General features: G+C 63.4%; 52 protein-coding genes and 1 riboswitch (2 of these 53 running past the window's edge). Of the genes, 22 read left to right on the top strand and 30 right to left on the bottom strand.

The window, feature by feature from the left end; all coding sequences use genetic code 11:
• The 3 genes in view from J2Y41_RS11865 to J2Y41_RS11855 are tightly spaced (each overlapping or abutting the next) and all read left to right on the top strand, a layout consistent with a single transcriptional unit that may run on beyond the window.
• Positions 1-509, top strand: the 3' portion of a protein-coding gene (locus tag J2Y41_RS11865; RefSeq protein WP_224089324.1) for an ECF transporter S component. It extends 112 nt beyond the left edge of the window; the window shows 509 of its 621 coding nt (coding positions 113-621); its start codon lies off the left edge, out of view; the stop codon is at positions 507-509.
• Positions 509-2,107: an ABC transporter ATP-binding protein gene (locus J2Y41_RS11860; RefSeq protein WP_309928588.1), complete on the top strand. Its 1,599-nt coding sequence runs from the start codon at positions 509-511 to the stop codon at positions 2,105-2,107. Before J2Y41_RS11865 ends, J2Y41_RS11860 begins: the two co-directional genes overlap by 1 nt.
• Positions 2,104-2,898, top strand: coding sequence for an energy-coupling factor transporter transmembrane protein EcfT (locus J2Y41_RS11855; protein ID WP_224165536.1), 795 nt, complete (start codon positions 2,104-2,106; stop codon positions 2,896-2,898). Before J2Y41_RS11860 ends, J2Y41_RS11855 begins: the two co-directional genes overlap by 4 nt.
• On the opposite strand, the gene J2Y41_RS11850 is transcribed toward J2Y41_RS11855, so the two are convergent.
• Both J2Y41_RS11850 and J2Y41_RS11845 read right to left on the bottom strand, forming a co-directional pair.
• A complete protein-coding gene (locus tag J2Y41_RS11850) occupies positions 2,895-3,488 on the bottom strand; it encodes a GNAT family N-acetyltransferase (protein ID WP_309928587.1) in 594 nt (197 codons plus the stop codon). The genes J2Y41_RS11855 and J2Y41_RS11850 overlap by 4 nt on opposite strands.
• Before the next feature lie 68 nt (positions 3,489-3,556).
• Entirely contained in the window at positions 3,557-5,689 is a 2,133-nt protein-coding gene (locus J2Y41_RS11845; protein WP_309928586.1) for a penicillin acylase family protein, read from the bottom strand.
• 203 nt (positions 5,690-5,892) lie between these two features.
• Here J2Y41_RS11845 and J2Y41_RS11840 point away from each other — a divergent pair, with 203 nt between their 5' ends.
• Both J2Y41_RS11840 and J2Y41_RS11835 read left to right on the top strand, forming a co-directional pair.
• Positions 5,893-7,416 (top strand): UDP-N-acetylglucosamine 1-carboxyvinyltransferase, encoded by a 1,524-nt coding sequence (locus tag J2Y41_RS11840; RefSeq protein WP_224165534.1) that lies wholly within the window; start codon positions 5,893-5,895, stop codon positions 7,414-7,416.
• Between the two features lie 108 nt (positions 7,417-7,524).
• Positions 7,525-8,739, top strand: a complete 1,215-nt coding sequence (locus J2Y41_RS11835; RefSeq protein WP_309928585.1) for a glutamate--cysteine ligase — start codon at positions 7,525-7,527, stop codon at positions 8,737-8,739.
• On the opposite strand, the gene J2Y41_RS11830 is transcribed toward J2Y41_RS11835, so the two are convergent.
• The 4 genes from J2Y41_RS11830 to J2Y41_RS11815 are packed head-to-tail and all read right to left on the bottom strand — an operon-like array spanning position 8,736 to position 11,225.
• Positions 8,736-9,332, bottom strand: a complete 597-nt coding sequence (locus tag J2Y41_RS11830; RefSeq protein WP_309928584.1) for a hypothetical protein — start codon at positions 9,330-9,332, stop codon at positions 8,736-8,738. The genes J2Y41_RS11835 and J2Y41_RS11830 overlap by 4 nt on opposite strands.
• Before the next feature lie 10 nt (positions 9,333-9,342).
• Positions 9,343-10,551: an O-succinylhomoserine sulfhydrylase gene (locus J2Y41_RS11825; protein WP_309928583.1), complete on the bottom strand. Its 1,209-nt coding sequence runs from the start codon at positions 10,549-10,551 to the stop codon at positions 9,343-9,345.
• Positions 10,552-10,962 (bottom strand): rhodanese-like domain-containing protein, encoded by a 411-nt coding sequence (locus tag J2Y41_RS11820; protein WP_216926789.1) that lies wholly within the window; start codon positions 10,960-10,962, stop codon positions 10,552-10,554. It lies immediately after the preceding gene.
• Positions 10,959-11,225: a DUF1737 domain-containing protein gene (locus tag J2Y41_RS11815; protein WP_216926788.1), complete on the bottom strand. Its 267-nt coding sequence runs from the start codon at positions 11,223-11,225 to the stop codon at positions 10,959-10,961. Before J2Y41_RS11815 ends, J2Y41_RS11820 begins: the two co-directional genes overlap by 4 nt.
• 14 nt (positions 11,226-11,239) lie before the next feature.
• Positions 11,240-11,351: riboswitch (SAM riboswitch) on the bottom strand.
• A 166-nt stretch (positions 11,352-11,517) separates the two neighbouring features.
• On the opposite strand from J2Y41_RS11815, the gene J2Y41_RS11810 reads away from it, so the two are divergent.
• The 3 genes from J2Y41_RS11810 to J2Y41_RS11800 are packed head-to-tail and all read left to right on the top strand — an operon-like array spanning position 11,518 to position 15,511.
• Positions 11,518-12,846, top strand: coding sequence for an NtaA/DmoA family FMN-dependent monooxygenase (locus J2Y41_RS11810; protein ID WP_309928582.1), 1,329 nt, complete (start codon positions 11,518-11,520; stop codon positions 12,844-12,846).
• A 2-nt stretch (positions 12,847-12,848) separates the two neighbouring features.
• Entirely contained in the window at positions 12,849-14,462 is a 1,614-nt protein-coding gene (locus tag J2Y41_RS11805; RefSeq protein ID WP_309928581.1) for an aromatic amino acid ammonia-lyase, read from the top strand.
• The gene (locus J2Y41_RS11800; RefSeq protein WP_309928580.1) at positions 14,459-15,511 is read left to right on the top strand and encodes a cysteine synthase family protein; all 1,053 of its coding nucleotides are present in this window, start codon (positions 14,459-14,461) and stop codon (positions 15,509-15,511) included. The genes J2Y41_RS11805 and J2Y41_RS11800 overlap by 4 nt, the downstream gene beginning before the upstream one ends.
• A 197-nt stretch (positions 15,512-15,708) precedes the next feature.
• Here the strand turns inward: J2Y41_RS11800 and J2Y41_RS11795 are convergent, their stop codons facing one another.
• The 3 genes from J2Y41_RS11795 to J2Y41_RS11785 are packed head-to-tail and all read right to left on the bottom strand — an operon-like array spanning position 15,709 to position 18,342.
• Positions 15,709-16,281, bottom strand: coding sequence for a cupin domain-containing protein (locus tag J2Y41_RS11795; protein WP_224089301.1), 573 nt, complete (start codon positions 16,279-16,281; stop codon positions 15,709-15,711).
• Positions 16,274-16,678, bottom strand: a complete 405-nt coding sequence (locus J2Y41_RS11790) for a PAS domain-containing protein (RefSeq protein WP_224089299.1) — start codon at positions 16,676-16,678, stop codon at positions 16,274-16,276. Before J2Y41_RS11790 ends, J2Y41_RS11795 begins: the two co-directional genes overlap by 8 nt.
• The gene (locus tag J2Y41_RS11785) at positions 16,675-18,342 is read right to left on the bottom strand and encodes a GMC oxidoreductase (RefSeq protein ID WP_224089297.1); all 1,668 of its coding nucleotides are present in this window, start codon (positions 18,340-18,342) and stop codon (positions 16,675-16,677) included. The genes J2Y41_RS11790 and J2Y41_RS11785 overlap by 4 nt, the downstream gene beginning before the upstream one ends.
• Positions 18,343-18,773: 431 nt before the next feature.
• On the opposite strand from J2Y41_RS11785, the gene J2Y41_RS11780 reads away from it, so the two are divergent.
• Positions 18,774-19,262, top strand: a complete 489-nt coding sequence (locus J2Y41_RS11780; RefSeq protein WP_224165525.1) for a carboxymuconolactone decarboxylase family protein — start codon at positions 18,774-18,776, stop codon at positions 19,260-19,262.
• A gap of 100 nt (positions 19,263-19,362) precedes the next feature.
• On the opposite strand, the gene J2Y41_RS11775 is transcribed toward J2Y41_RS11780, so the two are convergent.
• Positions 19,363-20,811, bottom strand: coding sequence for an amino acid permease (locus J2Y41_RS11775; RefSeq protein ID WP_224089293.1), 1,449 nt, complete (start codon positions 20,809-20,811; stop codon positions 19,363-19,365).
• A 251-nt stretch (positions 20,812-21,062) separates the two neighbouring features.
• Positions 21,063-22,004, bottom strand: a complete 942-nt coding sequence (locus J2Y41_RS11770; protein WP_309928579.1) for an aminodeoxychorismate lyase — start codon at positions 22,002-22,004, stop codon at positions 21,063-21,065.
• A 96-nt stretch (positions 22,005-22,100) separates the two neighbouring features.
• Here J2Y41_RS11770 and cls point away from each other — a divergent pair, with 96 nt between their 5' ends.
• Positions 22,101-23,573, top strand: a complete 1,473-nt coding sequence (cls, locus tag J2Y41_RS11765; protein WP_224089291.1) for a cardiolipin synthase — start codon at positions 22,101-22,103, stop codon at positions 23,571-23,573.
• Positions 23,574-23,576: 3 nt separating this feature from the next.
• On the opposite strand, the gene pabB is transcribed toward cls, so the two are convergent.
• From pabB to J2Y41_RS11750, 3 genes are all read right to left on the bottom strand, one after another.
• Positions 23,577-25,610, bottom strand: a complete 2,034-nt coding sequence (gene pabB, locus J2Y41_RS11760) for an aminodeoxychorismate synthase component I (RefSeq protein ID WP_309928578.1) — start codon at positions 25,608-25,610, stop codon at positions 23,577-23,579.
• Complete coding sequence (locus tag J2Y41_RS11755) at positions 25,607-26,188, bottom strand: low molecular weight protein-tyrosine-phosphatase (RefSeq protein WP_309928577.1); 582 nt, start codon at positions 26,186-26,188, stop codon at positions 25,607-25,609. The genes pabB and J2Y41_RS11755 overlap by 4 nt, the downstream gene beginning before the upstream one ends.
• A 99-nt stretch (positions 26,189-26,287) precedes the next feature.
• A complete protein-coding gene (locus J2Y41_RS11750) occupies positions 26,288-26,926 on the bottom strand; it encodes a TetR family transcriptional regulator (protein WP_309928576.1) in 639 nt (212 codons plus the stop codon).
• A gap of 99 nt (positions 26,927-27,025) precedes the next feature.
• Between J2Y41_RS11750 and J2Y41_RS11745 the strand changes: the two genes are divergently transcribed.
• Positions 27,026-27,343 (top strand): hypothetical protein, encoded by a 318-nt coding sequence (locus J2Y41_RS11745; RefSeq protein ID WP_309928575.1) that lies wholly within the window; start codon positions 27,026-27,028, stop codon positions 27,341-27,343.
• 19 nt (positions 27,344-27,362) lie between these two features.
• Here the strand turns inward: J2Y41_RS11745 and J2Y41_RS11740 are convergent, their stop codons facing one another.
• From J2Y41_RS11740 to J2Y41_RS11730, 3 genes are read right to left on the bottom strand one after another with little or no spacing between them, the layout of a single operon-like run.
• Positions 27,363-28,334, bottom strand: a complete 972-nt coding sequence (locus J2Y41_RS11740; protein ID WP_309928574.1) for a ribokinase — start codon at positions 28,332-28,334, stop codon at positions 27,363-27,365.
• Positions 28,331-29,794 carry an MFS transporter gene (locus tag J2Y41_RS11735; RefSeq protein WP_309928573.1) on the bottom strand — a complete coding sequence of 488 codons (1,464 nt, stop codon included), beginning with the start codon at positions 29,792-29,794 and terminating at the stop codon, positions 28,331-28,333. The genes J2Y41_RS11740 and J2Y41_RS11735 overlap by 4 nt, the downstream gene beginning before the upstream one ends.
• On the bottom strand, positions 29,794-30,855 hold the full coding sequence (locus J2Y41_RS11730) for a nucleoside hydrolase (protein ID WP_309928572.1): 1,062 nt from the start codon (positions 30,853-30,855) through the stop codon (positions 29,794-29,796). The genes J2Y41_RS11735 and J2Y41_RS11730 overlap by 1 nt, the downstream gene beginning before the upstream one ends.
• Before the next feature lie 159 nt (positions 30,856-31,014).
• Between J2Y41_RS11730 and J2Y41_RS11725 the strand changes: the two genes are divergently transcribed.
• Positions 31,015-32,049, top strand: coding sequence for a LacI family DNA-binding transcriptional regulator (locus J2Y41_RS11725; protein ID WP_309928571.1), 1,035 nt, complete (start codon positions 31,015-31,017; stop codon positions 32,047-32,049).
• 17 nt (positions 32,050-32,066) lie between these two features.
• On the opposite strand, the gene J2Y41_RS11720 is transcribed toward J2Y41_RS11725, so the two are convergent.
• Positions 32,067-32,693 (bottom strand): LysE family transporter, encoded by a 627-nt coding sequence (locus J2Y41_RS11720; RefSeq protein WP_309928570.1) that lies wholly within the window; start codon positions 32,691-32,693, stop codon positions 32,067-32,069.
• Between the two features lie 173 nt (positions 32,694-32,866).
• On the opposite strand from J2Y41_RS11720, the gene J2Y41_RS11715 reads away from it, so the two are divergent.
• On the top strand, positions 32,867-33,922 hold the full coding sequence (locus tag J2Y41_RS11715; protein ID WP_309928672.1) for a DNA polymerase IV: 1,056 nt from the start codon (positions 32,867-32,869) through the stop codon (positions 33,920-33,922).
• A 23-nt stretch (positions 33,923-33,945) separates the two neighbouring features.
• Here the strand turns inward: J2Y41_RS11715 and J2Y41_RS11710 are convergent, their stop codons facing one another.
• The 5 genes from J2Y41_RS11710 to J2Y41_RS11690 all read right to left on the bottom strand — a co-directional run bounded on the left by J2Y41_RS11710 (position 33,946) and on the right by J2Y41_RS11690 (position 38,017).
• Entirely contained in the window at positions 33,946-34,929 is a 984-nt protein-coding gene (locus J2Y41_RS11710; RefSeq protein WP_309928569.1) for an aldo/keto reductase, read from the bottom strand.
• 18 nt (positions 34,930-34,947) lie between these two features.
• Positions 34,948-36,168: a DUF6596 domain-containing protein gene (locus tag J2Y41_RS11705; RefSeq protein WP_309928568.1), complete on the bottom strand. Its 1,221-nt coding sequence runs from the start codon at positions 36,166-36,168 to the stop codon at positions 34,948-34,950.
• Position 36,169: 1 nt separating this feature from the next.
• Positions 36,170-36,529: a YciI family protein gene (locus J2Y41_RS11700; protein ID WP_309928567.1), complete on the bottom strand. Its 360-nt coding sequence runs from the start codon at positions 36,527-36,529 to the stop codon at positions 36,170-36,172.
• 118 nt (positions 36,530-36,647) lie between these two features.
• A complete protein-coding gene (locus tag J2Y41_RS11695) occupies positions 36,648-37,463 on the bottom strand; it encodes a class I SAM-dependent methyltransferase (protein WP_309928566.1) in 816 nt (271 codons plus the stop codon).
• A 29-nt stretch (positions 37,464-37,492) separates the two neighbouring features.
• Positions 37,493-38,017, bottom strand: a complete 525-nt coding sequence (locus J2Y41_RS11690) for a MarR family transcriptional regulator (RefSeq protein WP_309928565.1) — start codon at positions 38,015-38,017, stop codon at positions 37,493-37,495.
• 165 nt (positions 38,018-38,182) lie between these two features.
• On the opposite strand from J2Y41_RS11690, the gene J2Y41_RS11685 reads away from it, so the two are divergent.
• A complete protein-coding gene (locus tag J2Y41_RS11685; protein WP_309928564.1) occupies positions 38,183-40,354 on the top strand; it encodes an MMPL family transporter in 2,172 nt (723 codons plus the stop codon).
• 4 nt (positions 40,355-40,358) lie between these two features.
• Here the strand turns inward: J2Y41_RS11685 and J2Y41_RS11680 are convergent, their stop codons facing one another.
• The 4 genes from J2Y41_RS11680 to J2Y41_RS11665 all read right to left on the bottom strand — a co-directional run bounded on the left by J2Y41_RS11680 (position 40,359) and on the right by J2Y41_RS11665 (position 44,503).
• Positions 40,359-42,662: a PEP/pyruvate-binding domain-containing protein gene (locus J2Y41_RS11680; protein WP_309928563.1), complete on the bottom strand. Its 2,304-nt coding sequence runs from the start codon at positions 42,660-42,662 to the stop codon at positions 40,359-40,361.
• Between the two features lie 36 nt (positions 42,663-42,698).
• A complete protein-coding gene (locus J2Y41_RS11675; RefSeq protein ID WP_309928561.1) occupies positions 42,699-43,181 on the bottom strand; it encodes an N-acetyltransferase family protein in 483 nt (160 codons plus the stop codon).
• 131 nt (positions 43,182-43,312) lie between these two features.
• Positions 43,313-43,660, bottom strand: a complete 348-nt coding sequence (locus tag J2Y41_RS11670; RefSeq protein WP_224089258.1) for a metalloregulator ArsR/SmtB family transcription factor — start codon at positions 43,658-43,660, stop codon at positions 43,313-43,315.
• Between the two features lie 102 nt (positions 43,661-43,762).
• On the bottom strand, positions 43,763-44,503 hold the full coding sequence (locus J2Y41_RS11665) for an MIP/aquaporin family protein (protein WP_309928560.1): 741 nt from the start codon (positions 44,501-44,503) through the stop codon (positions 43,763-43,765).
• A 45-nt stretch (positions 44,504-44,548) separates the two neighbouring features.
• Between J2Y41_RS11665 and J2Y41_RS11660 the strand changes: the two genes are divergently transcribed.
• The 4 genes from J2Y41_RS11660 to J2Y41_RS11645 all read left to right on the top strand — a co-directional run bounded on the left by J2Y41_RS11660 (position 44,549) and on the right by J2Y41_RS11645 (position 48,235).
• Positions 44,549-45,223 (top strand): metalloregulator ArsR/SmtB family transcription factor, encoded by a 675-nt coding sequence (locus J2Y41_RS11660; RefSeq protein WP_309928559.1) that lies wholly within the window; start codon positions 44,549-44,551, stop codon positions 45,221-45,223.
• A 171-nt stretch (positions 45,224-45,394) separates the two neighbouring features.
• The gene (locus tag J2Y41_RS11655) at positions 45,395-45,817 is read left to right on the top strand and encodes an arsenate reductase ArsC (protein ID WP_309928558.1); all 423 of its coding nucleotides are present in this window, start codon (positions 45,395-45,397) and stop codon (positions 45,815-45,817) included.
• Between the two features lie 40 nt (positions 45,818-45,857).
• Positions 45,858-46,835, top strand: a complete 978-nt coding sequence (gene trxB / locus J2Y41_RS11650; protein WP_309928671.1) for a thioredoxin-disulfide reductase — start codon at positions 45,858-45,860, stop codon at positions 46,833-46,835.
• Positions 46,836-46,861: 26 nt separating this feature from the next.
• A complete protein-coding gene (locus J2Y41_RS11645) occupies positions 46,862-48,235 on the top strand; it encodes an FAD-dependent oxidoreductase (RefSeq protein ID WP_309928670.1) in 1,374 nt (457 codons plus the stop codon).
• Positions 48,236-48,238: 3 nt separating this feature from the next.
• On the opposite strand, the gene J2Y41_RS11640 is transcribed toward J2Y41_RS11645, so the two are convergent.
• Complete coding sequence (locus tag J2Y41_RS11640) at positions 48,239-49,096, bottom strand: prephenate dehydratase (RefSeq protein WP_224089247.1); 858 nt, start codon at positions 49,094-49,096, stop codon at positions 48,239-48,241.
• Positions 49,097-49,240: 144 nt separating this feature from the next.
• The gene (locus J2Y41_RS11635; RefSeq protein WP_309928669.1) at positions 49,241-50,653 is read right to left on the bottom strand and encodes an aldehyde dehydrogenase family protein; all 1,413 of its coding nucleotides are present in this window, start codon (positions 50,651-50,653) and stop codon (positions 49,241-49,243) included.
• Positions 50,654-50,815: 162 nt separating this feature from the next.
• Here J2Y41_RS11635 and J2Y41_RS11630 point away from each other — a divergent pair, with 162 nt between their 5' ends.
• Positions 50,816-51,466, top strand: a complete 651-nt coding sequence (locus tag J2Y41_RS11630; protein ID WP_309928557.1) for a LysE family translocator — start codon at positions 50,816-50,818, stop codon at positions 51,464-51,466.
• Between the two features lie 15 nt (positions 51,467-51,481).
• On the opposite strand, the gene J2Y41_RS11625 is transcribed toward J2Y41_RS11630, so the two are convergent.
• The gene (locus J2Y41_RS11625; RefSeq protein ID WP_309928555.1) at positions 51,482-52,072 is read right to left on the bottom strand and encodes a TetR/AcrR family transcriptional regulator; all 591 of its coding nucleotides are present in this window, start codon (positions 52,070-52,072) and stop codon (positions 51,482-51,484) included.
• A gap of 123 nt (positions 52,073-52,195) precedes the next feature.
• On the opposite strand from J2Y41_RS11625, the gene J2Y41_RS11620 reads away from it, so the two are divergent.
• The 3 genes from J2Y41_RS11620 to J2Y41_RS11610 all read left to right on the top strand — a co-directional run.
• Complete coding sequence (locus J2Y41_RS11620; protein WP_309928554.1) at positions 52,196-54,187, top strand: primary-amine oxidase; 1,992 nt, start codon at positions 52,196-52,198, stop codon at positions 54,185-54,187.
• A gap of 16 nt (positions 54,188-54,203) precedes the next feature.
• Positions 54,204-54,647, top strand: a complete 444-nt coding sequence (locus tag J2Y41_RS11615; RefSeq protein WP_309928553.1) for a hypothetical protein — start codon at positions 54,204-54,206, stop codon at positions 54,645-54,647.
• A gap of 108 nt (positions 54,648-54,755) precedes the next feature.
• Positions 54,756-55,947, top strand: partial view of an amino acid permease gene (locus J2Y41_RS11610; RefSeq protein ID WP_309928552.1) — the 5' portion only. The gene runs 113 nt beyond the window's last position; 1,192 of the gene's 1,305 nt are visible here — the first part of the coding sequence; its start codon is at positions 54,756-54,758; its stop codon lies off the right edge, out of view.

The following is a 55,947-nucleotide window of genomic DNA, read 5'->3' as shown; positions in this document are numbered from 1 at the left end:
GCGCCGCAATCGTATCCATTCCCATGAACGCCACGTATCCGCCGCTCACCGGTTTGATCGCCGGTGGCTGGATGATCCCGGCCGTCCTGGGCATGCTCATCATCCGCAAGCCGGGCGCAGCCCTGTTCTGCGAAGCCGTCGCCGCCACCGGCGAACTCATCATGGGTTCCCAGTACGGCACCACCGTCCTCATCTCCGGCGTCCTCCAGGGACTGGGCGCGGAACTCGTCTTCGCTGCGTTCCGGTACAAGAAGTTCGACCTCTCCGCTGCACTCCTCGCAGGTGCCGGCTCGGGCCTCTTCTGCGGTCTCAACGATTCCTTCCTGCCTTGGGGCTGGAACATCGCCTACGAAGCAATCGACAAGCTGGCTTACATCGCCTTCACCACGCTCTCCGGTGCGATCATCGCGGGCGCGCTGTCCTGGGTTGCCACCCGCGGGCTGGCCAAGACCGGTGTACTGAGCTCCTTCGCGTCGCGGAAGGCTGCTTCGGAGCCCGTCTTCAACTAATGCCTGCCACGCAAAGCAGCGGCCAGGTGCGGCCTGCCGCCATTACCGCCCAAGGGTGGGGATGGCGGCATGCCGGGCGTTCCACACCCGCCATCCAGGACCTCGATCTCCGGATCGGGCCCGGCGAGCGTGTGCTCTTGCTGGGTCCATCGGGCGCAGGAAAATCGACACTGCTCCACGCCCTCGCCGGTGTGCTGGGTGATGAGGAGGATGATTCCGACGAGACCGGCTCGCTGCTGATCGACGGCGTTGCTCCCCGCGAACAGCGCGGACGCGCAGGTCTGATGCAGCAGGATCCGGAAACCCAGGTAGTGCTCTCCCAGGTGGGTGACGATGTCGCGTTTGGCGCCGAAAACCTGGCCGTTCCCCGGGAAGAAATTTGGGCGCGCGTCCATGAAGCGCTCGACGACGTCGGGTTGCGCACAGCTGCAGGCGGCGGCTTGGCACTGGATCACCCGACGGCGGCCCTGTCCGGCGGGCAGAAGCAGCGACTTGCGTTGGCTGGCATCCTCGCGATGCGGCCCGGGCTGATCCTCCTGGACGAACCTACGGCGAACCTGGATCCGGTGGGCGTGCTTGAGGTTCGGGACGCCGTGCAGCGCTGCCTGGACAAGACCGGTGCCACTTTGGTTGTCGTGGAACACCGTGTGTCCGTGTGGAAGGACCTGGTGGACAGGATCGTGGTCCTCCAGCCACCCTCGGCCGGGGGCGGTGTGCTCCTGGACGGCCCCCCGGATCGGGTGCTCACAGAGGCCCGCACCATGCTGATGGCAGCGGGAGTGTGGGTGCCCGGATACGTTCCGACGACCCGCGCCCGCAGGAGCACAAGTCAGGAGTTGGGCGGCCATGAATCCACGCACCAGCTCCTCCTCGTCGCACAGGACCTGGCTGTTTCCCGTGGGAAGTCCCGCCGCCGCCGTTTCAAGACCATCCCGCCCGTCCCCGTGCAATCGGATATCAGTGCACAAGTACGGGCTGGCCAGGCACTGACCATCACGGGTCCGAACGGTGCAGGCAAATCTACTTTTGCGCTCACATTGGCCGGCCTTCTGGCGCCGGTTGACGGCAAGGTGAGTGCCGCCGTCGAGCTTTCCGAGGGAGCTGGAATCGACCCGTTCAAGTGGAAGGCGGATCAGCTGATTTCCCGCATTGGCACCGTGTTCCAGGAACCGGAGCACCAGTTTGTGACGGGCAAGGTTCTGGACGAGCTGATGTTCGGACCAAAGCATCTGGGCCACGGCGAAGAACGCGTGGATGAATTGCTGGAGCGTTTGCGGCTCACGCATTTGGTGGACGCGAATCCTTACACGTTGTCCGGCGGCGAGAAGCGCAGGTTGTCCGTGGCCACGGTCCTTGCGGCCCACCCTAAGGTGCTGGTGCTGGACGAGCCCACGTTCGGCCAGGACGCCAACACCTGGGCCGAACTGGCATCCTTCCTCTCTGAACTGCTCGATGCTGGAACAGCCGTTGTGTCCGTGACGCACGACGAAGAATTCAGCGCGGTCCTGGGCGGCACCGAGCTCCGGCTGGATCCAGCTACGCCGCAAGTTCCGGACCCGCACAGCGAAGCAGCCCGCCAGGAAGCCGGTGCTGCATGAGGGACGCCCTGAACCTGCGCGGCAACCACGCCCTCCTTACGCGCGCCAACCCCTTGGTTAAGTTCGTGTCCGTGTTCCTCATTTCGCTGGTGCTGGCATTGTCGATCGACTGGGTGTCCGCTTCAACGGCCCTCGTCGCCGAGCTGGCCCTGTTCCCGTTGGCTGGCCTCACGCTGGGGCTTCTATGGCAGCGGGCCTGGCCGCTCATCATCGCTGCAGCGATAGGTGGCTGGAGCACCGCAATCGTGGCGGCTGACAGCGGGGCCGTACTGCTCGACGTCGGACTCTGGTCCATCAGCGAAGGTTCCCTCCAGCTGGGGCTGGGTTTCATGCTGCGCGGCTTGGCGATTGCGCTGCCAGCGATCCTGCTGATGACCTGCACCGACCCCACCGACCTGGCCGACGCGCTGGCACAAAAGGCAAGACTGCCACACCGCTTTGTCCTTGGCTCGCTGGCCGCGATGCGCCTGGTGGGATTGATGGCTGAGGAATGGCAGACCATCGGCATGGCCAGGCGGGCCCGCGGAGTGGGTTCGCAGGGCAGTCCGCTGCAACGGCTCAAGGCAACGCTTGGACAGAGCTTCGGGCTGCTGGTCCAGGCAGTGCGTCGGGCTTCCCGGCTGGCCATCACCATGGAGGCGCGTGGTTTCGGTGGCGGGCAGAGAACGTGGGCCCGGGAATCCACTTACTCCCTCCTGGATGTCTGGGTCCTCCTGGGCGGCCTCGTCATCGCTGCCGCTGCTGTACTGGCGGCCGTCGGCGCTGGAACGTGGAGTTTCGTCTGGCGTTAGCTCTTCCGTTGGATCTTCTCGAACCTTGCCCGGGTGAGGAACCCCAACTGGGCTTCCTTTTCAGCCAGCTGGATGACGGGGCCAAGCTCGAAACACGTGGTCTCGAGGCGGCGAACTGCCTTTGCGTTGCGGGCGTCCGGCTCAACAATGATCCGGTCCTTGCCGGGCAGGGAAAACATGTATCGGATGAGGGACGTGACGAGACGTGGTGTGAAGTTGGGAATCGGACGCCTTGCAGGCGCCAGCAGCAAATGCATTCCGATGTCCTCCTCCCGCGCCGGGTAAGCCTCGCCTACCGGATCGTGTAACGGTTCATAAGTCTGGAAGAGCGCCAACGGCTCGCCATCGACCACCACCAAAAAGGCATGGTGAGTGTCCAAGGAGTCAAGGAACCCGTAGATCTCCAGGACGTCATCGCGCGAACGCTCCAGCATGCCCCAGAACCTGGCACGAGGCTGGCTGACCCAACCATGAATGAGGTCAAGGTCTTCGGCGGGAACCAACGGGACGATCCGCAGTACGCCCCATCCGTGGAGTTCTTCGGTGTAGATCGTGGTCCGGACAGCGAAGTCCCGGGTGCTTGTGGTCATGATTTCCTTTGGGCTGGGCTGGGCTGGGCTGGGCTGCTGGGCTTGGTTCGTGCGTATTAGGGGGCGTCTTAGGGCTGGTCATGACTGAGCTCGCTCCAGTCCGTGACCACAGGGATCATCTTTCCTGAGGCCCAGAGCGGCATCTGGTCCGCAAAATGTGCGTGCTCCGGCCGTCCAGCAGCGCCGAATGGCACAATCCAACGGCTGTTGCTGCGATCGGACAGGTCCCAGACATAGCGGGCCACGGGTCCGCGGAAACTGCGGTCGTCCACACCAGGGAGGCTTTCGGTGCAGAGTACGCATCCGGTATCTCCGCTTAGCTCTGCGGTTGGTGCCGAAGCGGCGAGGTCGCCTGGGAGAACGTGGACCGCCAGGAGCTTATGCCGATCGCCCCATACGGCACCGTCCAGCAAGGAGTCTTCCAAGGCTGCATCCTCGAGTGCGGCCGCGGCCTCCACAGCCATATCGATACCAAGCTGCGAGGCTCTAACCAGCAGGGTTTCCAGGGCGAAACCTATGCGTGAAGCGACCGACAGCCAGGGCCCGAACAGAGGGGAGTACCCGGTAGGTTCAGCCAGAGCCGCCAGCGCGGGATGACGGGCTATGCGCTGAACCAAGGCGCCCCGCCATGACGCGAAAACGGCTGCAGTGTGGCTGCCGGCCGCCATTGTCCCGTCCCATTCGAGCAGCAGCGTTCGCAGTGCCTTGGCCTCCCTGGACATATCTGCCGGGTCGAGGTTGCCCAGCACCTCCCGAAACATGGGCCATGGACCGAGCAAGGAATCCATATGGATGGATTGCATGTGGTCCACGGTCAGTTCACCATGCACCTCCTCCAGAAGCTCCCGGATCCGCAGAGCCCTATGGGCGGGGGCGAACTCCATCGCTACGGCATCGCCGCCGCCTGCAGCACGATCGTTCGCGCTGACTGCAAACCGTTGGACCTCCGTGCGGGGCAGGACAATGTAATCGCCGTCCCAGGCATGCCGTGCCGACAACGCCGGAGCAGGCAACCGGCGGTTGGCCGGATTTCGTTGGGGAACCAATCCAGCCACGAAATGCCGTACCGCTCCAGCAGCATCAGCAGTCACGACGCTGTTGACCGGTTCCACCCATGAATCGAAAGCTGCTTCGACGTCGCCCACACTCCCGCCTCTCAGCAGCGGCAGGAGGGCTTCGAAACCGAGCCGCCCCTCAACCTGCGCCGGGAAACGCAAACTCAACGCGGCGCCGTCGGGCGTTTCCGAGATCACCGGACCGCGGGCGGTCTCGATGATCTCCACTGTCTCTGTGCCTACAGAGTCGCCATGACGGATGTGGATGGTTTCGCTACTTACGACGGCGGGTTCCCAGCCTCGCGGGCCGTGCGCCTCGATGCGCTCGCCGCCCACCTCCGGGACGGGGACACGGCGCAACTGCTCTTCGAAGAGATCCTGGTAGTCGGCCATGGCGTTTGTGACGGCCCAGGCGGTCTTTCCGGTGTGGCCAAAATGCGGCAGCCCGGGGACGCCGGGAAACGCGAAGCCGACTGCGTCGAACTCCGGGCACGCAAGCCGAACCTGCTGGTACACCCCGGGCAGTTCCATGAGGCGGTGTGGGTCGCCGGCGATCAGGGGGAGTCCGCTCGCGGTCATTGAGCCGTGGACCGCCCACGCGTTGCTGCCGGACCAGACCGGGGCTTCGATGCTGAACAAGCTGATGGCATCGTGGCCCAGCGTCCTGCCCACGTGGGCGCGGAAAAGTTTGTTGGGGAACGTGGAGAACAGAATGTGATGCACCAGGAACACCCCTAGCGGCGTCCAAGGGTTCCACGGTTCGGGTGCGCTGCCGGAACCGTCAAATTCGGGCCCGCCGCGCAGATTGTTGGCCAGCGCGTGGTTGACGCCTGCAACATACTGGCCAACCCATCGTTGGGTTGCGGGATCCAGCCCGTTGAAACAACGGCGGGCAGTCTCGTTCAGCCGGGACTGCCGGGCAAAACGATCCCATACCACCACATCGGGGCCCAGAACTTCAGCCATGCGGCCCTCCGAGCGCCAGCGCTCCAGCTCAATCTGCCATGATCGATCCGTTGCTGCGTTCATGCCCTGCAGGAAGGCGAGTTCGTCCGCGGACCCGGCCCACAGATGGGGGATTCCCCAGTGATCGTGGTAAACCCCGGAGCCGTTCGGCGGGGCGGGGTTTTGCGTCGGGGGCGTCATTCTCTCAGACCGCTTTCCAGCTTAGGTTAGGCTTACTTAAGTTCAAGATAGGTTGCTTTGGACCGGTTCTCAAATCGTGGGGCTTTTCATGAAGAAGCTGATTTTGAGGCTTAGTTATCGCACTATGCGGGTACCGTGTGATGTTTGCCGCTGAATCGGCGATTTGTTCAGCAGTTCTAACTCACTTGTGATATTTCTTGAGTATGACGCAACCTACCGCCGAAAATGTAGGCCTCCTGCTCCGCGACGCGCGAAGCGAAAAGGGCTGGACGCAGGGGCAGTTGGCTTCCGAGCTGGGAACCAGCCAGAGCGCTATCGCCCGAATGGAGCAGGGCAAACAGAATCTCAGCCTCAGAATGATCGAGCGGCTGGAGGCCATCTTCGGCCGTTCCATCGTCAAAGTAGGCAAGCCGCAGATGACTCACCTCCGGGTGGAGGGCGGCCACACGCTGTCCGGCGAAGTGGATGTCAACAGCAGCAAGAATGCCGGGGTGGCGCTGCTTTGTGCAAGCCTGATCAACCGCGGCACCACCACGCTGCGTCGCTTGGCCCGCATTGAGGAAGTCAACCGGATCGTTGAGGTGCTGACGTCCATCGGCGTCGAATGCACCTGGCTCAACGGCAGCGACCTCCGTATCCGCAGGCCCGAAGTGCTTGACCTTGAGTCGATGGATGTGGAAGCAGCCCGACGCACCCGCAGCGTCATCATGCTGCTCGGCCCCCTCCTGGACGAGACCGCCGAGTACCTGCTTCCCTATGCCGGTGGATGCGACCTCGGCACGCGCACCGTTGAACCCCACATGCAGGCATTGCGCCAGTTCGGGCTGACGGTGGGGGCAAAGTCCGGCTTCTACTCCGTGGTGGCACCCCCTGCCGATGGGCATGACCGTTCCTTCGTCCTCTCCGAACGTGGCGACACCGTCACCGAGAACGCGATCATGGCTGCCGCGCACCGCGAGGGCACCACCGTGATCCGCAACGCGAGCCCTAATTACATGGTCCAGGATCTTTGCTTCTACCTGCAGGGCTTGGGCGTGACCATCGAGGGCGTCGGTACCACGACTTTGAAGATCACGGGGAGGTCAGCCATAGACGTGGAGATCGAATACTTCCCGTCCGAGGATCCCATCGAAGCCATGAGCCTCATCACCGCAGGCATCGTCACGAACTCCGAGGTCACCATCCGCCGGGTTCCCATCGAATTCATGGAAATCGAGCTCGCCACCCTGGAACAAATGGGCCAGAAGCTGGAAATCTCGGGTGAATACACGGCCCGCAACGGCAGGACTCGTTTGGTGGATGTCACCACCAAGCCTTCTGAGCTCCACGCGCCACAGGACAAGATCCACCCCATGCCGTTCCCGGGGCTCAACATCGACAACCTGCCCTTCTTCGCAGTGATTGCAGGCAATGCCGAGGGCCAGACGATGATCCACGACTGGGTCTACGAGAACCGCGCCATCTATCTGACGGAGCTCAACAAGCTGGGCGCCCAGGTACAGCTCCTGGACCCGCACCGGATCTACGTCAACGGACCCACCAAGTGGCGCGCCGCGGAGATCGGCTGCCCGCCGGCCCTGCGTCCGGCAGCGTGCCTGCTCCTGGCCATGTTGGCTGCCCGTGGAACGTCCGAGCTTCGCAACATTTACGTGATTGAACGCGGCTACGAGGACCTGGCCGAGCGACTGAACACCATTGGCGCCAAGGTGGAGTACTTCCAGGACTAGGCACTCCTGCAACGCGGGGTCACTTAGAGCCCACGTAAGGCCCTGACATGGGCCGTAAGTGACCCCGCGTTGCTGTAACCCGGATGCCGCATGATGCACACTGGTGCCATGCGGACTTTCGGGGTGGAGGAAGAGCTACTCATCGTCGATCCTGTGACGGGCGAGCCCCTGGCCCTCGCGGATGCCCTGCTCGCAGGGCCGGAAGTGGCGCTTGAAACCGGGATGGGGCTCAGCCACGAACTGAAGCTGGAGCAGATCGAAACCCAGACCCGGCCGTGCCATACCTACACCGAGCTCCTCCAGCAGATCCGGCGTGGACGTGCCATGGCCGATGACGCCGCCAGGAAGCACAACGCCCGGGTGGCTGCGATTGCCACCTCGCCACTGGCCAAGAACACCCATACCACCCCGGATCCCCGCTTCGCCGTGATGCTTGAGCGCTTCGGGTTGACGGCCCACGAGCAACTGACCTGCGGTTTCCATGTGCACACCGCAGTGGAGTCACCTGAAGAGGGCGTGGTGGTCCTGGACCACATCCGCGACAAACTTGCTGTCTTGACAGCCATCAGCGCCAATTCCCCCTACTGGCGTGGGTTGCCCACGGGTTTCGAGAGCTATCGGATCCAGGCCTGGAACCGGTGGCCAACGTCCGGGCCTTCTGCCGTTTTTGGCTCGTTGACAGCCTACCGGCGCATGGTCCAACGCCTCCTGGACACCGGGGTTCTCCTTGATGAGGGCATGATCTACTTCGACGCCCGCATCTCCCGCAACCATCCCACTGTGGAAGTCAGGGTGGCTGACGTCTGCCTCCGTTCGGAGGACGCAGCCTTGGTTGCGGTGCTTGTGAGGGCATTGGTTGAGACTGCTTCCCTTGAAATGCTCGACGGCGTTGAGCCCGCCTCGGTTCCGACTGCCCTGCTCCGGATGGCGAGTTGGCAAGCGAGCAATTCCGGACTTCGGGGAGACCTCCTGGACTTTGGCGACTTCCGTCCCCAGCCGGCAGCGGACGTGGTCTGGGCTTTGGTGGATTACCTGAGCCCTGTCCTGGATGACCAAGGTGAACTGGAGCTGGTGAAGGCCGGAATCGCGGACGTTCTTGAGCGCGGGAACGGGGCCCGGGAGCAACGCGAAGCAGCAGAGCGTTTCAACAACCGGCAACGTGACGCCCGGAATCCGCCAGGGAGTCCGCCGAGCAGGGAGGCCTTGGGGGCGGTGGTTGGGCATGCGGTGAAGGCGACGATTCGTGGTGCTGCCGCGGATGCACGCAAGGACCCGGCCCCCAACCTGACGGCGCCCATCCTGACGAGGGTCCGCAGGCCTTAGGCTACTGCGGAGTCAGTCCCGTCCCATGTCATCAGGTAAGCCCCCGCCAAACCCTCGACGAGGTAGAACACGAACGGCGGGATGTCCTTCTTCGCCACAAGGATGGCGCCGTAGATGGGCGCGCTGGCTGCGGCCGTGATTCCGATCCACCGTTTGGTGGGCAAGGAAAGAAGGCTTCCACCGAGCGCAGCCAGGGCAAGAACGTGGAGCCCGGAATAGGCAAGGAACGGCGCATTCGATCCACGGCCGTAGGCAAAGCGTTCCAGATCAGCGGCCCGGCGGGACAAACTGGAGACAAAGAGCGGAGCACCTGCCACTAAAGCTGCGGCGGCTGCAACAGCCCAACGCTTCGCCTGTCCGTGCGGAAGACGACGGGCAAAGGCTGCGTATCCCACCGGCACCGCGACTGTTCCAGCAGCAGCGAGGTGCTGGCCGATCACCCAGCCACGCTGGCCGGCCTCAAGCATACGGAGACGTTCAGCGGCATCGGGGGTGATGTAGACACGCGATACAGGCGAGATCCCTGCAAACCACACCGCCGTACCGGCAACGATGACTGCTCCGGCACGGCGATGGGGGTGGTTCCCGCTCATGGCAGCAAGGTTAGACCTGTTTGAGGGCCTTCTCCAGATCCAGAATGAGATCGTCCACGTCTTCCAGGCCAACGGACAAACGGACCACGCCGTCGCTCAGCCCAATGGCCGCACGCCCTTCGGGCCCCATGGCCCGGTGGGTGGTGGTGGCCGGGTGCGTGATGAGGGACTTGGAGTCGCCCAGGTTGTTGGAGATGTCGATGACGCGCAGACCGTCCAGCAACGCAAACGCGGCATCCTTGGCCGAACGCCCGGAGGAGGGCAGCAGCTCGAAGGTCAGCACGGTACCGCCGGCCTTCATTTGCTTGGCCGCCAGCTCGTACTGAGGGTGCGATTTCAGCAAGGGGTACTTGACCCAGCTGATGGCAGGCTGCTGCTCGAGCCATTCCGCGATTTTCAAAGCAGAAGCCGAGCTGTGGTTCACCCGCAGGCCGATCGTCTCCAGGCCCTTGGTCAGCACCCAGGCGTTGAAGGCGGAGAGTGAAGGTCCGGTGTGCCGCATCAACTGCTTGACCGGGCCATCGATGAATTCCTTGGTGCCCAGGATTGCGCCGCCGAGGACACGCCCCTGGCCATCGATGTGCTTGGTTCCGGAGTACACAATGACGTCCGCGCCCAGGTCACCGCAACGCTGGAGCAAGGGAGTGGCAAAGACGTTGTCGACGACGACGGTCGCTCCCGCAGCATGTGCCAGCTCGCTGACGGCGGCGATGTCCACGATTTCCTGCATGGGGTTCGAGGGCGACTCGAAGAATACGGCGGTGGTCGGTTCGGAGAGGGCAGCCCGCCACTGGTCGAGGTCGGGACCGTCGACAAACACGGTCTCTACGCCCCAGCGCGGCAGGATCTCGTTGAGGATCACGAAGCACGAGCCGAACAGGGAACGGGCGGCAACCACGCGATCACCGGCAGCCAGGAGGGCACCCAAGGCGGTGAACACCGCGGACATGCCGGACGCCGTCGCGAAGCATGCCTCGGTTCCTTCGAGCAACCGCAACCGTTCCTGGAACGTGGCTACAGACGGGTTGCCGTAGCGGGAGTAAACGAAGCGTTCGTCCTCGCCGGTGAAGGCGCGTTCGGCGGCGGCAGCGGATTCGTAGACGAAGCCGGAGTTCAGGAAAACGGGTTCGGACGTCTCCTGGAAGTTGGTACGGTCAAGGCCGCCGCGTACTGCCTGGGTGTCAGGGCTCCAGCTGGCGGCATCGGGATTGAAAGTCACTTAGTCGTTCCCCAGGTTGGTTGGCAGGCCGCGGTTCTTCCAGCCGTTGATAGTCCGTTCGCCGTAACGGTCAGGGTCACCTTCGAAGCCCTCAAGCACGTTGTAGGCGGTGAACCCGGCCTGCGTCGCGGCGATGGCGGCCGAGATGGAGCGCTGGCCTGAGCGGCAGATGAAAACGAGTTCCACGCCCTCACCCTCGGGTGCCTGCTGCTGCAGGTCCTCGATGAAGCGGGAGTTGGGAATGCCACCGGCGAGGTTCCACTGAATGAACAGGGGATCATTCTCTGTGGCTTTGGTGTCCGGGATGCCGATGTGGGCCCACTCGGCCTCGGTGCGGACGTCTACCAGGATTGCGCCTTCTTCAAGCTTGGCCCACGCGTCCTGCGGGGTCAGGTCACCTGCGTAACTCATGCGTGTCCCTCGAATGCTTCTTCGTCGTCGTCGTTCTCCAACTGGTCAACAGCATTCGCGACGGCGGCGTCTGCGTTGGCGATGGCAGCGGGCAGGACGACCGCCTGCGCCACGATGACATCCGTGCCATTGAACGTGGCTGCCGGGCTGCCGTGGAGCACGTAGCCGTCGGCGAGGGCCGTGGTGATCCGCTCGCAGAATTCACGGGTATCCGGACCTGTAATCAGGCGGTAGGAGAGTTTTTCTTCAGTGGGTTCAGGCATTGGCTGGTGCTCCTCAGTCACGCTTGCAGTTCGAAGTGTCGATACGCCGAGTAGTCACCTGAGGCACCCCGCCGGAGAGAGGGTTGCCGACCAGCAAGTCAGGGCTTGGCGCTGGTGCTCATTACTCAAGAAAAACGTAACATCCCGCGGCGGCGGCCCGCACTTGCAAGCGGTTACGCGGTCGTCATGTTGCGTAACCGGCCGGTGCTGGAGTAGCAGCCCAAATGTGACGCCCCGGGAGCATAATTGACGCAGTACGACCCCCTGTAACTTCGCAAGAAATCAGGTCGCGGTGAACGGACAAGGCAGCTCTACACTCAAGCCCATGCTGCATTTTGGATGGTTCGTGGGGCACGGTTTTGGTGTCCAGGGATGGGGAACTCCCGGCTACAGCCTGGGCTACGACTGGAAGAAGCCCGCCCTGTATCAAGACGCCGTCCGCGCGTTTGAGCAATCCGGCCTTGACCTCTTCATCATCGAGGACTCCCTTACTGTTCCCGATACCTATGGCGGCACTGCCGAGGTCTCGCTGGCACACGCCTCCTTTGCGCCCAAACATGATCCTTTGGCTCTGGTGCCGTACCTTCTGTCCGCCACCGAGCACCTTGGAATCGTCCCGACGGTCAGTGCATCGTTCTATCCGCCTTTCACTGCGGCCCGCCTCCTGGCCACGCTGCAGCACTTCTCCGAGGGGCAGTTGGGATGGAACGTCGTAACTTCCGGCAGCGACCTCGCAGCACAGAATTACGGTTTGGACCAGCAGATTGAACACGACCTTCGATATGAGAAGGCGGAGGAATTCGTCGACGTCGTCCGGAGGCTTTGGCGGAGCTGGGAACCGGACGCCGTCCTTGAGGACGTTGAGGCCGGCGTGTTCGCCGACCACACCAAAGTGCACCCCATTAACCACCAGGGTGACTTCTTCAAGGTCCGCGGTCCCCTCAACACCGCACCTCTGCCGGAGGAGCCCGTACTGGTGCAGGCCGGCGCTTCTCCCCGCGGCAAAGCGTTCGCGGGTGGGCATGCAGACGTGGCGATCGCCTTGGCCCGTGGCGTTGACGGCATGAAGGCCTACCGGGATTCCATCCGTGCCGAGGCTGCCAAGGCGGGCAGGAACCCCGACGACGTCAAGGTACTTTTCGTGCTAAAGCCCACCGTGGTTGGTTCATCGGCCGAGGCCGGGGAGTTGCGTGCGCAGCGCCGGGAGCTTACCCAGCGTGATATCGACAGCCAGCTCAATTCGATCTCCTACCTGTCCGTGATCGACTTCAAGCAATTCGACCTTGATGCGCCGTTGCCCGAATTGAGCACTAACAGCAACCAAGGCACGTTGGAGCACTTCGCCAAGGCGGCACCTCCGGGGTCTACCCTGCGCCAGATCCTTCAGGCACGCAGCGGTGGCGCCGGTGATTCGATCATCGGCACGGTTGGTGAAATCGCGGATTATCTCGAGGAGACCGGCGAGGCTGTGGGTGGCGACGGCTTCCTCTTCTCCGGCTTCGTGGACCCCGTCACCGTACACGGCGTCTTGGACAAGCTCACTCCCGAACTCCGCCGCCGTGGCCTGTTGAGGAAGAGTTACGGCGACGGTGGCTTCCGCCAGAATCTTCTGGACTTCTGACGATGTCCTCCGAGCCCCGGACCCTCTTGATCGGCACATCGCCGGTGGACCCTGAGCGCGTAGCGCAGGCTGCCTTGGATCGGGCGTTTCACGTGAAACTCAACCATGATGCGTTGTCTTTGATCGGCCGATCACGCGAAGTGCTGGAGCGCGCTGCGAACTCAGGGCAGAGAATCTACGGCCTGAACACCCTCCTCGGATCCGGACGGGATACGGCCGTGGAGGAGAAGTCGGTTCTTGCCTATCAAATCCAAGTCGTCAGATACCACAACAGCGGCGTGGGCGGGCATCTGGACCGGCCCTCCGCCCGCGCTGTGATCCTCGCCCGGCTCATCGGCTTCAGCCGCGGCGGCTCCGGCGTGCGGCCGGAGACAGCCGGGTTCTACGCGGAACTGCTCAACCGTGGGGTTCTTCCCGCCATCCCGCGCGAAGGCTCAGTCGGCTCCTCGGACCTCACCCAGCTGGCCGCCGTCGCCGCCGTCGCCATCGGTGAAGGTGAAGCGATCGACGCGAACGGCACCCTGGTACCCGGGGCGAAAGCGCTCGCCGACGCCGGTCTTCAGCCGCTGCGGCTCGCGCCCGGTGAGGCCCTGGCCCTGGTCAGCGCAAACGCCTACTCGGTGGGGGCCGGCACCCTCGCCTTGGTGCGCCTGCAACAGCTGGCGGAACTCGCCGACGTCGCGCTTTCCCTCTCGCTTGAAGCCATTGCAAGGTACGACGGCGGCGGGAACCTCAGCCCGTTTTCGCCGGCTATCCAAGCGGGCAAGGCGGTGGACGGACAGAAGGACTCGGCGGCCGCCGTCCGTTACCTTTTGCGCGGCGGATGGTTGGAGGACGTTCGTCCCGAAGTCTCGGTGCAGGACGCTTTGTCATTCCGATCTGCGCCCCAGACGCATGGCGCTTTTCGCTCCCTGGTTTCACAACTCGGCGCTGCGTTGAGCGTGGAGCTCAACGGGCGTGGCGACAACCCCCTGGTTGATATTGAAAGCGGGCAAATGGTGTCCGGAGGGAACTTCCAACCGATGCAGCTGGCTCTTTCCTTCGAGGGCCTGCGGCTTGCGTTGGCGCACGTGGGGATCTCCAGCGAGCGGCGCATCGCCAAACTGTATCCGCCACAACGGGTGATCCGGGCCAGGCATCTGGAGGCTGCCGCCATGCACCTGGAGGATTCGTCGTCGAATGCGGTTTCCGGGTCCGGACCGGCCGCAGGGCTTGTGCAGGAGGAGTTGCCCGGGCTGCTCTGGTACTCCGCAGCAGGACTGCTGTCCGAACTGAAGTTCCTGGCAGCGCCGGCGACGCTCGGGGCACCCACACTCTCCGCCGACGTCGAGGACCACTCCACTTTGGCGCCGCTGGCGTTGCAGCAACTTGAAAGGTCCTTGGAGGTCTTGGAGAAATTGCTTGCTATTGAGGCTCTGACGGCGTCGTATCTGTTGTTCGAAGCGGGAGCCGCGCAACCGCTTGGGAAGGGGACCGGCGCTGTCGCGGGCCGGCTGGCTGATGTGCTGGCGGATCGGCCGTCCGCTCCGGACCTGGTGGAGCGCGCCCGACGTGAATTGCGTGAGGTGGTGGCGCTGGAATTGCCGCCGATGGCTCAAAGGGAGGGGACCACGTGAGTACCGCAATCAGGAAACAGGGCGCACATGCGGCGGCAGGGCTGCCGGATGGCCTGGATGCCTCCGTCCTGGATAAAGTGGGCAACACTCCGCTGGTGAAATTGGAAGCCCTGGGCCGTGGATTGGGCAGCACCATCCACATCAAGCTTGAGTCCGAGAACCCGGGCGGATCCATCAAGGACCGTACAGCGCTGAGCATGGTCCGGGCGGCCGAGCGCTCAGGAGAGTTACAGCCGGGCGCAACCATCGTGGAGAGCACGTCCGGTAATACCGGGATCGGGCTGGCGCTCATCGGGCGGCTGACGGGGCACCCCGTGGTGGTGGTTACGGGCGACACCATCTCCCAGGAGAAGCTGGCCGCGCTCCACAGCTATGGTGCGCGCGTAGTGCTGACAGACTGGGGCGCGCCCTCCGAATCGCCGGAGAACGCCCGCGCTGTGGCAGCGCGGATCACGGCCGAAACGCCCGGTGCGTGGCGGCCCATGCAATTCGACAACCCTGCCAATCCTGCGGCGCACTACCAAACTACCGGGCCCGAGATTTGGGAGCAGACCCACGGCCTGGTGACGCATTTCGTGGCCGGCATCGGAACCGGCGGGACCATTAGCGGCAACGGCCGGTTCCTGAAAGAGAAGGTCGCAGCATCGCGGGCGGGCGGGCATCTTGAAGTGATAGGCGCAGACCCCTACGGCTCCGCCTACAGTGGTGGCCATCCCGGGGAGATCCTGGTGGACGGCGTGGGTAACTCCTGGCCACAGGCTGAATGGCCCAAGGCCTTTGACCGCTCCATTGTTGACCGTTTCCTGCGCGTCCCCAACGACGAGGTCTACTCCACGGTGCATCGGCTCCTTGACGAGGAAGGGCTGGCGCTGGGTCCATCGTCCGGACTCGCCGTGGCCGCTGCCCTGCGCGTGGCCCGGGCCGCGCCCCACGGTTCGGTGGTGGTTGCCATAGCGCCCGACGCCGGAACGAACTACCTCAGCAAGGCCTTCAACCCGGTGTGGCTGGCAGAGAACGGCATCCACCTGGCCCGCGACGCCACCGAATAGCTTGCTCTCTCACTTCCAGCGGTCTTTGGGCGGATCTTCTCTCACTTCCAGCGGCTTTTGGGCGGATGTTCTCTCACTTCCAGCGGTCTTTGGGCGGTTCTTCTCTCACTTCCAGCGGCTTTTGGGCGGATGTTCTCTCACTTCACGCCCCGCTGGAGGGTGCACCCGCCTCTTACGGGCGCACCCTTCAGCGGCGGTTAGCCGGCCGCGAGCCTCCTGATCAACTCCGACTGACCAGGGAACTGCGCCACGAGTGCCTCCACATCTTCGCTCGTGGGCTTCGCGGAATCGCTCGGTTCATAGCCGGGGGACAGGCTGCAGCTCACCAGGACAAACCCGTCCCCAGCCAACTCAGCCCCGAACCACGTGGAATGCGGCGCCGCGCCATGCAGAATCTCACCAGCCTCCGGATCCGGACCGAAGACCGTTGATGAGTACCCCTCTGTCTGCGAAAAAACGTGCAGCCGGATGGGTGTGCCCAGATGGAAGAACCACAGCTCGTCCTGCTTCAAAGTGTGCAGCTGGAGGACTTCGCCCGCCTGCAACAAATACCAGTTGGAGCTGTACAGCGGATGGTCACTGCCAAAGCGAGGTGGCAATGCCCGCCCGGCGATTAGCTCGTCGCTCACCATTGCCGGCGCGAACCAGCCGCCAACGCCCGACGGCGTCATGTCCAACCGCTTGATCCACTCCTTCGCGTCGGGGCTGGCCGCGTCCGGGCTGGCGAAGTGGATGCCTGGGCTCCCGCCTGCCAGATCCACGTCAGTCATTTGGGGGATCCGCGAGTGAGAAACAGACAGTGATCCCGATGATGGCCCCGGTGTCCAGCGACCGGAGGAGCCCCTTCTGGGTCACGATGTCCACGTTCACCGTCCCGCCATCCTTCAACGGAACCTCGATGACTTCGTGGAAATTGAGCAGGGGTTTTCCGCTGGCCATCACCTCCTTGTCATGGGCAACATGGGCTGCCCGCGAGTCCTGATGCCCAATCAACTGGTTCTTGGTCATCCCCACGAGGTCGGCGAAGTTTTGGTTCACCCACAGGAAAACGGAATTCGCGTCCTTGACCACCCAATAGACGCCATCCTGCCTGTCCAGGACGTCGGCAACTGTCATCGGCGGCAAGGTGGGCAGGACTGCCGGGTCCAGGGCCGGAACCGCGGTCACAGCGCAACTCCCGTGCCGCCGTCGGCCTCCAACCGTTCGGCGAGGTCCTGCGTCAACGCAACCATGGTCATGGTTGGGTTCCAGGACCCGCCGGTCGGCCACAGCGAACCGCCCGCGACATAGACATTTTCGACGCCGTTGAGGCGGTAGTCGGTGCCGACGGTGGAGTCCTCGTCCTCGCCGATGGGAAGGCTGGAGCTCTCGTGCACGAGTCCCGGGACGCGGCGCTCGGGAATGCCGGGCCGGTCCGATCCCCAGGTTCCGGTGTCCGGATCGCCGTGCCAATACTCAACATGATCCGCGCCGTCAGGTGACAGGACGCGTTCCAACATCTGGAAAGTGCCCTCGTCCATGGTGTCCCATGTGGCATCGTCCGTGGAGTTGGCCAGCACCTGAAGAGTCACGTTGTTGGTGGGGTCCGCTCCACCGGAATAGCGCAGGTGGTTTTCCGGGTTATCGATGTCCAGCTCGCCCAGTACCGCGCACACGAACACCAGGTAGTCCTCTGAGGACTGCAATTGGGCCAGCGAGGCGGTGGCAACGACGTCAGGTGCGTAACGCTCGGACTTCTGGGCGTTCTTGTCCGGGCTCCGATCCGAGAGCACTGAGAGCTGCACGTGGTACTGCATGCCCGCGGGACTCATGCCTGCCATGTAGATGGCGGCCAGTTCCAACTCGCCCAGGGCCTCGCAGAACTCGAAGTCCTTGCGGGGGACCCTGGCAACGACGGACGTAATGAAGTGGGCGCTGAACTGCTCACCAACTCCAGGCACTTCGGGGAAGGAATTGAGGACCAGGGTGGCAGGTGGCAACGTGCCCATGGCAAGCACCAGGTTTGCGTCTCCGATGTTCACCACACCGCGGCTGGTATCGAGCGCTGTGGCCCGGCCGTCCTGCTGGATGATGCTGTTGACAGTGCAGTCCGTAACGATGCGGAGTGGAGATCCCTTGCCTGCGGCCGCCAGCCGTTGCTGCCTGTCCGATAGTTCAAGCAGCACCGATGGCGTTGAGAATTTGGCGAAGTCAATGCCTGAGGTCGCGCCCGAAGCTGCTGCCAATGGTGCCGGCATGGAGCGGGTGGCGGAGTCAATCTTGTGCAAGCCGGCCGCCAGCCGGTCCTGAAGTGCCTTCTGCATGATCCCGTAGACGGGCCGGGTGTTGTTGATGAGATCCACGACGTCGGCAGACGCCCCGGCGTCGATTTGGTCGACGCTGACCACATTCAGCAGATCCTCTGCGGTGGTGAAGTGCGCTTTTGCGGCATCCATGACTGCGCGTGGCCACCCGCGCATCTCGTCCTCTTCAGGTCGCGGACACCAAGCGCTCCACATAATGGAGCGGCCACCATAGAACGGAACCATTCCGTGCTGCCAGGAGATCTTGCCGGCGGGTTGGTTGGCCGTGGCGGCAGCCAGCGTCCATGGGAATGTTTCAGAAAGGCCGCCCAGGGTCTCGCGATAGGGCAACGGAAGGTTCTGAAAATGCTGGGGCAGGAAGAACGGACCCCGCTCAATAACCAGGATCCTGGCCTGGGGGTTAACGGTCAGGGTCCTCTCCGCGAACGCGTACCCGCAGAACCCGCTGCCGATGACAATATGATCGAATTGTTCCGTTTCGCGGACGTCTTTCCATTCTTCCTGGTTGAGGAAAAATACGTGGTCCATGACCTTCTGCGGGGAAGGATCCTGGGGGCCGGGCGTAGGAAACCCGTGGTTGAAATTTTGGGACGAAGAAACTGCACTCACAATGATGCCCTCCATCAACATTCTGTTCCCACGGCGTAGTGAAAACAGTGTGTCCTGCCGGACAGAGAGGGAGTTCTCCCGCCCCAGCAGGGATCACTGCGCCTCAGTGAACCACTGTTGGAATGAGGGCGCAATAGAAAGTGGAAGCGTATTTATTTGCGTCCTTGGGTGGGTGCTCCATTTGCATCGATTAGTAGTCAAGTCTCATTTCCAGCTTGTGATGAAGTGGTCATAAAATGTCGATAATGCGGCTTCCACCGCCCATCTCTATTTGATTTCGAGCCGGTGCTGCTCCGAGGGTGGATGCCTCTCACTCCGGCACTCCATACCAGTTGCGCTAGGCTCCAAGCATGCCTGAACAGGAAACAAAAGCACGTCTCGCCGGCTATCTGGATAAGCAACAGCCCGAGCTGTACGCAACGCTGAGCCACTATGCCCAACAGGTGGTTGGAGAAGCCGACCGCACGGGTGTCCCACGCCGGACCATCGAACTTCTGAACTACCTTGCGTCGCAGATCAACGGCTGCGCATTCTGTCTGGACCTGCACCATCGCCGGGCCTTGGGGTACGGCGAAACAGAACAGCGTTTGTCCTTGGTGGCTGTCTACAAGGAAGTGGCGCTGTTTGAACCGGCTGAGCGGGTGGCCATGGAAATCACTGAGCAGATCACCCGGATGAGCACGTCACGGCCGAGCCCTGAACTCTTCGAGCGGGCCCGGGAACACTACAACGACGAGCAAATCAGTGTTCTCTGCATGGCCGCGATTGGGATCAACGCCTTCAACCGCCTGTCCATCCTGAGCGAGCACCCCGTCAGGACGGCCAAGCCGAAGTCCTGAACTTGGGAGGCCGTTTGGCGTCCTGACCTGCTTTCAAACAACATCAGCCCCTGCGCAGCCGGAATGGGTTGCACAGGGGCTGATCTGCCGCCAAAGAAGGTCAGGAACCCACGGCAATCTTGGCGCGTCGTCCGTATTTGAAGTAGAAGAACGCGTAGCAAGCCCCTACGAACGGGATGCCGAACAGCAGGGCCGCTACCTGGTTGGGGTCAAAGGCAATGCCGATCAGGGACACAACGCACAGCGCGAACGCAAGGATCGGAACCAGAGGGAAGAACGGTGCCTTGTAAGGGAGCGTGCTGAGGTCGCCGCCGTTTCTGATAAACGTGCGCCGGTACACGAAGTGCGAGGCCACGATGGACATCCACACGCCCACAGTTGCAAAGCCGGCGATCGAGACGAGAACCAGGTACACGGTGGCCGGCGCCACAATGCTGCTGATCAGCGAGGCAAGGCCACCGAGCATGCTGACGCACAGGGCAATCATCGGGATGCCACGCTTGGTCAGCTTCCTGAACGCCTTGGGGGCGTGTCCTTCGTCGGCCAGCGAGAAGAGCATGCGGGCACAGGAGTACAGTCCGCAGTTTCCAGCAGACAACAGGGCGGTGATGATCACGAAATTCATGATGTCCGCAGCGAACGGAATGCCGAGCATCGAGAAAACGGTGACGAACGGGCTTTCGTCCACGCTGACCTTCTCGTAGGGGATGGTCGCTGCGATGACGGTGATCGCCCCGACAAAGAAGATCATGAGACGGATGACGGTGGTCCGCATGGCCTTGGGGATGTTGGCGCCGGGATTGGATGTTTCGCCGGCGGCCACACCGATCAATTCGGAGCCTGAGAAGGCGTAGAAGACTGCCAGGCAGGTGACGAAGACGCCCGTGAAGCCGTTGGGGAACAGCCCCTCGGGTGTGCTGAAGTTGCTCGTGAGCGACGGGTAGTCGCCTGCGGCGAGCGGGTGGAAGCCCATCAAAGCGGCGCCGCCCAAGACAATCAGGCCGACGACGGCGGCAACCTTGATGAGCGCGAACCAGAACTCTGATTCACCGAAGACGCGCGATGAGATGGCATTGAGGGTGAACAGGACGCTGGCGAATATGAAGCACCAGATCCAGACGTCGACGCCAGGGAACCAGCGCTGCATGAGCAGGCCGGCGGCAGTGAATTCGGAACCCAACGCCACCGCCCAGCAAAGCCAGTAGAGCCAGGCCGTGGCGAAACCGGTGGCAGGTCCGATGGTCCTGGCAGCGTAGATGTGGAAGGCACCTGAAACGGGGAACGCAACGGCGAGTTCCCCGAGGCATGCCATCACCAGGTAGACCACCACGGCTCCGATAAGGAACGCGAGAACGGCGCCCAAAGGGCCCGCGGTGGCAATGGTGTAACCCGAGCTGACGAAAAGGCCTGAGCCGATGACGCCACCCATGGCAATCATCACCAGGTGCCGGGCCTCCATGGATCGGCGAAGCCCTGCCTGTGAGGCGCCAGTCTCCGACTGCGCCTCGGGTGCCGATGCCTCGGCTGTTGTGGGGGAGCTGTGTCCCATATTCCCTCCGGGAAGTTAGCCAGCAAAGTCTCAAATGGTGTTGGGAGGACGTGATCCAACTAACACGAGAACAAGATTCATCACATGACGGACGCCCATTTCAAGGAGGATAAGGAACGCGATTGAACCCCCGTGAAGGTCACTGCTGAGACCAAGAGTTCCTTATCAATAAGTCATGCGAGCAATTACTCTACTTGTCATCTGCTAGGTTCCAAGCGGAGCAGAGTAGGCCTCAGTCTGGCCGGCCGGAATTACTCGATCCCGGCAAACAGCTCATTCAGTTCGGCAGTGAGCTGCTTCCGGACAGCGGGAGTACCGATCTCGTGGCCGTTGATGTGATTCACGGGCGCGATCAAGCGGATGCTCGAAATGAGCCAAACGGCGTCCGCCTCGAACAGGTCCTGCGGCACCAGCGGCCCATACCCGAGCTCCCAGCCGGCAGCCTTCGCGGCGGCGAACAGCGCGCCCTGCGATGTACCGGGGAGAATGCCGCTATCCAGTTGCGGCGTGATGAGGCGACGAACAGTCCTGACGGAACCCTCGCCGTCGTCCACTGTCTCGAGGTGGGCGAGCAACACAGTGGACGTCGGCCCCTCAAGGACGCGGCCATCCGTGGAGGTGAAGATAGCGTCATCGGCACCCTGCTTGTGGGCGTAACGCAGCGCAGCCATGTTCACGGCGTAGGAGAGCGTCTTGGCGCCCAGCAGCAGCCACGGCGCGCGCTCGCCGGCTTCGGTGTCGAAGCCGCGGTCCAGGAGGACGACGTCGATGCCCGTCTCGCGCTGCCGGCGGCTGCCTGCGGGTGAGGGCGAGGCCTGTACCCAGCATGTGGGGCTCGCCGCACCTTCAACGCCACGGGTCACGATCAGTTTGATGACGACTTCGTCCTCTTCGGGTGTCGGCGCGGGGTGCACCGTGCGGAACTCCGTGATCGCGGTGTCAATCGCCCTTCGCCAGACGTCCTGCTCCGGAATAAACAAGTCCAAGGCAGCTGCGGAAGTGCCCAGCCGGTTCAGGTGTGCCTGCACTTTGCGCGCCCTGCCCTGCACGGCCAGAAGGGACTCGAACACGCCGTCGCCACGGGTAGCGCCCAGGTCCGTGGCCATGAGCTGGGGCTGGCTGGAATCGGCAATGCGGCCGTTTTCGAAGGCCGGGTCCAGGAAAACGAGAACCGTGGGGGCAGGAGAAGTCATGTTCCCAGCTTAGTGCGGCACCCCGGTGCGGCCCTCCTGCACGGCGGGCGGATAGGCTGTGGTCACCGTTAGTTCTTGGACCGTGGGGGTTGTGGAGTGCTTTTTCCTTTTCCGATTGGCCCGGAATGGACCTGGCTTTTAGGTGCTTGGGCCATTGCGGAAGTCATCATGCGCATCGTGCTGCTGGGCATCATTCCCGGAAACCGTCGCCCCACAACGGCCATGGCCTGGCTTCTGGCTGTTTTCCTCGTCCCCACCGTTGGGTTCGTGCTCTTCCTGCTTTTTGGCAATTTCCGTTTGTCCAAGCGCCGGCGTGAGCAGCAGGAACAAGTGAACCATCGTGTTCGCGCTGTAACCTCCGACCTGGCCGACCCCGTCAGCACCTATCCTGGCCCGGAGTGGGTGAAGTCGGCGGGTGAGTTGAACCATCGCCTTGGCTCGCTGCCCATGGTTGATGGCAACAAGGTGGAGCTCATTCCTGGCTACCAGGAGTCCATTAAAGCCATGGCCGAAGCAGTGCGGGGTGCTACGGACTACGTCAACGCAGAGTTCTACATCATGAGCAGCGACTTCGTAACGGATGAATTGCTCACTGAACTGGAGAAGGCCGCCGAGCGGGGTGTCACCGTCAGGCTGCTCTTTGACCACATCGGAACGCTGCGCATCAAGGGCTACCGCCGCTTGGTCCGCCGGCTCAAGGCAGGCAAGATCCAGTGGAAGCGGATGTTGCCACTGCTGCCCATCCACGGCCAGTGGCGCCGCCCTGATCTCAGGAACCACCGCAAGATCCTGGTCATTGACGGGACGCTGGCCTTCACCGGCTCCCAGAACCTGATCGAGCCCTCCTATAACAATCCCAAGCATCGCCGTGCGGGCCGTCAATGGGTTGAACTCATGGCCCGGCTTGAAGGGCCGATTGTGGCCACCCTCAACGTAGTTTTCGCGACCGACTGGCTCAGCGAAACCGACGAATCACTCGAGAGCCAGCTTCGCCTTCCCGCCCAGCCCTCCCCGGGACAGGTCACGGCCCAGGTGGTCCCCAGTGGTCCAGGGTTCGCCACCGAGAACAACCTGCGCCTGTTCAATACGCTGATCTACTCGGCGCAGCACAGGATCTCCATCTGCAGCCCATACTTCGTGCCTGATGACTCCCTGCTCTATGCGATCACTACAGCTGCCCAGCGCGGCGTGGATGTGGAGCTCTTTGTCTCGGAAAAGGGTGACCAATTCCTGGTCCACCACGCCCAACGCTCCTACTACGAAGCACTGTTGGAAGCGGGTGTCCGCATCTACCTGTACCGGGCGCCGTACGTACTCCACGCCAAGCACTTCACGATCGACGACGAAGTTGCGGTTCTCGGTTCCAGCAATATGGACATGCGCTCCTTCTCCCTGAACATGGAAGTTTCGGTGATGCTGCTGGGCGCCGAAACCGTGAACCTCATGCGGGCCGTGGAGTCCACGTATCGCGAGGTATCCCGTGAGCTTACGTTGGACGACTGGATGGACAGGCCCCCCTTGGCCAAGTATGTGGATAACGTCGCGAGATTGACCGCGACGCTCCAATAGTCCTCAGCCGGGGAAGTCGGCCCCGAGCGTCGACAACACGCCAAACGCCTTGGTCCGGATCTCTTCGTACTCGTCGTCGGCCACCGAATCGGCGGTGATTGCCCCGCCAACGCCCAGGCTCAGCGCGCGCCCGCCGTCGTCGTCAGGGTTAACAACCAGGGTTCGGATCACGACGGCGAGGTCCGTGGCAGCATTAAGCGAGAAGTAGCCGATTGCTCCCGAATAAATACCGCGGGGACCCGCCTCAAGCTGGTCAAGAATGTCCATGGTGCTGATCTTCGGCGCCCCGGTCATGGAACCGGCAGGGAAGGCCGCAGCCACCGCCTCTGCCCGCGGAGCGCCAGGGCGGAGATGCGCGTCCACGGTGCTCACCATTTGATGCACCGTGGCGTAGCTTTCGATCGCGCACAAGCGGCTGACCGTCACCGAGCCCGGAATGGCGAAATGGCTCAGGTCATTTCGCAGCAGGTCCACGATCATGATGTTTTCGGCGCGGTCCTTCAGCGACGTCTCCAGGTCGCGGCGCAGCTCGGCGTCCTCCGTGGGGTCGGCGGAACGCCCACGCGTGCCTTTGATCGGCTCGGCCCGCATGCCGCCGTCGGAGAGAATCCGCAGGAAGCGTTCGGGCGAAGTGCTCGCGACAACCAGCTCGCCGAACCGAAGGTAACTGGCGAAGGGTGCCGGATTGCGGCGACGCAATGCCCGGTAGCTCTCCCACGGATCAAGCCCGCCGGCAGGGGCTTCAAGCATGGTGGTCAGGCAGACCTCGTATGAGTTGCCTTCGCTTATTTCATGCTGGGCGTCGGCGATTTTGCGCTTGTAGTCCGTCGCGCTGTCACGGCAAGTGAATTCCGGAGCCACCTCGGAAGCTGGCCCGACGGCGGAAACAGGGGCGGCTGAAGCAGCCCCGACGGCGGTTCGGGCCTCGCGGAACCAGTCATCGGCGTCGGGCGCGTCCAAGGCGAGCAGCCACACAGTGTGCTCGCGATGATCCAGCACCACGGCCCGTCCAGCGAAGAGCAGGGCGGCGTCGGGAGTCCCGGCCTGGACGTCGTTCCCCCCGGTTTCCCGCTTGAGCTCGTAGCCCAGGTAACCCAACCAGCCGAGCGTGAACTGGCCATCGTAGCCGCGGGGTGCGCGCACGGCCCGGCGTCCCCATACGGAATCGAGCCAGCGGAAGAAGGGTCCGGCGGTTTCCACGGTGGCTGTTCCGGCCGTTACCTGGGTGGTTCCCTGACGGTGCTGGACGGACTGTCCGAACGTGCCGCCGTCGTCCGCCAGAATGCTGAAGCGGCTTCGGGCAGCGGCCTGGGACGTCCCTGAAACCGCGGATGCGTTGGAGGAATCCAACCAGACAGCGTTGGCCGAGGAACCGTAGAGGTTCTGAAAGAGCGCCTCGGCGTCAGGAGCGGCGCTGATCTTTTCGGACCGGAGCTGCAGGCCGCGGCGCGCGCTGAGTTCCGGCGAGAGGATCGCTGCCAGCGACGGCAAGTACCGCATGGCCTGCAGGACGTCGTCCGGGGCGTTGCCATCCGCGAGGTTCTGGACACGGATGTCTGCTGCGCCGATGACAGGGTCAGCTTCGAGCCAAAGATCTTCCTGGGCGGCCCAAGTGTCCCAATACGGTTCGTAGGTGTTTCCGTCACGAGCCAAAGCCCGTCGACGGCGGTCGTCACCGGGGGATTCGACCCAGACGATCGCGTCCAGCATGGGGCGCGCGGCGTTCGCTGCTGCCCCGACACCCTCGACGATCACGATTTCGGCTGGCAGTGTTACATGCAGCGCGCCGTCGTAATGCCGTTCCCAATCCCAGCTGACCCACTCTGCTGCCTCGCCTTGGCTCAAGGGCGTCAGGACCGTTGCGATGTATCGTTCGATGCCTGTGGCAAGGCCGTTCCACCCGGGATAGATGTCTTCCAGATGGAAAAGGGAAACCTTGTGGTGCTCCCGAAGGCGGGCCGCCAGCTCGACGGCCAGCGTGGTCTTGCCCGCGCCGGACCGCCCGTCGACGGCGATGATCACGGGTGCAGGGGTCATGACATAGAGGTTACCTGCTGGTGCTCGGTGGCTCCGTCCCGGACGTCGCTGGCGCTACTCCCGGGGTCTTCCGCAAGGGCAGCGCCCACATGGCCCACAATGCCTGGAATGGCGGCTTTGATGAGGGTCCAGGTGTTGTCGAAGTCGGTGTGGCCGCCGTACCAGGGATCCTCGATGCCCAGATCCAGGGAACTGCGCCCAGCCATCATGGGATCGAAGCTGCGCAGCATCCGGACTTTGGCCAGCGATTCGCGATCCGGCGCGCCCTCCTGGAGCCAGCCGAAATGGTCGACGTCCAGCGCCAGGATGAGATCCCGCTCAGCGAACCACTCCTGCCGCCACTGGCGTGCGACGTGATCCTCGGAAGCGATGTGGTGGGCGGTCAGTTTGCGGGCCGCCCGGGGATCGATCGGGTGCCCCACCTCGTACCCGGTGGTGCCTGCTGAGTCCACTACGACCAGCTTGCCGAGCCCTTCCGCTTCGAAGGCTTCGGTAAGCATGAGCGCTGCCATGGGCGAGCGGCAGATGTTTCCAGTGCAGACCGTGATGATGCGGTATGGGCTCGTCGTTGAGTACATGCAGCAAGCATGGTTGATGGCACCCCTTCTTGGCTAGGGGCCACTTCACAACGAAGTCACTTTTCCTGTCAAAGCTGTCACAGGGTGTATGAGGGGCGGCTACTGGGCCACTGAGGCTGGCGCAATTTCTGTGGCCGACGACCCGGCAGATGCCGCTTCCGCAGCGAGCGCAGAGGCAGTCAGGTAGACGGTACGCATGACGGCGGCGCGTCGCCTTTCGAGGCGGCCGGGGTCGTTCCCGGCCATGAGCCCATCGAGTGCAGGCAGCACGGGCGCGGCATCGCAAAGACTCACGATGGTGATGAGGAGATCGCCGGCGTCTTCCCTTGAGATTCCAGGAAGGGCTGCAATGGTGCTGTTGACCTTGGACGCACAGTTGGCCATCCGTTTGGGCAGGCCCACAACTTCAGCGCCGCGTTCCAGGCCTTCCCAGAAGAGGAGGCGCGGCGCGGTCGCATCTTTTTGGTGGTGGTCAAAGAGCCGGCCAGCGTAGTCAGCCATGGCCTCCGGACCCTTTCCATGGATGGGTACTTCGTCCATGAGGGAGCTGAGCGCGGCGACGATAACCGCGTCAAAAAGGCCGTTCTTGTTGCCGAAGTACTGGTAGATGCGTTCCTTGTTGACACCCGCCTCAGCCGCGATGCGGTCAATCCGGGCCCCGGCAAGTCCGCGCGCGCAAAACTCGGACGTCGCCGCTTCGAGCAGGAGTGACTTGGTGCGTTCTATGTCCCATGCCATAACTACAGATTACCATTTCCCAACCAACTAGTTGTATTTGCTCCCGAGTGCGGTTATGGTGGGACCAAGCTAAATGCAACTATCTGGTTGGAGAATGCCATGACCACTCAAACAACGCCGGAAATCGCCGTTCAGTCATCGTCACCCGCAGTCCCGGCTCGCGCGAAAGTGCCCTCCGTCCACGTGAGGGCACTGATCACCTGGCTCGCGATCTTCCCCTTGGTATCCATCGGCATGCTGTTGCTCGGCCCGATCATGGAGCCGTGGCACCCTATCCTTCGGGCGCTCCTGCTGACGGCGCTTGTGGTCCCGGCCGCGGTCTACGTTGTGGTCCCCAAGCTCATGGCCGGCCACGGCGCCCTCACCCGCAAGGCAGTGGAGCGCTCGGCCCAACGCGCAGCCCGCAAGCCCAGCTAACCCACCTGGGACGCTGGGACTAAACGCTCCGCAAGCGCTCCACATCCGCGATGCTGGGATAGGCGGCCTGGGTGCCCTTCTTCGTGGCCGCCAACGCGGCAGCCACTGAGGCGAACCCGGCGGCGTCGGCGAGGGAGTCTCCGGCAGCCAGGCGTGCAGCGACCGCCCCCGTAAAAGCATCACCGGCACCCGTGGTGTCGACGGCCGAAACGCGGGTAGGGGCAATGCGCGTGATCTGGTCCTGGGTACCCCGGGCCAAAGAATCCAGCACAACAGACCCGTGGGCGCCCAGCGTTACCAGCACGCGCTGCAAACCCCGGTCAGCAAACTGGCTACGTACCGGCTCCCAGGCTTCGGCCTCCGCGTCTGCGGCAGGAACGTCGGCTTCGCCACCAAGGAACAGTGAGGCCTCGTGCGCATTGACCAGCAGTACGTCGCTCAACTCGGCCAGGACCTCCGGCGCCTCCGCGTAAGGCGAGAGGTTCAACAAGACGGTAGCGCCGGCGTCGTGCCCTGCTTGTGCAGCGGCGATCACAGTATCGATCGCGACTTCAAGGCAGAGGCAGACAACCGCAGCATTGTTGATGGTGTCCGCTGCCGCGCGCACGTCCGCCGGGGTTAGAGTCCCGTTTGCCCCGGCCGAGATGATGATGCTGTTCTCGCCGCCGGCATCCACCGAGATGACCGCGACGCCCGTCGCGGCATCCGAGCGTCGGACGCGGGTAACGTCCACGCCGGCGTTGGCGGTCGACTCCAGGAGCATGGTGCCGTTGGCGTCATCGCCCACTGCGCCCACCAGGCTGACCTGGGCACCGAGCTTGCTGGCCGCCACCGCCTGGTTGGCACTCTTGCCACCGGGATTTACGGCGAAACCATTGCCGTGGACCGTCTCGCCGGGCTTCGGGAGGCGGTCGCAGTAGATCGTCAAATCGGCGTTCAGGGAGCCGACGACGACGATCCCCGCCGTGGGTGCTTCGGCTTCTGTGCTCATGCGGTGACCTCTTTCTCGGACGTCTCGGTGTCCGCACCTTCGGTGACTTCGGCATCAACCGGTTTGGGGATCAGCAGTGAGGCTCCGAAGGCGGCCAGGGTGATGGCGAGACCCACCACCACAACGGTGAGGTACGACGCCTTTGCGTCGCCAAGTGCCGACGTTGCAACGAGGACCGCGGGCAGGACCAGGAAGCTCAGGCCGGCGCCGAGGTTGAAGGCGCCCGCGTTCATTCCGGGAAGGAAGCCCGGATTGCCTAGGGGCGAGAGGACCACACCGAGTCCGTTCAGCATGATGTTGACGGTACCGGCGTACATGATGCCCAGCAAGGCCGTGCCCACGATCATCATCGGCAGGTTGTTCAGGCCGAAGAGCGCGATGATCGCCAAGGCTACGAGGCTGCCCACCAGGCCGATGCGAAGGACCTTCGTGTAGCCGAGGACCGGGGCGAGCCTGCCGCTGATCGGGCCGAAGAGCCAACCCAGCAGTGCGTACGGCGTGAGGATCATGAGTGACATCTCGGTGGGGCCGACGCCGAAGCCGGGTTCGGCCGCCTGAACGAAGGCAGGGACGATCCCATTAATGACGGCGAAGATACCGGTCATGGTCAGTGTGGTGGTCAAAAGCGGAGCCCACGTGGAACGCTGCCGCAGGTGCACGGTTTCGACCATGGGCTGCTTGGCGCGCTTTTCAACAGTCCAGAAGGCGAAGAACGCGACGGCGGCAACCAGGATGAGGGCGACTGCGAGGGTCAAGGTGCCGGCGTCGAAGGCCGTTGCCAGCTTGGAGCCTTCGTTCAGTGCCGTCAGCAGTGCGCCCACGGCGATCACGATGAAGAAGACGCCCAGCCAGTCCATGGTGGTTCCGGCGGCGGGCTTGCTTTCGCCGGCCAGGACAGCGATCAGAACCGTCGCCACGAGTGCCAGTGCCACCATCAGCCAGAAGATGCTGCGGAATCCGAAGTTCTCGGCGAAGTAGCCGCCCACGAACGAGTCGACGCCGGCCACCCCACCGTTTACCGCGGTGATGAGGCCCATGAGGGTGCCGTATTTGCGGGGGTTGCTCACTGCGGAGCGGAGCATGATGAGGCAGAGCGGGACGGTGGGACCGCTGACGCCCTGGATGATGCGGCCTACGAAGAGCCACGTGACATCGGGTGCGAGTGCGGCGATGACTGAACCAACTGCCATCAGGAGCATCATGCCCACAAGGATCTTCTTGCGGCCCACGATGTCGCTGAGGCGGGGGAGGAAGAGGGAGAACAGTGCGGCGGCCGTGAAGAACCAGGTCTGGGAGAGGCCGATGGTTGCTTGGTCGGTCTGGAGCTCATTGCCCATGGTGACCAAGGCGGGACTGAGCATGGAGGCGTTGAGCTGGAAGGCTACGCAAGCTGCCAGCAGGGCGACCATGAGGGCGGTGACATTGCCGTGCGTGGACTTGGTTTCTGCGGGAATGGACATTACTTGGCCTCTCCTGCTGTCACTGCCGCTGCAGCGTCGGTGACGTCCGCCGCAGCGGTGGCGTTAGCTCCGGCGTCGAGCGTTGGTTCGCCAATCCGTTCGATCGCGTCCGTGACCAAATCCCAGAACTTCTTGTGGTCCAGGTCAACAGCCACTGACGTGTGGCAGTCCTCCGGGGCGGGCGCGCGGAAGTCCGCAACGGTCATGCCCAGGGTGAGCTTGCCCTGCAGTTCGATGTCGACGGGGACCTTGCGGGTGGTCATCACGGTGGGGTCGATGACGTAGGCGACCGCGCACGGATCGTGGACAGGAGGGTGGTCGAAACCCTGGGCATCCTTGTAGGTCTTTTGGAAGAAGCCCATGAGTTCCATGACGAACTTGGCCGGCTTGGTGCCGATTTTTGCGATGCGGTCCACTACTTCGTCGGTGGCCAGCGCCTGGTGGGTGAGGTCCAGGCCGACCATCACCACGGGCCACTTTTCGTTGAACACGATGTGTGCGGCTTCGGGATCGATGATGATGTTGAACTCGGCAACGGCGCTCCAGTTGCCCACGTGGTAGCCGCCGCCCATGAGGACGACTTCCTTGACGCGATCAACGATGCGGGGCTCCTTGCGGGCGGCCATCGCGATGTTGGTGAGGCCCGCGGTAGGGACGAGTGTGACGGTGCCCGGCTCATGCGCCATGACGGTTTCAATGATGAGGTCGACGGCGTGGCGCGGGTCCAGCTCGATGGTGGGCTCGGGCTGTTCCGGACCGTCCATGCCGGAATCGCCGTGGATGCTCGGGGCAGTCTCGATGGTGCGCACAAGGGGACGGTCGCAGCCGGCTGCGAAGGGAACGCCAGTGATGCCAGCGATCGTGGCTACCGAGAGGGCGTTGCGCGTGACTTTTTCGAGGGTCTGGTTGCCCACCACGGTTGTCACTGCGAGGAGCTCGATGTCCGGGTTGCCGTGGGCCAGAAGCAATGCCACTGCGTCGTCATGGCCGGGGTCGCAGTCAAGAATGATCTTCTTGGGTGCTGTCATGGGGTTGGGGTCCACGTTTCGTCTCCACGTCATTGGGGCCTGCCAGGGTCTTGCCTGAAGCAGGGCGGTAAGCATTCATTGGGAATTCTGGCACTGCTTCCGATCTCACGTCAAGCGCTTAACGTTAATTGCGTTAAACGCTTGATGCCTTGAGGGGAGTAGTCCGTGCCGCAACAACGCTACGATCGAAGCATGGATACCCTGGATCGGCGGAACCCCCGCGCACCCCGTGTAACGGCCGCGATGGTGGCTGCCCGGGCCGGGGTTTCCACGGCTACCGTCTCCTTGGTGGCCAACGGCAAGACGCAAGGGCGGGTATCCGAGGACAACATCTCGCGGGTCCGCTCAGCGATCGCCGAACTTGGATATGTGGTGGACAGCATTGGGAGTTCGCTGGCACGCGGAGTCAGCTCCATCGTCATCCTCGTGACGCCCGACGTCTCCAACCCGTTCTTCGCCAACGTCATCGCAGGCGTCCGGGAATCGCTGGGCCCGGAATACCAACTGCTGCTCTCGGTGACCGATGCAGGGGAGTCGCCGCAAGCTGAGGATGTCCGCAAGTTGTTGGCCCTCCGTCCGGCCGGCTTGCTGGTGGGTGCCCCCAGTGCCGGGTTTCTTCAGGACCTGGCCGCGGCCGGACCGCTGGTGCTCCTGGATGCCCCGGGGCTGGAGTCCTACGCCCCGTCCGTGAACCTCGACGTCGCGCAAGGCGCACGTGAGTTGGCCCGACACCTGGCAGCCTCCGGACATACCCGGGCCGCCTACGTGGACGGCATTACCGGCACCACCACTTTCCACCTGCGCAGGGAAGCCTTCCTTGAGGAGGCCGCCGCGTGCGGGCTCCTGGTTGCCGACGGGCATGTCATCAGTACCGCGATCGACGTCGGTGCTGCCGCCGCCGCGTTCGCCGACGCCTGGCCCGCGTGGCAGCGTGAGGGGGTGACCGCCGTCGTCTGCGGTACCGATACCCACGCGTATGGCGTGCTGCAGGAAGCGCGTGTGGCGGGCGTGCGGATTCCTGCCGAACTGGCTGTGGCGGGCTTCGATGACCTCCCGTATTCAGCCACCAGCAATCCCAGCCTCACGAGCGTGCACCTGCCCGCGACCCCGCTTGGACTCAAGGCGGGGGAGCAGCTGCGCGGGCTCATGGAGGGCCGGGATTTGGAGGAGCCCCACGTGACGCTGGAGAGCTCCCTGGTGGTTCGCGGTTCTACCTCGTTGGGCTAGCGCGGCTTTTGGCCCGCTTAGTGGATGGTGGCGAGCAGGATGCCAACCAGGACGAAAAGGCATCCGAAGATGCGGTTGAGGACCCTCTGGCCGCGCTCGTCATGGGTGAAGCGCTGGAATGAACGTGCTGCCAGAGCGAAGAAGAACCACATCACCATGATGTCGATGGCCAGGATCGTGGCGGTCAGCACTGCATATTGCTGGAGCAGCGGCTGCTCTGGCCTGATGAATTGCGGCATGAAGGCAAGGAAGAACACGATCGCCTTGGGGTTCAGCAGGTTCACCCAGATACCGCGCTGGAACATGGACATCGCCGACTCGTTCTTGCGGCTGTCCACCTTTTCCTCGTCCAGGTCCGGCTTGTGCAGGAACTGCCGGATCCCCAGGTACACCAGATACGCGGCGCCTGCGTAGCGGACGACGTTGAATATCACGGGCGAATTGGAGACCAACACACCCACGCCCAAGGCCACGATGACGATGTGGATGACCAAGGCCAATTGTTGGCCGAGGATGCCCCAGATGGAGCGTCGGAAGCCTGAATTGAGCGAATTGCTCATGGTGAAAATGGCACCGGCGCCGGGAGTGAAACTGATCAGGGTGCCGGAGCCAACCAGGGCCAGCCAAAGTGAAAACTGCACCATCTCAGCTTATGCCGGTGAGACGGGTGCCCGGGACGCGTTGGGTCCTGACCTTGTTCGGCCATCCAGATAGTGGGTTGAAGCCCAAATGGGTTGATTTCCGCAGGCCTGGCGTCCGATGAGGGTCAGGAAGCTACGGCTTAGGGCAAACTGGTGCCGTGAGCGGAATCCCGTGGGTGCTGCACGTTGACCTCGACCAGTTCATTGCCGCGGTCGAGGTCCTCCGGCGGCCTGAGCTTGCCGGCAAGCCGATCATCGTTGGCGGCCGGGGGGATCCTACGGAACGCGCTGTGGTGTCCACTGCATCGTATGAAGCCAGGGCGTTCGGCGTGGGTTCCGGAATGCCACTGCGCACAGCTGCCCGGAAAGTGCCCGATGCCGTGATCCTTCCCGTCGACCAGGAGGCTTACCTGGCGGCCTCGCACGTGGTGATGTCCACCCTGCGCGCACAGTCGGGCGCCACGGTTCAGGTGCTGGGCTGGGATGAAGCCTTTGTGGGCGTTGAAACCGAAGATCCTGAGGCATACGCACGACAGATCCAAGCTGCCATCCTGGAGCAAACCCGGCTGCATTGCAGCGTGGGCATCGGCGACACCTTGGTCCGCGCGAAGAATGCCACGGATTTTGGCAAGCCCGCGGGAATCTTTCGGCTGACCAAAGAGAACTGGCTCACGGTCATGGGAAGCAAACCCACCAAGGAACTGTGGGGCGTTGGTCCCAAGGTGTCTGCCCGGCTGGCCAAACATGGGATCACCACAGTCGCCGAGCTTGCGGCGTCCGATCCCCAGGACCTGGTCCCGGAGTTCGGCCCCAAGATGGGCCCTTGGTATGCGCAGCTAGGTCGGGGTGAAGGCTCCAACGAAGTGGACGACACCCCGTGGGTTGCCCGCGCACACGGCCGCGAGACCACGTTCCAGCAGGATCTCACGGAACCCTCACAGATCAGCGACGCCATCAAGGAGCTGACAGCGCGCGTCCTCGAAGACGTGGCAGCTGAGGGGCGGCCGGTGGTGGGGCTGACCCTCAAAGTCCGTTACGCGCCGTTCTTCACCAAGACCTACGCACGGAAGATCCCGGAGACCTTCGACCGGGACGAAGTCCTGGCGCAAGCCCTGGACGTCACGGCGCGGATCGAGCCCGACCGTCCCATCCGGCTTCTGGGACTACGCGCCGAAATGTCGATGCCCGACGACGCACGAAAGGGACACACCCCGACGCGTAGCGGATGGTGACATGCACGACGGCGGTCGGCCGGCTACCAGCGCGGGTGGATCGCTTCGCGGAAATAGCGGTCATAGATGTCCTGGACCCCGGCGGTGAGTCCTGAACCGACGTCCTGCATCGCTCCCGCCTCAGCGTTCGCATGTGCCTGCGCTGAAGAACGGGCACCGGGGATGACCGTGCTGACACCGTCCTGGGCGATCACCCAGGCGAGGGCCGCTTGGGCGGTGCTGACGCCGTCGGGCACTAATGCGCTGAACTCTTGTGCGGCCTTAACGCCGGTGGCGAAATCGACGCCCGAGAAGGTCTCGCCGACGTCGAATGAGGAGCCGTCGCGGTTGTAGTTGCGGTGGTCGTTCTCCGCGAACTCGGTTTCCGGCGTGTACTTTCCAGACAACAGTCCAGACGCCAGCGGCACTCTGGCGATGATGCCGACTCCGGCCTGCTTTGCTGCCGGGAGAACTTCATCGAGCGGCTTCAGCCGGAAGGCGTTCAGGATGATCTGGACGGACGCGGTATTCCCGCGGTTGATGGCTTCAAGGGCTTCGTCGGTCCGCTCGACACTGACGCCGTAGTTGCGGATGACGCCTTCGCTGACGAGCGTGTCCAAGGCGTCGTACACCTCATCCCGCGTGTAGACGGCGGTGGGCGGGCAATGCAATTGGACGAGGTCCAGGGTGTCCTGCTGCAGATTCCGCCGGGAACGGTCAGTCCACGCGCGGAAGTTGGCGAGCGTGTAGTTTTCGGGCACCTGGTCCACGCGCCGGCCCATCTTGGTGGCAACCAGCAGGTCCAACCCGGGATTGGCGCGCAGGAAGCGTCCGATCAGTTGCTCGCTTCGGCCATCGCCGTAGACGTCGGCCGTGTCGAAGAAAGTAACCCCGCCGTCGACCGAGGCCTCCAGGACGGCAAGTGCGTCTTCCTCTGTGACGTCACCCCAGTCCGCTCCGAGTTGCCACGTGCCTAGTCCAACGGTGGACACCGACCGGCCGGTCTTACCAAGTATGCGTTGTTCCATGGATTCGACTATATGGGGTCAAGACTCGTCCATTCGCGCCACTTTGCCCATCAAGTACCGCCGCTCCTGGAGGCTGCCTGTCTTTTTGGCGGCCACGAGGTAGGCGGCGCGCGCGTCCACATAAGAGCCTGCCATTTCATGCAGGTGGCCCCGCACAGCATCCAGGCGGTGTGAGCGACCGATCGCCGAATCCAGCCCTGCGAGCAGCTCAAGCCCAGCGGTTGGCCCCTTCACCATGGCCACAGCCACAGCACGGTTCAGCGTCACCACGGGACTTGGCGCCACGGCTTCAAGGACCGTGTACAAGGCGAGGATCTGGGGCCAGTCCGTTTCGGCATCAGAGGGCGCCTCGGCATGAACGGCCGCGATCGCGGCCTGGAGTTGGTACGGTCCAGCCGCGCCACGACCGAGCACGGAAGAAAGGAGCACGATGCCTTCCTCTATCTGCCCGCGGTTCCATAAACTCCGGTCCTGTTCGGACAGCGGCACGGGCATTCCGTCAGCCAGGGTGCGCGCGGCACGACGGGAGTCCGTCAGCAGCATCAGAGCGAGCAAACCGGTGGCCTCCAACTCGTCCGGCGCCACGCCCACCAGCAGGCGTGCCAAGCGGATCGCTTCGGTGGTGAGGTCTTCGCGCTGCAGTGAGTCGCCCGAGCTTGCGGCGTAGCCTTCGTTGAAAATCAGGTACAGGACGTGAAGTACGACGCCGAGCCTCGCCTTCCGCTCGGACTCCGGCGGCATGTCGAAACGGGCGCCTGCCTTCTGGATCCCCTGTTTCGCACGGCTGATGCGCTGGCCCATGGTCGCCTCGGGGACGAGGAAAGCAGAGGCGATTTCCGCCGTCGTGAGTCCCCCTACGGCCCGGAGTGTCAAGGCGAGCTGCGATGGCGCACTTATTGAGGGGTGGCAGCACAGGAACATCAGGGTCAGGGTGTCGTCGGCTTCAGACGCCGTGCTGTCCTGGAAGCTGACCTCCATGGCGGCGACGCGTTCCTCCCGGGCACGGCGCGCGCTTTCACTGCGCCATACATCAACCAGCCGGCGGGATGCGACAGCCAGCAGCCATCCTTTGGGATTTGTTGGCAGCCCGGATGGCCATTGCACCGCTGCCTCAATGAGGGCCTCCTGGACGGCATCCTCGCAGGCATCGAACTGGCCGTGCTTGCGTGCCAGCACGCCGAGGACCTGCGGCGCCAACGTGCGCAGCAGGTCCTCGATGTCGCGTGGGGGAACGGCCAAACTAGACCTCCGGGGGACCGTCCGGGATAGCGCGGAGTTCCACCACCTGCGAGTACTTGACGATGCTCGAGCAGATTTCCACGGCGCGTTCCTCGCTGGCCACATCCACCACCCAGTACCCGATCAGCGATTCCTTCGACTCGGCGTACGGCCCATCGGTGGTGATGATGCCGTCCGGGGTCTGCTTGACCAGCTGGGCTGTACCGGGATCGGCCAGTCCGGCGTTGAAGACGAGTTCGCCGGACTGAGTCAGGTCCTTGTCGATCTGGATCATGAACCCGATCATTTCCTTGACCCACTCCGGGTCGGCAGTTTCCATCATGCCCTCGGCGGATCCGAACATCATGATCATGTATTTCATCTCAAACTCCTTATGAAGTGGCGCCCTGTTTGGGTGCTTTCACTCATGGGTCGGAACTGCGGGGCGCTTTTCTACATGGTTCGGCAAAGTTTTTTTGGGCCAGGAAGCCACGCGCAACCTAGGCCCGGGCGATCACCTCGCCGTTGGGAATGAGGAAGTAGCCATCGTCCGTTGCTCCCCAACGGTGCCAGCCTGCGGCGATCCTGGCGAGATCGGCCTCGTTGGCGAAGCCGTATTCGAGGGCTTGCTCGGCAAAGGCGGAGTGGAGGACGCGTTCGCTCCACACACGGGACTGCCATGCCCGCTGTTGGGCTGTCGCGTAGAGCCAGTTGCTGCTGCTGGGTGCCACTTGGGCAAAGCCTGCCTGCTGCGCCCAAGAGACCAGCCGACGGCCGGCATCCGGTTCGGCACCGTTGCGTCGGGCGATCTTCTGGTAGAGCTCCATCCAGTCATCGAGCTCGGGAACCTCCGGGTACCAGCTCATGCCGTGGAAATCGGCGTCGCGTACGGCCACGATCGCGCCCGGCTTGGCCACGCGGCGCATTTCACGCAGGGCGGCGACGGGGTCAGTCAGGTGCTGGAGGACTTGATGGGCGTGGACGAGGTCGAAGGACTCGTCCTCAAACTCGAGATCGTAGATATTGCCGGTGCGGAACTCTACGTTGTCCACCCCACGGTCCTTGGCCAGCTCAGTTGCCTGGGCGACGACCTCCGCCGAGCGGTCCAGACCGATGACCTGTGCGGGCGCAACCAGCCCCGCGAAGTCGCACGTGATGCTGCCCGGTCCGCACCCGACGTCGAGGACCGACGTCCCCGGGGTGAGATGCGGAATGACAAACGCGGCCGAATTCTCGGCCGTCCGCGAGGCGTGGGCCCGGACAACCGACTCGTGGTGCCCGTGGGTGTAGACATCTTCAGGCTGGTGCGCGTTCATAGGGAAACGCTACAACTTCGGCGGTGGATTTAGGCGGAAGGCGGTGAGGGGCTCTTCTCCGCGGTTTCCGTGCGGGCCGCTACGGTGGCCTGGATCATATCGGTCATGAAGCGTCGGACAATGTCCAGCTCTTCAGCGCTGTAGGCGCCCATGGCCTTGCCCATGCGGAGGGCCAACGGCATGAACATGGCACTTCCATCCCGGTAGGCCTTGGGGGTCATGTGCAGTTGGACCTGCCGGCGATCGGTGCCGAGACGGTCACGGGTGAGGTGGCCGGAGGCGTGCAGCCGGTCAACCAACGCCGTGGTGGCGGGGGAACTTAGCCGCAGTTCACTTCGGAGGACGCCCGGCGTGACAACCCGGCCGGCGGCAGAATGGCGCATGATCACTGCCAGGGCGTTGAGATCCGTCCGGTGCATGTCGTTCCGGCCACCGGCGGCGTCAACATAGTGGTTGGCTTCCAGGGTGAAGTCCTGAAGGAGCCGCACCAAATCCTGGGGTGCCGCGATTTCCGGGCGTTCGCCGCCGGGGTGCGGGCCTGAAGCCTCAGACATCCTGCCCTCCCGCCTACGTTCAACCTTGATTACTGCCCTGTCGGATATTACTCCCCGCCAAACAGGAATCCGGCATCAGCAAATGGTTCACTCTTGGAATACTTCCATCATAAAGATATTCTGTGGTGGAATAAAGAGACTCTCAAGCTTCCGGAAGAAGGACCCATGAACCCGCAGAAGGTACCGTTCTGGCTTCGATGGTTGGTGCCCGTGGTGCTTGTCATCATCTGGCTTGGCATTGCCGGCGTTGGCGGCCCAACGTTCGGGCGCCTGGACGAAGTCTCCTCCAATGACCAGGCTTCGTTTCTTCCAGCAGGCGCCGAAGCGACGGAAGCCGGTAACTGGCAGGCGAAGTTCCGTGATTCCAAGGAGATCCCTGCCGTGGTCATCGTTGAGAACGGGACGGCCTTCACCCCGGCCCAGCTGGGCGAAGCAGCCCAGCTGAAAGCCGACATCGAGGCGCTCAAGCTGGGTGACGCCGTCGTCGGGCCTCTTCCCTCGGAGGACGGCAAAGCTGTCCAGTTCATCGTGCCAATAGCGTCCTCGGATGAGCTGCGCGACAAAATCCAGGAACTGCGCGACGTTGTTCAACCGGGCGCTCCGGACGGGACCCGCGCCTTCGTCACCGGTCCCGCCGGGCTGACCGCCGATCTGGTGAACGCGTTCGGCGGCATCGACGGCATCCTTCTGCTGGTCGCCCTTGGCGCCGTGTTTGTCATTTTGCTGCTCGTGTACCGCTCACTTGTCCTGCCTCTGGCAGTCCTCCTGACATCGGTCTTTGCGCTCTGCGCGGCCATTCTCCTGGTGTACGCGATGGCCAAACTGGGCTGGATCCAGCTCAATGGCCAGAGCCAGGGAATCCTGTCCATCCTGGTGATTGGTGCGGCCACCGACTATGCGCTGCTGTATGTGGCTCGATTCCGCGAGGCACTGACCCACACCACCAACCGTACGAGGGCAGTGCTCACGGCATGGAAAGCCTCCTTCGAACCGATCCTTGCGTCCGGCGCGACCGTCATCATCGCGCTGCTTTGCCTGCTCTTCTCCGACCTGAACTCCAACAAGGCGCTGGGTCCTGTGGCAGCTGCCGGAATCCTTTGCTCGCTCTTCGCCGCGCTTACCCTCCTGCCAGCGCTCATGGCCCTGCTGGGCCGCGCCGCGTTCTGGCCCTTCCGCCCCAAGCTCCTGCCCGACGACGAACGCGAACCCGAGCTGGTTACTGGACTTGAAGGGCAAAAGGGTCTGTGGCGGGCAACTGCTTCGCTGGTTTCCCGGCGGCCGCGCGCCGTATGGGTGGCTTCGGTCCTGCTGCTCCTGGTGGCTTCGGCAGGCGTCCTGCAATTGAAGGCCAACGGCGTCCCCCAAACGGACGTCATCCTCGCGGCCTCCGACGCCGTGGACGGCCAGGACGCGCTGGCGCGGCATTTCGACGCCGGCAGCGGCAGCCCCGCCGTCGTGGTCGCCTCCGAAGATTCCGCGCAGGAAGTGCTGGACAAGGTCAAAGCGGCCGATGGCGTGGGTGACGCCTACCTCCTGGCCGACGGAAATGTGCCCATCACCGGTGCTCCGGGAACTCCGACCGATCCCGTCGTCCGCGAGGGCAAGGTGCTGATCAATGCGACGCTCGACTCTGCCGCTGACTCGATCGAGGCCGAAGAAGCTGTGAAGTCGCTCCGTGCGGCCGTGAAAGAGGTCGACGCCGGCGCTTTGGTTGGCGGGGTCACTGCCACGGCGCTGGACACCAACATCACCGCGCAGCGCGACCTGGTGGTCATCATCCCCATCGTCCTGGTGGTCATCCTCTTCATCCTGATGCTCCTCCTGCGCTCCGTTGTGGCGCCTGTTCTGCTGGTGCTGTCCGTGGTCCTGTCCTATGCGGCAGCCATGGGCGTCTCAGCCTTGGTGTTCAACGGGATTTTCGGTTTCCCAGGTGCAGATGCCACGGTTCCACTCTTCGGGTTCGTTTTCCTGGTGGCCTTGGGCGTGGACTACAACATCTTCCTCATGAGCAGGGTGCGCGAGGAATCGTTGAAGCACGGAACCCGGCCTGGAATCCTCCGTGGCCTGGGCGTTACGGGTGGGGTGATTACGTCAGCCGGTGTTGTGTTGGCTGCTACCTTCGCCGCCCTCGGAGTTATTCCCATCATGTTCCTCGTGCAGCTGGCCTTCATCGTGGCCTTCGGGGTGCTGCTGGATACCATTCTGGTCCGCTCACTGTTGGTGCCCGCGCTCGCGTACGACATCGGACACCGGATTTGGTGGCCAGGCAAGCCCGGCCGACAAGCTGATGCAATGGCGCGTCCCCGTGAGGAGGAACGGGCGGCGGTGGGACGGTAGCTCGTCATTCGGCCGCGACGACGTAGCCCGCACCTCCGTCCACGGTGACTCGCTGGCCCGTCTTGAGTAGCCGGGTCGCGTTGCCGGTTCCAACGACGGCGGGTATCCCGTACTCCCGGGCAACCAGCGACGCGTGGGCGGCAAGGGTTCCGCCGTCGGTGACCACGGCGGCGGCTCGAGCGAAAAGGGGCGTCCAGGCTGGTGCGGTGGATCGCGCTACGAGTATCTCGCCATCGAGGAAGCTGTCGAATTCCTCCAGGCCTGACATCACCCGCACCCTGCCCGTCGCGCGTCCAGTGCTGGCAGGGTGGCCGACAATCGCACCCGCGGGAACCTCGTGGTTTGTCCTGGCTGCGTCAACAGCGCCCGCCACGGGATCAGCTCCAAACCTACCGGGCTCGCCAATGATGAGTGGTGCGTCCAGACACCGTTGCATCTCCCAGGTTGCCCGGCGGCTTCCTACCAGCTCCCTGTAGTCCGCCGAAGGGTTCATTACTTCACCCAGATGGAGGAAATGGATGTCCTGCGGGTCCTCGATGGCACCTGCGGCAGCCAGGTTTTGTCCCAGGCGTTTGGCGCAACGGCGCAAGACCGGCCATCCAAGAGTGAGGTAAAGGGATTGTTCTTCCCTGAGGGCGGCGTAGTACTGGGCCATCGTTACGAGGGAATCAAAGCGGGTGAGGACCCTTGGACTATCAAGCAGCACTTCCCTCGCTGCGGCTTCGGCTGCCTTTCGCTGTGCGTCAAGAGCCTCCTTGCCGGCCATGGTTAAAGCCGTTTCAGGGCTTCGGATGCCTGCCTCGCCGAAGGTCGGGTGGTACCAGTCGAGGGAGTAAACGGCCGATTCCGATGGTGTCGCATTGCTGCGGGTGAGACCTGTGCTGCCAGTTAGGCCTGTGCTGCCAGTGAGTCCTGCGCTGCCCGTAAGGCCGCGGAGCAGGGCCTGATGGCCGAGGCGTCCTGCCGGCGTGTCGCTCAGCGGAGCGGCTAGGTGCTTTTGCCAGAGCCTGGCCAGGGCCGCTTCCATTTTCCAGGCAGATCCGCCCACGACGGCCAATGACCACAGGTAGATTCCCGCCTGCCTGACAATGGCATCCACAAGCTCGATGAGCCTTGCCGGGGAAGCCGTGTCCACCTCTTGCTCTGCATTGCGCACGCGTTCCCGATAGTCGGGCAGCAGCTGGTGTCGCCATTTCAGCTCCAGACCCTTCAGAACAGCACGGTGTGCCGCAGCCGGATTGCTGGAGACGCGGAAAAGGACGTTGAAAAGGAACCACGGCAAACGACCACGGCTTCGAACTATCAATGGCGCCACAATCCGTGGGGACGGAATCGGCGGGGCGTTGTAATACCAGCCATTGACGGCGCCATAACGAAACGGCACCCGCACCTGAATATCGTCCTCCATGCCGTCGAGATACCCGGTCTCGATCCGGGGAAGAAGCCAGTCCTCGAACAACGGCGTCATGGGATCCGGAAGCCATTCACCGAGCCTGAAATTCCGCGCCCACAGGCCTTCGCCCGGAGCTGTCCAAACTGCTGGCGTGGGAAGGGCCGTCATAGGGCGGGCCTGAAGGAGGAACAGTGCGTCGTCATGGTCCAGAGCCCACTCGATGTCCTGCGGGACCCCGGCCCGGTGGTCGAGCCGACGGGCCAACGCCGCTACTTGCCTTGCTTGGTCCGAGGTGAGGATGCTGCCATCCGTGGTGCACGTGGCGTCGCTGGCGCGGACTGTCCATTGCTCTCCGACTGCTTCGCCGGACACCAGCGGCTCCCCAAGACCGGCGACGGCCGTGACAATGGTTTCGTCGTGGTCACCGGTCAGCGGGTTGGCAGTGAACGCAACGCCTGCGGCACGGGGCTGGACCATCTGTTGAACGAGTACCGCCATGGAAGGGCCTGCCGCATCGCCGCGGGCCGCATCGCCGCGGGCCGCTGCTCCGAGAACAGCCTCATACGCTGCAACTCTATGCTCCGTAGCGGCGTCCAAACATTGCCTGACAGCATGCTCAAGGTCATCCCGCTCAACGTTCAGCAAGCTTTCGTAGAGACCAGCATAGGAAGCGCCTGCGAGGTCCTCTGCGGTGGAAGAGGACCTGACAGCGTAGGGTCCCGGGCCTATCCTGCCGGCAGCAGCTGTCAGAGCGCCGGCGAGGTTGTTGCCGAGTTGCCCAACCACCTCCGACGTGACGACGAACCCCGCTGGCACGTTGAAACCCGCTGCCCTGAGCTCGGAAAGAGTGGCTGCTTTGCTGCCCAACACCGTCTGGTCTGCGCTCGCAGAGCCAAGCTGCGGAAACTCGCTCATAGCCATGGCTCTCCCTCTTCGCAGACACTTCCGGTTTCAGACAGTCGCGGAGCGTCTTTCGATCATTAGGGTGTCGCGCCACTGCCCCGCGAGTGGGCCAAGAGGCATCCTGGCGATTCGATTCCGCCGGCCGACAACCGTAAAGCCCTCCGCAAGATGAAGCCGGAGGCTCGCTTCATTCTCGGGAAAGACACTGGCTTGGATCGTCCAGATTCCTGCTTCTTCAGTGGACGTGATCAGCGCGCGGAGAAGGGCCTTACCCACACCCAAACCGCGGGCTTCCCCGGCCACGTAAATGGAATGCTCCACGACACCGGCATACGCTGCACGCGAGGAGATGGCGGACACGGCGGCCCAACCGAGGACCCGGCCTTCTGCTTCGGCGACCAACCTGTGATCGTTGAGTCTTGTAGCGTCGAATTGCTCCCATCCGGGAGCGGCGGGCTCGAACGTGGCGTTCCCGGACTCGATACCTTCGGTGAAGATCTCCCTGACCACCGGCCAATCGGAACGGGTCATTTTGCGGATCCGGACGCCGCTGTTGGGCAATGGCGCCGTAGTCCCTTTAGTCTCCGTTGTGGCTTTAGCCTCCGTTGTGTGAGCAGTCTCGCTCGTCCCTGTAGTCCTGCTTGTCCCTGAAGTCCCGCTTGTCACAGGGTCTCCAGCAGGCCGGAAGTCCGCTCAATGGCACCCGGGACCAAGGAGTAGTACGCCCATGTGCCCCGCTTTTCGCGGTGCAGAAGGCCGGCATCCACCAGGATCTTCAGGTGGTGTGAGACTGTCGGCTGGCCGAGGTCCAGGGGCTCGGTGAGATCGCAGACGCAGGCTTCACCGCCGTCGGCGCTTTTGACGATGGACAACAGGCGAAGCCTGTTGGGATCGGCCAGTGCCTTAAACACGGAGGCGCGGACCTGGGCCTCATAGGCATCAAGGGAGCCTGTTGATGGTGGACAACAGTCCTTGTCCGTAGCCGGTTCGAGGAGTGGCAGCGAGGTCATCTATCCATTATGCCGCAACATTGACATTCATCAATGTATGGTCGTGGCGCCTTTTGCCGTTAAGCTGCGGCCCTTCGCCGGTGAGCTGCCGGGCCTTCTCCGTTAACGCTCCGCACCTTCCCCCGTATGAGGGATGACCACCTCACTGGCGGAGCGCCCGGCGCCTGGAAAGAGCAGGAGCAGGAGCGCTACGCCTAAGGCCGCGCCTATCAGCTGCGCGGCGATGAATGGAGGCGCGGATGCCGGTGCGATGCCGGCAAACGTGCCGCTGAAAATCCGGCCGAGGGTTACGGCTGGGTTGGCAAATGAAGTTGAGGATGTGAACCAGTACGCGGCGCCGATGTAAGCGCCCACGGCTGGGGCTGCCAGGACGCCCCTATTCGTGGCGGCGAGAGCGAAAATCAGGAGGATCAGCACTGCGGTGGCAACGATCTCGGCCAGTAGGTGCCCTGGCGTCGCGCGTTCCTTCCTGGAGATGTCCGTCCCGATCTCAAACATGGCGTTCGCCAGGGCACTCCCGCAGATCGCTCCCACGATCTGCGTGGGTATATACGCCCCTAGGTCCCGAAGGCTCAGTCCGGACCCATTGCGCCGCCCCAGGAACCAGTCCGCCAAGGACACTACGGGGTTGAAGTGGGCGCCACTGATCGGCCCGAACACCAGGATCAGCACTGTCATTCCGAGAACTGTAGCCGTGCTGTTTTGCAGCAGCTGCAGGCCGGTGTCGGCGGGGGATAGCTGTTGAGCGGCAATCCCGGACCCGACAACGACCGCAACCAGCAGGCAGGTGCCTAGCAGTTCGGCAATAGCGCGGCGCCACAGGGGTGGCTGGGGTGAAGTCATGGGAACAGCTTGACGCAAAGAATTAACTCAGTCAAAATTGAACCAATGAATATTGAAGCAGTTGAGGTTTTTCAGGCAAGGGTCGCAAGGCATGCCGCCCTCGCTGATCCAGCGCGCCTGCGCATAGTCGACCTGCTAACCCTCGGGGACTTTTCGCCGACGGAATTGCAGGCTGAATTGGGTATGCCGTCCAACCTGCTCTCCCACCACCTGCGCACCCTCGAGGAAGCAGGCTTGGCAAAGCGCCACCGCTCGGAGGCGGACAGGCGCCGCAGCTACTTCCGCCTTGCCAGGGACGCTTTCGAGGGTCTTGTGCCCGGCATCGCCCACGACGCACGCCGCGTCTTGTTCGTCTGCACGCGCAACAGTGCCCGCTCCCAACTGGCCTCTGCCCTTTGGCGACAGGCCAGCGCGATACCTTCGGCCTCGGCTGGAACGCACCCCGCGGACAGTATCGCCGCGGGGGCTGTCGAGGCGGCCCGGCGACATGGCCTGGATCTGCCCGACGTCGCTCCCCGCGCTCTTGACGAAGTGGCGGATGAAGCCGACTTCATCGTGACCGTCTGCGACAACGCCCATGAGGAGTTGGTCGGCCTCGGTGGGATCCACTGGTCTGTTGCCGATCCCTTGCGGGTGGATACTCCGGCGGCCTTCGATGCAGCCTTCGAGGATATTGCCCACCGCGTCACTGGGCTCGCTGCGCGCGTCGTTGCCGCTTAGAAACGTGCTCCTCAAAATCAAATATTGACAATCATCGATATACCGCCCGATACTTCTGTGTATCGATCTTCATCAATATCCTGTGATCGATACGATTTTCAGAGCTTTACGGTTAGGGCGCATATCTCCACACCACACACTCGTTCGCACAACACTTCCAGGAGAAAACCCGTGAGCACCGAGACCGCCAAGAAGCCCTCCGTCCTCTTTGTCTGCGTCCACAATGCCGGCCGATCCCAGATGGCGGCCGCGTTCCTAAGCACTCTCGCCAAGGGGGAGATCGAGGTCCGCTCCGCCGGTTCCCAGCCGGCCGACAAGGTCAACCCCGCCGCCGTCGAGGCCATGGCCGAACTGGGCATCGACATGTCCGCCGAAACCCCGAAGGTACTCACCACCGAAGCCGTCAAGGAATCCGACGTCGTCATCACCATGGGCTGTGGTGACGAATGCCCATACTTCCCCGGCAAGCGGTATGAAGACTGGGTCCTGGAAGATCCAGCTGGCCAGGGTGTTGACGCGGTACGGCCTATTCGGGATGAAATAAAGACCCGCATCGAGGGCCTGATCGATTCCCTCATCCCTGCGTCCAAGTAATCCGGCTTCCGGCATAGGAGAGATTCCCGTGAGTAATGACATCAGCGCCGAACAACTGATTATCATCGGCTCGGGCCCGGCGGGCTACACCGCGGCCATCTATGCGGCCCGGGCAGGGCTTAAGCCGCTCGTCCTGGCAGGCTCGGTTACTGCGGGTGGCGCTTTGATGAACACCACCGAGGTCGAAAACTTCCCCGGCTTCCCGGGCGGTATCCAGGGCCCTGAGTTGATGGACGGACTCCAGGAGCAGGCCGAGAAGTTCGGCGCCCGCATAGTGTTCGACGACGTCACGGAAGTCGATCTGAAAGCTCACCTCAAACGAGTGGTCACCGGCGCGGGGGAGACGCATGAGGCGCCCGCCGTCATCCTCGCTACTGGTTCGGCCTATAAGGAACTCGGACTGCCGGAAGAGAAAAAGCTCAGCGGACACGGCGTGTCCTGGTGCGCCACATGCGATGGTTTCTTCTTTCGGGAACAGGACATCATTGTGGTTGGCGGTGGAGACTCTGCCATGGAAGAAGCAACCTTCCTGACACGCTTCGGCAAGTCCGTGACTGTTGTGGTCCGCAAGGGTGAACTCCGTGCCTCGCGCATCATGGCCCAGCGGGCCAAGGACAATCCCAAGATCAGCTTCGCCTGGAACTCCGCCGTCACCAGGATCCACGGCGACACCAAAGTTACCGGAGTGACTCTGACGGATACCCGCACTGGAGAAACCCGCGAACAGCCTGCAACAGGGATCTTCGTTGCCATTGGTCATTTGCCCCGCACCGAGCTTGTCGCCGGGCAGGTGGACCTCGACGCCGAGGGTTACATCAAAGTCGATTCGCCCACCACCTGCACCAATCTCTCCGGGGTCTTCGCATGTGGCGATGCCGTGGATCACCGGTACCGCCAGGCGATCACCGCCGCCGGCACGGGGTGCGCTGCAGCGCTGGATGCTGAACGATTTCTGGCGGCACTTGAGGACGCAGACAGCATAGCCACGGCACTGGTGGAAGAACCCACCCACGCCTGAGGATCCCAAGGATGAAAGAGGACACCATGGAGACAGCGAAGAACCTTCCCGTCGCAATAATCGGTGCCGGCCCGGTCGGATTGGCCGCAGCAGCGCACTTGATCGAACGTGGCCTCGAACCGGTCATCTTTGAAGCTGGACCCTCCGCCGGTGCGGCCATCGAACAATGGCGCCACATCCGGCTCTTCTCGCCCTGGCGTTTCAACATCGATGCCGCCGCCGTCCGCCTCCTGGAACAATCAGGCTGGGAATCTCCCCGCCCCACGGCCCTGCCTTACGGCGGGGAGCTCATCGACAACTACCTCACTCCGCTGGCAGCCATGCCGGTCATGGCTTCCCGCTTGCAGACGGGCGCCCGCGTTATCGCCGTTACCCGTCTGGGACTGGACAAGACCCACGTCCGTGACCGGGACACCACCCCTTTCCTGGTCAGGGTGGAGCACGCGGACGGCGAAACCCGTGATCATGTTGTGGCTGCCGTCATCGATGCCTCAGGAACATGGTCAACCCGCAACCCACTGGGCACCTCAGGCTTGCCCGCCGTTGGCGAAGAGACAGCGGCGGACCGCATATCCTCGCCCCTTCCTGATGTCACTGGGCGGGACAGGACCAGCTTTGCCGGCCGTCGCGTCCTCGTCGTGGGCGCTGGACACTCGGCTGCGAACACCCTGATCAATTTGGCCGACCTCTCCAAGGACGAACCCAACACGCGGATCCTGTGGGCCGTGCGAGGCGGCTCTGCAGAGAAGGTCTACGGTGGCGGAGCCGCGGACGGATTGCCCGCGCGGGGCCAGCTCGGCGCCAGGCTTCGTCGGCTCGTCGAAGCGGGAAGCATAGAACTGCACACACGTTTCGGCATAGCTGGCCTGAAATCGCTCGATTCCGGAGTGAGCGTTGAATCCGTTGACGGACGCACGCTGGACGTCGATGTCATCGTTCCGTGCACCGGCTTCCGCCCGGACCTGGAGATCCTGCGCGAACTCCGTCTCAACCTCGATCCTGCCGTTGAGGCACCCACGGAGCTCGGTCCACTGATTGACCCCGAATTCCACTCCTGCGGCACTGTCCCTCCACATGGTGCCAAGCTGCTGGCACATCCAGAGAAAGACTTCTACATCGTGGGAATGAAGTCCTATGGCCGTGCTCCAACCTTCCTGCTGGCCACAGGCTATGAGCAGGTCCGTTCCGTCGCTGCTGCACTGGCCGGTGACCACGAGGCAGCGGATTTGGTACAGCTGGAATTGCCGGAAACGGGAGTCTGCTCCACAGACGCCGGGACCAGCTGCGATGTTCCCTCGACGGTCATCAATGAAGAAGCGGAGTCGGGCTGCTGTACTTCACCGGAACCAGCTTTCATCGGCTTCCCGACCGGGCTCGCGCACGGCCGTTCGGGGGTTTAGCCGCTAGGCGTTGACGGTGTTCCGTTGCCGATAGCCATCGGCGGCATAGACGCCCAGGATCCGCACCTCCGTTGTGAAGAATTCCAGCTCCTCCAGCGCCCGGCGGAGACGCGCGTCCGCAGGGTGCCCTTCGACGTCGGAGAGGAACATGGTGGCCGCGAACTCGTTACCCACCATGTAACTCTCAAGCCTGGTCATGTTCAGGCCGTTGGTCGCAAAACCGCCCAGCGCTTTGTAGAGCGCTGAGGGGACGTTGCGAACACGGAAGACGAAGCTCGTGATCGCGGGACCCGGGAGCTCCTCCTTGGTGGGGATTTCGCGTTCCCGGGCCAGAACCACAAAGCGCGTGGTGTTGGTGGGGTCATCCTCGACGCCGGAGGCCAGCACTTCCAGACCATACAAGCCCGCGGCCAGTGGAGGAGCGAGGGAAAGCTTGCGGGGATCGTTCCAGTCGCGCACTTCCCTCGCTGATCCTGCCGTGTCGCCGGCGATAACCGGCTTGAGGCCGGCTTCCCGGATGATCTTGCGGCACTGGCCCAAAGCGTGGATATGGCTGTGAACCTCCGTTGCGCCTTCGATGGTGCTGCCCGGAATGCCCAAGAGGTCAAACCGGATGGGCAGGAAATACTCGCCCACGATTTGCAGCTTGGACTGGGGGAGCAGTGCGTGAATGTCAGCCACACGTCCGGCGATGGAGTTCTCGATCGGGATCATGGCGAGGTCCACTTCACCGGTGGACACCAGTTCAAAGGCGTCTTCAAAGCTTGCGCAGGGCACGCTTTCGAGGTCGGGGAACATTTCCTTGCACGCGAGATCCGAGTTGGCTCCCGGCTCACCTTGATACGCAATCTTCTGGGACATGGTGCTCATGGTTTCACGCGGATCCCCCAGCAACCCAACCGGGTCCATCCTGTGACCGGCAACCCAACTGAGTCGCAGCAGAGCGCGTTTTGAGGGGTCAAAACGCGCACTGCTGCGACTCAGTTGGGTCAGGGAAGCGGGAACTCAGCCGTTGATGATCTGCGGTACGCCCAGTGCCTTGAGGCCTTCAGCGCCGAACTCCAGGCCGTAGCCGGACTGCTTGGCGCCACCGAAGGGGATGCGTGGGTCCACTGCGCCGTGCTTGTTGATCCACACGGTGCCGGCCTGGATGCGGGAGGCGACCTCGCGGGCGGCAGCCAGGTCGGAGGACCACACGGAGGCGCCGAGGCCGACGTCGAGGGCGTTGGCTTTGGCGACTGCCTCGTCAACGGTGCTGTACCGGATGATCGGCAGGGCCGGGCCGAACTGTTCCTCGGCGACGAGCGGGTTGTCGTTGTCGATGTCGGCAACCAGCGTGGTGGGGTAGAAGTTGCCGGGCTGATCGGCGTCGGGGTTGCCGCCGAGCAGAATGCGTGCACCGGAGTCGCGGGCAGCCTCCACCAGCCGGGCCACGATGTCGTACTGCTGGCGGTTCTGCAGCGGGCCGAGGACGTTGTTCTCATCGAGCCCGTTGCCCATCGGCATCGCGGCGGCAACTGCGGCCAGTTCAGTGCACACTGCCTCGTACAGCGAGTCGTGGACGTACAGGCGCTTCAGGGCGGCGCAGGTCTGGCCGGTGTTGATGAAAGCGCCCCAGAACAGCCCCTCAGCGATGGCTTTGGGGTCCGCGTCGGGCAGGACGATGCCTGCGTCGTTGCCGCCGAGTTCCAGGGTGAGGCGCTTGACGGTGTCAGCCGACGAACGGATGATCGCCTTGCCTGTGGCCGTGGAACCGGTGAACATGACCTTGCCGATCGCGTCGTGGGAAGCCAGTGCTTCGCCGACTTCGCGGCCGCCGGACACCACTGACAACAGGCCTTCCGGCAGTTCCTGGTTGATGATCGAGGCCAGCGCGAGCACGGACAGCGGGGTGTATTCGGAGGGTTTGACCACCACGGCGTTGCCCATCCGGAGGGCAGGGGCGATCTGCCAGACAGTGATCATCATCGGCCAGTTCCAGGGGCCGATCGCGCCCACGACGCCGATGGGCCGGTAGTGCAGTTCGGCGCGGGTTTCGCCGTCGTCCACTACAGTCTCAGGGTCCAGTGGCGTGGCGGCGGTTGCGCGCAACCACGCGGCGCACGCGCCGACTTCGAAGCGGGCGTTCGGGCCGTTCAGCGGCTTGCCCTGCTCGCGGGAGAGCAGTTGGGCGAGCTCTTCTGCGGAGCGTTCGACGGCGTCGGCCGCCTTCATGAGCGCAGCGGACCGCGCGTCGTGGCCCAAGGCAGCCCAAGCTGGCTGTGCAGCTGCGGCAGCTGCAACTGCGGCGTCAAGATCTTCAACGGTGTGGACGGGGGCTTCGCCGACCGCCTGGCCCGTTGCAGGGTCAAGAATCGTGCGGCCGTTCTGGCCGGGGGCTGCGGTAATCGAGGCCAGCAAGGCGTCGTAAGTCTCCATTGGTACTCCGCTCGGGTAGTAAGTCTTGGCGGCCAGTGAGGCGCGCGGCGATGATTCCAGTGTGGTTGGCGTCACGCGGAGTCGCCTTGTCTATGCACGAACAGCCCTTGACGGGAAGCGAACGCTTTCCAGCAGCGCCTTTCGTACCGGATAATTTGGCGGGTGACTCTTGCATCCCTCGCTGCCTTCGCCGGTCTCTGCCTGGTCCTGTCCGTAACTCCGGGTCCGGACACCTTTCTGGTCCTTCGCATTGCGTTGAACCGTCCCAGTGCTGGAATTGCTGCGGCGGCGGGGTCGGCCATAGGGGCGATTGTTTGGGCTGCACTGGTGGGCGTTGGCCTCGCGGCCATCCTCGAGCAGTCGGCGGAACTGTTCCGCTGGGTCAAGATCGCGGGCGGCTTGTACTTGCTGTATCTGGGCGTTTCGTCGTTCATCAAGTCCAGGAAAGCGGCCAGGGCGGCCAAACCAGGCCCAGAGGGAGAGGGTTCCAACGCGCCCCTCCCGTACAGCCGGCTCGCGGCGCTGGGCGCAGGAGCTCTCTCCACACTCCTGAACCCGAAGGTAGGCCTGTTCTATCTCGCCGTGGTCCCGCAGTTCATCCCGCACGGCGGAGACACCATGGGTACCTCACTCATTCTGGGCATCGTGGTTGCCGTCATTGCCTTCGCCTACCTGTCGATGATCGCGGTGGTGGCGTTCAAGGCGATGCGGTGGCTCAAGCGCCCCAAGGTGAGTACCGCCGTCGAGCGTGTCAGCAGCGGTGTGATCGCGGGACTGGGCGTCGGCGTGGTGGCGTCGGGCGCCAGCAGCTAGGCAACCAGCAGTTAGCTAGCCCGCCAGCAACCTTAGATAGTTGTCCAGCTGCCCTTCAAGGTCCTGGGCAAAGTGCTCGCCGGGGGAGAGGGCTGCCACGATCTGGGCGCCCAGCATCATGTTGAGCAGATGATCGGCGACGGCGGCGTCCCCAATGGGGGCGGCAATCTCGCCGGCCGCGCGGGCTGCTTCAGTGTGGGCGGTGATGGTGTTGTGCCACTGGTTCATGGACTCGCTGTGCAGAGCCGCCATCTCTGCGTCGTTGAGGGCCTTCTGCCAAAACGGGATCACGATGCGGGCTTCGTTGACGCGCTCCTCGTCCAGCGGCAGGACTTCTGCGCAGAAGGCGCGGAGGGCAGCGATGCCGGCCAAACCCGAGGTCACGGCCGCTATGCGCTGGTTGGTGCGGTTGAAAACGTGCCCGAAAGCTGACGTCAGCAGCAGATCCTTGGTCGGAAAGTACGGCTTGAGCGCGCCATTGGCAAAGCCGGCTTCTTCGGCAATTTCGCGCATGGTGGCGCCTTCAATGCCCAGCCGTGCAATGATCCGCCAGGTTGCGTCCACCAGTTCGAGGCGTCGTTGATCGTGGTCCACAATCTTTGGCACTGAGGGGGCTCCCTGAAAACTTTTTGGCGGACAGGTCTTGTGACTCATCTTACGTTTTGGTTATTCTCTACACCTATAGAAAATAAATCCTGACCCATCATAGGTCCCGGACAAGAGGCAGCCATGACGCCCACAGCAACCCAGACAGCCACTGACGCAGCCGTTAAGGAAACCCAGTACCGCCTGGCCACAGGTGCCGAAATCTCTGAGGTGCAGCGCCTCCTGCAGGCCGCCGGACACCTCGGCGCCGAGCAGCGGATTGCCTACCTGGGCCTTGTGGATCCGTCCCGCAGCCAGGCAAAGGAAGACCGCCGCTTCCGTGTGTTCATCCACGACATCTCCGGCGGGGCTCCTACCGACGTCCTGGTGTCGGTGACACGTGGTGAGATCCTGTCCGCGACAGAACTGGACACCAAAGTCTCCGGCGAACTCCCCGTGCTGGAGGAAGAGTTCGAGGTCGTGGAGACGCTCCTCGCCACGGACGAGCGCTGGCTCGCCGCCCTTGCGGCACGAGATCTGGACGTGGAAAAGGTTCGCGTGGCTCCGTTGTCCGCGGGCGTCTTCGAATACGACGAGGAACGCGGCCGCCGCATCCTTCGTGGCCTGGCCTTTGTGCAGGACTTCCCGGAGGACAGTGCGTGGGCCCACCCTGTGGACGGGCTGGTGGCGTACGTGGACGTGGTCAACAAGGAAGTCACCCAGGTGATCGACCTCGGCGTCATGCCGATCCCGGCCGAGCATGGAAACTACACGGATCCTGAACTGACCGGACCCCTGCGGACCTCCCAGAAGCCCATCAGCATCACGCAGCCGGAAGGTCCGAGCTTCACTGTCACGGGTGGCAATCACGTGGAGTGGGAAAAGTGGAGCGTGGACGTCGGCTTCGATGTCCGGGAAGGAGTTGTCCTCCACAACCTCGCTTTCCGGGACGGCGACCGCCTCAGGCCCATCATCAACCGTGCGTCGATCGCCGAAATGGTGGTTCCGTACGGCGATCCCTCGCCCATCCGCTCCTGGCAAAACTACTTCGACACCGGCGAATACCTCGTTGGCCAGTACGCCAACTCCTTGGAACTAGGTTGCGACTGCCTTGGCGACATCACCTACCTCAGCCCCATCATCAGCGACGCCTTCGGCAACCCCCGCGAAATCCGCAACGGGATCTGCATGCACGAGGAAGACTGGGGCATCCTCTCCAAGCACTCGGACCTCTGGACCGGCATCAACTACACCCGCCGCAACCGTCGCCTGGTGATCTCCTTCTTCACCACCATCGGCAACTACGATTACGGCTTCTACTGGTACCTCTACCTGGATGGAACCATCGAGTTCGAAGCCAAGGCCACCGGCATCGTGTTCACCAGCGCATTCCCGGAAGGCGGCTCGGACAACATTTCCCAGTTGGCGCCTGGCCTCGGTGCCCCGTTCCACCAGCACCTCTTCAGCGCCCGCCTGGACATGGCCATTGACGGCTTCACCAACCGCGTGGAAGAAGAAGACGTGGTCCGCCAGTCAATGGGCGAAGGCAATGAGCGCGGCAACGCCTTCTCCCGCAAGCGGACGCTCCTCACCCGCGAGACGGAAGGCGTCCGGGAGGCCGACGCCCGCAGCGGCCGGACTTGGATCATCTCCAACCCCGAGTCCCGAAACCGTTTGGGCGAGCCTGTTGGGTACAAGCTCCACGCCGAAAACCAGTCCACGCTGCTGGCCGACCCAGGTTCCTCTATCGCCAAGCGCGCCGCATTCGCCACGAAGGACCTCTGGGTCACCCGCTATGCCGACGACGAACGCTACCCCACGGGCGACTTCGTGAACCAGCACTCCGGGGGCGCGGGCCTCCCGGCTTACGTCGCCCAGGACCGCGACATCGACGGCCAGGACATCGTCGTTTGGCACACCTTCGGCCTCACACACTTTCCCCGTGTGGAGGACTGGCCGATCATGCCCGTGGACACGGTCGGCTTCAAGCTGCGCCCCGAAGGCTTCTTCGACCGCAGCCCGGTCCTGGATGTGCCCGCCAACTCTTCAGGTTCGAGCTGCCACAGCTCTGCCGCCAGCGCTGCGGATGAACACGGCGATGCGTCCGGCTCGGGTCAGCACGGCCACTGCCACTAAACCGATCCTCGGACACATGACCACTACGACGGGACGGGTCCGGTCAGCCGGGCCCGTCCTCCATCCCCGGATCTGCGCGGCACTCACGGCTGTGTCATGCGCCGTCCACCTGTGGCTCGCGGCCTCGGGACACCACGGCGCGTGGCTTGGCATCCTCATGATTGCCTTGGCGGCGGTCTGCGTGCCGTGCACAGTCCATATTTGGCGCCACAGCCGCGTCGGAGCACTTCACCAGGTGACGGTTTCCGCTGTGGCAATGATTGCCCTTCATGCCGTCTTACTGCTGGGAGCGGGCGGTGCCGGCCACTCGCATGGTGGGGGACCGACGTCGAACGCTGCTGATCCTTCCGGCGCCGCCGGACTGTTGCTGGTGATCGGACTGGAAATCACGACGGCGTTGCTCGCGGCCACGCTGGTAGCGCGGCTACGGCGTCGGGTACAAATTGCCGCTGCTTCCTGATCCTGTTTGGCCTTCGGCATAAGCCCAGCAGGAATTCGGCAGGATATTGCCTCGAGCAGGCAGTTTTCCTGCTTGTTGCACCTTGCCCGAACACTGTTCAGTAGAGAGGTGAGTAGAGCTGTCAGTAATTCGGGTAGTCCAGGCCTTGGCTTGTTCAGGGCCACGGGGATCTATGTAGGCGCCATTCTGGGGTCGGGTGTGCTGGTTCTGCCAGCTATCGCCGCCCAGGTTGCGGGGCCGGCGTCGTTATTGGCGTGGGCGTTGCTGCTGGTGTTCTGCACACCCGTGGCGTTCAGCTTCGCGGAAATGTCCAGGCAACAGCCCGACGCCGGTGGGATCGCCACATTCGTGACCCGCGCTTTCGGGCAGCGGGCCTCAGTTGTGGCCGGCTACCTCTTCTACTTCGCCATCCCGTTCGGGGCGCCCGCCACCGCGGTGATCGGCGGGGAATACATCGCGCATGCCATGGGCGGCGGGCGGGAGACGGCCCTGATCGCGGCCGGGTTCATCCTGGCGGCAGGTTTCCTGAGCAACGCGGTGGGGATCCGGGTCTCCAGCAAACTGCAACTCTTCCTCATGGTCTTGCTCGTGGCGTTGCTCGCGCTCGCCGTCGCCGTGGCTGCGCCCTACGCCAAGGCAGAGAACTTCGTTCCCTTCGCCCCGAACGGCTACTGGGCCGTGGGTGGCGCAGCGAGCTTGCTGTTCTTCTGCTTCGCCGGGTGGGAAGCCGTGACGCATCTGGCCGGCGAATTCCGCAACCCCGAGCGCGACCTCAAGCGGGCCACCTGGCTGACGCTCGTCGTCGTGGGTGTTGTCTACATCGGTTTGGTGGCAGCCTGTGTCGCCGTCCTCGGTCCAGGCCTCGCTGGCAGCAGCGTGCCGGTGGCCGAACTGCTGGCGAAAGGACTGGGACCAGCGGCGGCTCCCGTAACGGCTGTGGCCGCAGCCGTGTTGACGTTCGGACCGCTGAATACGTTCGTCGCCGGGGCCAGCAAGCTGGGCGCCAGGTTGGCGTCCGACGGCGTGCTGCCGCGGCCTTTGGCGCGTGGCGTGGCTGCCGGCGAGGTGCCCTCTGTGAGCCTCGGCGTGCTGGCTGTTATGACGTCGCTTTCCTTTGCCATGGCCGCTGTGGGGCTCCTCAGCATGGAGTTCCAGATCGGCGCCGCGTCGGCGTGCTTCACGGCGGTCACCGCGTTCGGGCTGGCGGCAGGCGTGCTCCTGTTGCCCCATGGAACCGCAGCCTGGTACGGCGTGATCGTGGCCGCCGTCGTGATGCTCGTGGTCCTGCTGTTCAGCGGCT

Source organism: Arthrobacter sp. 1088, from assembly GCF_031455315.1.
In the GTDB taxonomy this organism is placed as follows: domain Bacteria; phylum Actinomycetota; class Actinomycetes; order Actinomycetales; family Micrococcaceae; genus Arthrobacter.
The sequence above is the reverse complement of the archived record's forward strand: the minus strand, read 5'-3'. Positions and strand labels throughout refer to the sequence as shown.

Bases quoted from the DNA above. Each gene is read 5' to 3' on its own strand.
- J2Y41_RS11860 (WP_309928588.1), top strand. From the start codon at position 509: ATGCCTGCCACGCAAAGCAGCGGCCAGGTGCGGCCTGCCGCCATTACC.
- J2Y41_RS11855 (WP_224165536.1), top strand. From the start codon at position 2,104: ATGAGGGACGCCCTGAACCTGCGCGGCAACCACGCCCTCCTTACGCGC.
- J2Y41_RS11850 (WP_309928587.1), bottom strand. From the start codon at position 3,488: ATGACCACAAGCACCCGGGACTTCGCTGTCCGGACCACGATCTACACC.
- J2Y41_RS11845 (WP_309928586.1), bottom strand. From the start codon at position 5,689: ATGACGCCCCCGACGCAAAACCCCGCCCCGCCGAACGGCTCCGGGGTT.
- J2Y41_RS11840 (WP_224165534.1), top strand. From the start codon at position 5,893: ATGACGCAACCTACCGCCGAAAATGTAGGCCTCCTGCTCCGCGACGCG.
- J2Y41_RS11835 (WP_309928585.1), top strand. From the start codon at position 7,525: ATGCGGACTTTCGGGGTGGAGGAAGAGCTACTCATCGTCGATCCTGTG.
- J2Y41_RS11830 (WP_309928584.1), bottom strand. From the start codon at position 9,332: ATGAGCGGGAACCACCCCCATCGCCGTGCCGGAGCAGTCATCGTTGCC.
- J2Y41_RS11820 (WP_216926789.1), bottom strand. From the start codon at position 10,962: ATGAGTTACGCAGGTGACCTGACCCCGCAGGACGCGTGGGCCAAGCTT.
- J2Y41_RS11815 (WP_216926788.1), bottom strand. From the start codon at position 11,225: ATGCCTGAACCCACTGAAGAAAAACTCTCCTACCGCCTGATTACAGGT.
- J2Y41_RS11805 (WP_309928581.1), top strand. From the start codon at position 12,849: ATGTCCTCCGAGCCCCGGACCCTCTTGATCGGCACATCGCCGGTGGAC.
- J2Y41_RS11795 (WP_224089301.1), bottom strand. From the start codon at position 16,281: ATGACTGACGTGGATCTGGCAGGCGGGAGCCCAGGCATCCACTTCGCC.
- J2Y41_RS11785 (WP_224089297.1), bottom strand. From the start codon at position 18,342: ATGGACCACGTATTTTTCCTCAACCAGGAAGAATGGAAAGACGTCCGC.
- J2Y41_RS11780 (WP_224165525.1), top strand. From the start codon at position 18,774: ATGCCTGAACAGGAAACAAAAGCACGTCTCGCCGGCTATCTGGATAAG.
- J2Y41_RS11775 (WP_224089293.1), bottom strand. From the start codon at position 20,811: ATGGGACACAGCTCCCCCACAACAGCCGAGGCATCGGCACCCGAGGCG.
- J2Y41_RS11770 (WP_309928579.1), bottom strand. From the start codon at position 22,004: ATGACTTCTCCTGCCCCCACGGTTCTCGTTTTCCTGGACCCGGCCTTC.
- pabB (WP_309928578.1), bottom strand. From the start codon at position 25,610: ATGACCCCTGCACCCGTGATCATCGCCGTCGACGGGCGGTCCGGCGCG.
- J2Y41_RS11755 (WP_309928577.1), bottom strand. From the start codon at position 26,188: ATGTACTCAACGACGAGCCCATACCGCATCATCACGGTCTGCACTGGA.
- J2Y41_RS11750 (WP_309928576.1), bottom strand. From the start codon at position 26,926: ATGGCATGGGACATAGAACGCACCAAGTCACTCCTGCTCGAAGCGGCG.
- J2Y41_RS11745 (WP_309928575.1), top strand. From the start codon at position 27,026: ATGACCACTCAAACAACGCCGGAAATCGCCGTTCAGTCATCGTCACCC.
- J2Y41_RS11740 (WP_309928574.1), bottom strand. From the start codon at position 28,334: ATGAGCACAGAAGCCGAAGCACCCACGGCGGGGATCGTCGTCGTCGGC.
- J2Y41_RS11735 (WP_309928573.1), bottom strand. From the start codon at position 29,794: ATGTCCATTCCCGCAGAAACCAAGTCCACGCACGGCAATGTCACCGCC.
- J2Y41_RS11730 (WP_309928572.1), bottom strand. From the start codon at position 30,855: ATGACGTGGAGACGAAACGTGGACCCCAACCCCATGACAGCACCCAAG.
- J2Y41_RS11725 (WP_309928571.1), top strand. From the start codon at position 31,015: ATGGATACCCTGGATCGGCGGAACCCCCGCGCACCCCGTGTAACGGCC.
- J2Y41_RS11720 (WP_309928570.1), bottom strand. From the start codon at position 32,693: ATGGTGCAGTTTTCACTTTGGCTGGCCCTGGTTGGCTCCGGCACCCTG.
- J2Y41_RS11710 (WP_309928569.1), bottom strand. From the start codon at position 34,929: ATGGAACAACGCATACTTGGTAAGACCGGCCGGTCGGTGTCCACCGTT.
- J2Y41_RS11700 (WP_309928567.1), bottom strand. From the start codon at position 36,529: ATGAAATACATGATCATGATGTTCGGATCCGCCGAGGGCATGATGGAA.
- J2Y41_RS11695 (WP_309928566.1), bottom strand. From the start codon at position 37,463: ATGAACGCGCACCAGCCTGAAGATGTCTACACCCACGGGCACCACGAG.
- J2Y41_RS11690 (WP_309928565.1), bottom strand. From the start codon at position 38,017: ATGTCTGAGGCTTCAGGCCCGCACCCCGGCGGCGAACGCCCGGAAATC.
- J2Y41_RS11685 (WP_309928564.1), top strand. From the start codon at position 38,183: ATGAACCCGCAGAAGGTACCGTTCTGGCTTCGATGGTTGGTGCCCGTG.
- J2Y41_RS11680 (WP_309928563.1), bottom strand. From the start codon at position 42,662: ATGAGCGAGTTTCCGCAGCTTGGCTCTGCGAGCGCAGACCAGACGGTG.
- J2Y41_RS11675 (WP_309928561.1), bottom strand. From the start codon at position 43,181: ATGACCCGTTCCGATTGGCCGGTGGTCAGGGAGATCTTCACCGAAGGT.
- J2Y41_RS11670 (WP_224089258.1), bottom strand. From the start codon at position 43,660: ATGACCTCGCTGCCACTCCTCGAACCGGCTACGGACAAGGACTGTTGT.
- J2Y41_RS11665 (WP_309928560.1), bottom strand. From the start codon at position 44,503: ATGACTTCACCCCAGCCACCCCTGTGGCGCCGCGCTATTGCCGAACTG.
- J2Y41_RS11660 (WP_309928559.1), top strand. From the start codon at position 44,549: ATGAATATTGAAGCAGTTGAGGTTTTTCAGGCAAGGGTCGCAAGGCAT.
- J2Y41_RS11645 (WP_309928670.1), top strand. From the start codon at position 46,862: ATGGAGACAGCGAAGAACCTTCCCGTCGCAATAATCGGTGCCGGCCCG.
- J2Y41_RS11640 (WP_224089247.1), bottom strand. From the start codon at position 49,096: ATGTCCCAGAAGATTGCGTATCAAGGTGAGCCGGGAGCCAACTCGGAT.
- J2Y41_RS11635 (WP_309928669.1), bottom strand. From the start codon at position 50,653: ATGGAGACTTACGACGCCTTGCTGGCCTCGATTACCGCAGCCCCCGGC.
- J2Y41_RS11620 (WP_309928554.1), top strand. From the start codon at position 52,196: ATGACGCCCACAGCAACCCAGACAGCCACTGACGCAGCCGTTAAGGAA.
- J2Y41_RS11615 (WP_309928553.1), top strand. From the start codon at position 54,204: ATGACCACTACGACGGGACGGGTCCGGTCAGCCGGGCCCGTCCTCCAT.